61 protein-coding genes and 1 tRNA gene (1 of these 62 running past the window's edge) are annotated in these 56,534 nt (G+C 47.8%); 37 read left to right on the top strand and 25 right to left on the bottom strand.

Annotated features, from left to right (window positions below):
* From cas7d to QQ055_RS09720, 10 genes are all read left to right on the top strand, one after another.
* Positions 1-571, top strand: the 3' portion of a protein-coding gene (cas7d, locus tag QQ055_RS09765) for a type I-D CRISPR-associated protein Cas7/Csc2 (RefSeq protein WP_286004625.1). 452 nt of this gene lie to the left of the window's left edge; the window shows 571 of its 1,023 coding nt (coding positions 453-1,023); the start codon falls outside the window, past its left edge; the stop codon is at positions 569-571.
* A 5-nt stretch (positions 572-576) separates the two neighbouring features.
* On the top strand, positions 577-1,290 hold the full coding sequence (cas5d, locus tag QQ055_RS09760) for a type I-D CRISPR-associated protein Cas5/Csc1 (protein ID WP_069968493.1): 714 nt from the start codon (positions 577-579) through the stop codon (positions 1,288-1,290).
* 78 nt (positions 1,291-1,368) lie between these two features.
* Complete coding sequence (cas6, locus tag QQ055_RS09755) at positions 1,369-2,184, top strand: CRISPR-associated endoribonuclease Cas6 (RefSeq protein WP_283362268.1); 816 nt, start codon at positions 1,369-1,371, stop codon at positions 2,182-2,184.
* A gap of 39 nt (positions 2,185-2,223) precedes the next feature.
* The gene (cas4, locus tag QQ055_RS09750; protein ID WP_283362267.1) at positions 2,224-2,820 is read left to right on the top strand and encodes a CRISPR-associated protein Cas4; all 597 of its coding nucleotides are present in this window, start codon (positions 2,224-2,226) and stop codon (positions 2,818-2,820) included.
* A 17-nt stretch (positions 2,821-2,837) separates the two neighbouring features.
* A complete protein-coding gene (gene cas1d / locus QQ055_RS09745) occupies positions 2,838-3,842 on the top strand; it encodes a type I-D CRISPR-associated endonuclease Cas1d (RefSeq protein WP_284476330.1) in 1,005 nt (334 codons plus the stop codon).
* Positions 3,843-3,855: 13 nt separating this feature from the next.
* Positions 3,856-4,128 carry a CRISPR-associated endonuclease Cas2 gene (cas2, locus tag QQ055_RS09740; protein ID WP_284476331.1) on the top strand — a complete coding sequence of 91 codons (273 nt, stop codon included), beginning with the start codon at positions 3,856-3,858 and terminating at the stop codon, positions 4,126-4,128.
* Positions 4,129-4,539: 411 nt separating this feature from the next.
* Complete coding sequence (locus tag QQ055_RS09735; RefSeq protein WP_283362265.1) at positions 4,540-5,487, top strand: aldo/keto reductase; 948 nt, start codon at positions 4,540-4,542, stop codon at positions 5,485-5,487.
* Between the two features lie 77 nt (positions 5,488-5,564).
* Positions 5,565-5,636, top strand: a tRNA-Gln gene (locus QQ055_RS09730).
* Between the two features lie 69 nt (positions 5,637-5,705).
* On the top strand, positions 5,706-6,497 hold the full coding sequence (locus QQ055_RS09725; protein WP_286004624.1) for an HAD family hydrolase: 792 nt from the start codon (positions 5,706-5,708) through the stop codon (positions 6,495-6,497).
* A gap of 15 nt (positions 6,498-6,512) precedes the next feature.
* Positions 6,513-7,691 (top strand): DNA double-strand break repair nuclease NurA, encoded by a 1,179-nt coding sequence (locus tag QQ055_RS09720; RefSeq protein ID WP_283362263.1) that lies wholly within the window; start codon positions 6,513-6,515, stop codon positions 7,689-7,691.
* Positions 7,692-7,721: 30 nt separating this feature from the next.
* On the opposite strand, the gene QQ055_RS09715 is transcribed toward QQ055_RS09720, so the two are convergent.
* The 4 genes from QQ055_RS09715 to fabI form a co-directional block, all read right to left on the bottom strand.
* Positions 7,722-8,051, bottom strand: coding sequence for a XisI protein (locus tag QQ055_RS09715; RefSeq protein ID WP_283362262.1), 330 nt, complete (start codon positions 8,049-8,051; stop codon positions 7,722-7,724).
* The gene (locus tag QQ055_RS09710; protein WP_283362261.1) at positions 8,039-8,455 is read right to left on the bottom strand and encodes a XisH family protein; all 417 of its coding nucleotides are present in this window, start codon (positions 8,453-8,455) and stop codon (positions 8,039-8,041) included. The genes QQ055_RS09715 and QQ055_RS09710 overlap by 13 nt, the downstream gene beginning before the upstream one ends.
* A 165-nt stretch (positions 8,456-8,620) precedes the next feature.
* Positions 8,621-9,250, bottom strand: a complete 630-nt coding sequence (gene hisB / locus QQ055_RS09705; protein WP_283362260.1) for an imidazoleglycerol-phosphate dehydratase HisB — start codon at positions 9,248-9,250, stop codon at positions 8,621-8,623.
* A 66-nt stretch (positions 9,251-9,316) separates the two neighbouring features.
* Positions 9,317-10,093 carry an enoyl-ACP reductase FabI gene (gene fabI, locus QQ055_RS09700; protein ID WP_283362259.1) on the bottom strand — a complete coding sequence of 259 codons (777 nt, stop codon included), beginning with the start codon at positions 10,091-10,093 and terminating at the stop codon, positions 9,317-9,319.
* Between the two features lie 400 nt (positions 10,094-10,493).
* On the opposite strand from fabI, the gene ntcA reads away from it, so the two are divergent.
* The 4 genes from ntcA (at position 10,494) to QQ055_RS09680 (ending at position 13,229) form a co-directional block, all read left to right on the top strand.
* Positions 10,494-11,165 carry a global nitrogen regulator NtcA gene (gene ntcA / locus QQ055_RS09695; protein WP_069968504.1) on the top strand — a complete coding sequence of 224 codons (672 nt, stop codon included), beginning with the start codon at positions 10,494-10,496 and terminating at the stop codon, positions 11,163-11,165.
* 82 nt (positions 11,166-11,247) lie between these two features.
* Positions 11,248-11,565: a DUF3084 domain-containing protein gene (locus QQ055_RS09690; protein ID WP_286004623.1), complete on the top strand. Its 318-nt coding sequence runs from the start codon at positions 11,248-11,250 to the stop codon at positions 11,563-11,565.
* Positions 11,566-11,864: 299 nt separating this feature from the next.
* On the top strand, positions 11,865-12,743 hold the full coding sequence (locus tag QQ055_RS09685; protein WP_286004622.1) for a DUF3084 family protein: 879 nt from the start codon (positions 11,865-11,867) through the stop codon (positions 12,741-12,743).
* A gap of 57 nt (positions 12,744-12,800) precedes the next feature.
* Positions 12,801-13,229 (top strand): pre-16S rRNA-processing nuclease YqgF, encoded by a 429-nt coding sequence (locus QQ055_RS09680; RefSeq protein ID WP_283362257.1) that lies wholly within the window; start codon positions 12,801-12,803, stop codon positions 13,227-13,229.
* Here QQ055_RS09680 and QQ055_RS09675 read toward each other — a convergent pair.
* On the bottom strand, positions 13,226-13,639 hold the full coding sequence (locus QQ055_RS09675) for a DUF7980 family protein (RefSeq protein WP_286004621.1): 414 nt from the start codon (positions 13,637-13,639) through the stop codon (positions 13,226-13,228). The two genes, QQ055_RS09680 and QQ055_RS09675, sit on opposite strands and share 4 nt — an antisense overlap.
* Before the next feature lie 185 nt (positions 13,640-13,824).
* A complete protein-coding gene (gene rpsF, locus QQ055_RS09670) occupies positions 13,825-14,151 on the bottom strand; it encodes a 30S ribosomal protein S6 (RefSeq protein WP_069968507.1) in 327 nt (108 codons plus the stop codon).
* A 500-nt stretch (positions 14,152-14,651) separates the two neighbouring features.
* Between rpsF and QQ055_RS09665 the strand changes: the two genes are divergently transcribed.
* Complete coding sequence (locus QQ055_RS09665; RefSeq protein WP_286004620.1) at positions 14,652-15,443, top strand: fumarylacetoacetate hydrolase family protein; 792 nt, start codon at positions 14,652-14,654, stop codon at positions 15,441-15,443.
* A 24-nt stretch (positions 15,444-15,467) separates the two neighbouring features.
* On the opposite strand, the gene QQ055_RS09660 is transcribed toward QQ055_RS09665, so the two are convergent.
* Together QQ055_RS09660 and QQ055_RS09655 are read right to left on the bottom strand one after the other, a co-directional pair.
* Positions 15,468-15,947, bottom strand: coding sequence for a Tic20 family protein (locus tag QQ055_RS09660; RefSeq protein ID WP_069968509.1), 480 nt, complete (start codon positions 15,945-15,947; stop codon positions 15,468-15,470).
* A 103-nt stretch (positions 15,948-16,050) separates the two neighbouring features.
* Entirely contained in the window at positions 16,051-16,248 is a 198-nt protein-coding gene (locus QQ055_RS09655; RefSeq protein WP_069968510.1) for a hypothetical protein, read from the bottom strand.
* Between the two features lie 452 nt (positions 16,249-16,700).
* Here QQ055_RS09655 and glyA point away from each other — a divergent pair, with 452 nt between their 5' ends.
* The 5 genes from glyA (at position 16,701) to aroQ (ending at position 21,247) form a co-directional block, all read left to right on the top strand.
* Positions 16,701-17,996 carry a serine hydroxymethyltransferase gene (gene glyA / locus QQ055_RS09650; protein ID WP_283362254.1) on the top strand — a complete coding sequence of 432 codons (1,296 nt, stop codon included), beginning with the start codon at positions 16,701-16,703 and terminating at the stop codon, positions 17,994-17,996.
* Positions 17,997-18,166: 170 nt separating this feature from the next.
* Positions 18,167-19,198 carry a glycosyltransferase family 4 protein gene (locus QQ055_RS09645; protein ID WP_286004619.1) on the top strand — a complete coding sequence of 344 codons (1,032 nt, stop codon included), beginning with the start codon at positions 18,167-18,169 and terminating at the stop codon, positions 19,196-19,198.
* 30 nt (positions 19,199-19,228) lie between these two features.
* Entirely contained in the window at positions 19,229-20,506 is a 1,278-nt protein-coding gene (locus QQ055_RS09640) for a competence/damage-inducible protein A (RefSeq protein ID WP_286004618.1), read from the top strand.
* A 9-nt stretch (positions 20,507-20,515) separates the two neighbouring features.
* Positions 20,516-20,767 (top strand): hypothetical protein, encoded by a 252-nt coding sequence (locus QQ055_RS09635; RefSeq protein WP_069968514.1) that lies wholly within the window; start codon positions 20,516-20,518, stop codon positions 20,765-20,767.
* A gap of 27 nt (positions 20,768-20,794) precedes the next feature.
* Positions 20,795-21,247, top strand: a complete 453-nt coding sequence (gene aroQ, locus QQ055_RS09630; RefSeq protein WP_198931456.1) for a type II 3-dehydroquinate dehydratase — start codon at positions 20,795-20,797, stop codon at positions 21,245-21,247.
* Between the two features lie 32 nt (positions 21,248-21,279).
* Here aroQ and QQ055_RS09625 read toward each other — a convergent pair whose 3' ends face one another.
* From QQ055_RS09625 to QQ055_RS09615, 3 genes are all read right to left on the bottom strand, one after another.
* Positions 21,280-21,723, bottom strand: a complete 444-nt coding sequence (locus QQ055_RS09625; RefSeq protein WP_069968516.1) for a metal-sensing transcriptional repressor — start codon at positions 21,721-21,723, stop codon at positions 21,280-21,282.
* A 70-nt stretch (positions 21,724-21,793) separates the two neighbouring features.
* Complete coding sequence (locus QQ055_RS09620) at positions 21,794-22,192, bottom strand: Fur family transcriptional regulator (RefSeq protein WP_069968517.1); 399 nt, start codon at positions 22,190-22,192, stop codon at positions 21,794-21,796.
* A 27-nt stretch (positions 22,193-22,219) separates the two neighbouring features.
* Positions 22,220-23,023, bottom strand: a complete 804-nt coding sequence (locus QQ055_RS09615; RefSeq protein ID WP_283362252.1) for a Uma2 family endonuclease — start codon at positions 23,021-23,023, stop codon at positions 22,220-22,222.
* 110 nt (positions 23,024-23,133) lie between these two features.
* On the opposite strand from QQ055_RS09615, the gene purS reads away from it, so the two are divergent.
* Genes purS through QQ055_RS09600 form a run of 3 tightly spaced genes read left to right on the top strand, consistent with a single transcriptional unit; the run spans position 23,134 to position 24,802 of the window.
* Positions 23,134-23,403, top strand: a complete 270-nt coding sequence (gene purS / locus QQ055_RS09610; protein ID WP_069968519.1) for a phosphoribosylformylglycinamidine synthase subunit PurS — start codon at positions 23,134-23,136, stop codon at positions 23,401-23,403.
* 23 nt (positions 23,404-23,426) lie between these two features.
* Entirely contained in the window at positions 23,427-24,110 is a 684-nt protein-coding gene (gene purQ / locus QQ055_RS09605) for a phosphoribosylformylglycinamidine synthase subunit PurQ (protein WP_283362251.1), read from the top strand.
* 11 nt (positions 24,111-24,121) lie between these two features.
* A complete protein-coding gene (locus tag QQ055_RS09600; protein ID WP_283362250.1) occupies positions 24,122-24,802 on the top strand; it encodes a TVP38/TMEM64 family protein in 681 nt (226 codons plus the stop codon).
* Positions 24,803-25,017: 215 nt separating this feature from the next.
* Here the strand turns inward: QQ055_RS09600 and mltA are convergent, their stop codons facing one another.
* From mltA to QQ055_RS09555, 9 genes are all read right to left on the bottom strand, one after another.
* A complete protein-coding gene (gene mltA / locus QQ055_RS09595) occupies positions 25,018-26,178 on the bottom strand; it encodes a murein transglycosylase A (RefSeq protein ID WP_283362249.1) in 1,161 nt (386 codons plus the stop codon).
* Positions 26,179-26,190: 12 nt separating this feature from the next.
* Entirely contained in the window at positions 26,191-26,451 is a 261-nt protein-coding gene (locus tag QQ055_RS09590; RefSeq protein WP_283362248.1) for a hypothetical protein, read from the bottom strand.
* 68 nt (positions 26,452-26,519) lie between these two features.
* Positions 26,520-27,290 carry a 3-methyl-2-oxobutanoate hydroxymethyltransferase gene (panB, locus tag QQ055_RS09585; protein WP_069968524.1) on the bottom strand — a complete coding sequence of 257 codons (771 nt, stop codon included), beginning with the start codon at positions 27,288-27,290 and terminating at the stop codon, positions 26,520-26,522.
* A 37-nt stretch (positions 27,291-27,327) separates the two neighbouring features.
* Complete coding sequence (locus tag QQ055_RS09580) at positions 27,328-28,320, bottom strand: ligand-binding sensor domain-containing protein (RefSeq protein ID WP_349775342.1); 993 nt, start codon at positions 28,318-28,320, stop codon at positions 27,328-27,330.
* Positions 28,321-28,421: 101 nt separating this feature from the next.
* Positions 28,422-29,339, bottom strand: a complete 918-nt coding sequence (locus QQ055_RS09575) for an AAA-like domain-containing protein (protein ID WP_284478545.1) — start codon at positions 29,337-29,339, stop codon at positions 28,422-28,424.
* Between the two features lie 209 nt (positions 29,340-29,548).
* Positions 29,549-30,367, bottom strand: coding sequence for an FkbM family methyltransferase (locus QQ055_RS09570; protein WP_284478544.1), 819 nt, complete (start codon positions 30,365-30,367; stop codon positions 29,549-29,551).
* A gap of 348 nt (positions 30,368-30,715) precedes the next feature.
* On the bottom strand, positions 30,716-31,774 hold the full coding sequence (locus tag QQ055_RS09565) for a glycosyltransferase family 2 protein (RefSeq protein WP_284478543.1): 1,059 nt from the start codon (positions 31,772-31,774) through the stop codon (positions 30,716-30,718).
* A 253-nt stretch (positions 31,775-32,027) separates the two neighbouring features.
* Complete coding sequence (locus tag QQ055_RS09560; protein WP_283362243.1) at positions 32,028-32,723, bottom strand: hypothetical protein; 696 nt, start codon at positions 32,721-32,723, stop codon at positions 32,028-32,030.
* A gap of 174 nt (positions 32,724-32,897) precedes the next feature.
* Complete coding sequence (locus QQ055_RS09555) at positions 32,898-34,139, bottom strand: LCP family protein (RefSeq protein WP_286004617.1); 1,242 nt, start codon at positions 34,137-34,139, stop codon at positions 32,898-32,900.
* Between the two features lie 25 nt (positions 34,140-34,164).
* Here QQ055_RS09555 and QQ055_RS09550 point away from each other — a divergent pair, with 25 nt between their 5' ends.
* The 9 genes from QQ055_RS09550 to QQ055_RS09515 all read left to right on the top strand — a co-directional run bounded on the left by QQ055_RS09550 (position 34,165) and on the right by QQ055_RS09515 (position 41,940).
* A complete protein-coding gene (locus QQ055_RS09550) occupies positions 34,165-34,311 on the top strand; it encodes a hypothetical protein (protein WP_286004616.1) in 147 nt (48 codons plus the stop codon).
* 166 nt (positions 34,312-34,477) lie between these two features.
* A complete protein-coding gene (locus QQ055_RS09545) occupies positions 34,478-35,539 on the top strand; it encodes a mannose-1-phosphate guanylyltransferase (RefSeq protein WP_284478541.1) in 1,062 nt (353 codons plus the stop codon).
* 33 nt (positions 35,540-35,572) lie between these two features.
* On the top strand, positions 35,573-37,258 hold the full coding sequence (locus QQ055_RS09540) for an ABC1 kinase family protein (RefSeq protein WP_284478540.1): 1,686 nt from the start codon (positions 35,573-35,575) through the stop codon (positions 37,256-37,258).
* Between the two features lie 266 nt (positions 37,259-37,524).
* Positions 37,525-37,689, top strand: coding sequence for a YgjP-like metallopeptidase domain-containing protein (locus QQ055_RS10845; RefSeq protein WP_349775341.1), 165 nt, complete (start codon positions 37,525-37,527; stop codon positions 37,687-37,689).
* Positions 37,690-37,859: 170 nt separating this feature from the next.
* The gene (locus tag QQ055_RS09535) at positions 37,860-39,056 is read left to right on the top strand and encodes an AAA family ATPase (protein ID WP_286004615.1); all 1,197 of its coding nucleotides are present in this window, start codon (positions 37,860-37,862) and stop codon (positions 39,054-39,056) included.
* A complete protein-coding gene (locus QQ055_RS09530) occupies positions 39,050-39,838 on the top strand; it encodes a DUF3226 domain-containing protein (protein WP_284478538.1) in 789 nt (262 codons plus the stop codon). Before QQ055_RS09535 ends, QQ055_RS09530 begins: the two co-directional genes overlap by 7 nt.
* A 163-nt stretch (positions 39,839-40,001) precedes the next feature.
* Positions 40,002-40,736, top strand: a complete 735-nt coding sequence (locus QQ055_RS09525; protein WP_283362236.1) for a phycocyanobilin:ferredoxin oxidoreductase — start codon at positions 40,002-40,004, stop codon at positions 40,734-40,736.
* A gap of 3 nt (positions 40,737-40,739) precedes the next feature.
* Positions 40,740-41,039: a Dabb family protein gene (locus QQ055_RS09520; protein ID WP_284478537.1), complete on the top strand. Its 300-nt coding sequence runs from the start codon at positions 40,740-40,742 to the stop codon at positions 41,037-41,039.
* A gap of 199 nt (positions 41,040-41,238) precedes the next feature.
* On the top strand, positions 41,239-41,940 hold the full coding sequence (locus tag QQ055_RS09515; protein WP_284478536.1) for a class I SAM-dependent methyltransferase: 702 nt from the start codon (positions 41,239-41,241) through the stop codon (positions 41,938-41,940).
* 330 nt (positions 41,941-42,270) lie between these two features.
* Here QQ055_RS09515 and QQ055_RS09510 read toward each other — a convergent pair whose 3' ends face one another.
* The 4 genes from QQ055_RS09510 to QQ055_RS09495 form a co-directional block, all read right to left on the bottom strand.
* Positions 42,271-47,658: a trifunctional serine/threonine-protein kinase/ATP-binding protein/sensor histidine kinase gene (locus tag QQ055_RS09510; RefSeq protein WP_284478535.1), complete on the bottom strand. Its 5,388-nt coding sequence runs from the start codon at positions 47,656-47,658 to the stop codon at positions 42,271-42,273.
* Positions 47,659-47,741: 83 nt separating this feature from the next.
* On the bottom strand, positions 47,742-50,018 hold the full coding sequence (locus QQ055_RS09505; protein WP_286004614.1) for a WD40/YVTN/BNR-like repeat-containing protein: 2,277 nt from the start codon (positions 50,016-50,018) through the stop codon (positions 47,742-47,744).
* A gap of 156 nt (positions 50,019-50,174) precedes the next feature.
* Positions 50,175-51,200 carry a glycosyltransferase family 2 protein gene (locus QQ055_RS09500; protein ID WP_284478532.1) on the bottom strand — a complete coding sequence of 342 codons (1,026 nt, stop codon included), beginning with the start codon at positions 51,198-51,200 and terminating at the stop codon, positions 50,175-50,177.
* Between the two features lie 310 nt (positions 51,201-51,510).
* Positions 51,511-51,720 (bottom strand): hypothetical protein, encoded by a 210-nt coding sequence (locus QQ055_RS09495; RefSeq protein WP_286004613.1) that lies wholly within the window; start codon positions 51,718-51,720, stop codon positions 51,511-51,513.
* Here QQ055_RS09495 and QQ055_RS09490 point away from each other — a divergent pair.
* Entirely contained in the window at positions 51,719-52,357 is a 639-nt protein-coding gene (locus tag QQ055_RS09490; protein ID WP_284478531.1) for a histidine phosphatase family protein, read from the top strand. The two genes, QQ055_RS09495 and QQ055_RS09490, sit on opposite strands and share 2 nt — an antisense overlap.
* Before the next feature lie 77 nt (positions 52,358-52,434).
* Positions 52,435-53,475: a glucokinase gene (locus QQ055_RS09485; protein ID WP_284478530.1), complete on the top strand. Its 1,041-nt coding sequence runs from the start codon at positions 52,435-52,437 to the stop codon at positions 53,473-53,475.
* A 180-nt stretch (positions 53,476-53,655) separates the two neighbouring features.
* Here the strand turns inward: QQ055_RS09485 and QQ055_RS09480 are convergent, their stop codons facing one another.
* Complete coding sequence (locus QQ055_RS09480; protein WP_284478529.1) at positions 53,656-54,150, bottom strand: hypothetical protein; 495 nt, start codon at positions 54,148-54,150, stop codon at positions 53,656-53,658.
* A gap of 362 nt (positions 54,151-54,512) precedes the next feature.
* Here QQ055_RS09480 and QQ055_RS09475 point away from each other — a divergent pair, with 362 nt between their 5' ends.
* Genes QQ055_RS09475 through coaE form a run of 3 tightly spaced genes read left to right on the top strand, consistent with a single transcriptional unit; the run spans position 54,513 to position 56,398 of the window.
* Positions 54,513-55,187 (top strand): urease accessory protein UreF, encoded by a 675-nt coding sequence (locus QQ055_RS09475; RefSeq protein WP_284478528.1) that lies wholly within the window; start codon positions 54,513-54,515, stop codon positions 55,185-55,187.
* Between the two features lie 11 nt (positions 55,188-55,198).
* Complete coding sequence (gene ureG, locus QQ055_RS09470; protein WP_284478527.1) at positions 55,199-55,792, top strand: urease accessory protein UreG; 594 nt, start codon at positions 55,199-55,201, stop codon at positions 55,790-55,792.
* On the top strand, positions 55,793-56,398 hold the full coding sequence (gene coaE / locus QQ055_RS09465) for a dephospho-CoA kinase (protein WP_284478526.1): 606 nt from the start codon (positions 55,793-55,795) through the stop codon (positions 56,396-56,398). It begins immediately after the preceding gene.
* Positions 56,399-56,534: the final 136 nt, after the last annotated feature.

The raw sequence follows: 56,534 nt of genomic DNA, 5'->3' as shown, positions 1-56,534 counted from the left end.
CATGAGCCGTCAAGGAGAGGTAACAAGCCGAATCAACAGTCAAGATCACATTCTACCACAAGTATTTTTTCCGAGTATTATAACGCTAAAAGATCCAACTGAAGCCGGTTTTTTGTATGTTTTCAATAATATACTGAGAACTCGGCATTATGGCGCACAAACAACTCGAACAGGACGCGTTCGGAATGAACTAGTCGGTGTCATTTTCGCAGATGGCGAAATTGTTAGTAATCTGCGTTGGACGCAAAAAGTTTATGACCTGATGGCGGATAGAGGTCAAATTCAAGCGCCCGATCCTTTAAATGAAGATGATGTTTTAAGTGCTGCTCAAGAAGCTATTTCTGTACTTATGGCTGAAGAGTGCATCCCCCATACTGATTTTATCGGTGATTCTTTAACCTCTCTTTTGACCGAAGTTAAAACAATTACCAGCAACGAAACTCAGCTTAGAGAATTGTTGAATCAAGCCAATGTAGAATCAACTCAATATGCCCAGAAGTATATTTTAAAGACGACTTCTGAAAAAAGCAAAAAGGGCAGTAAGAAAGGAGCCGCAACTTCGGCGGAATAACTTTTATGATTGCTATCTATCGCTGTCAGCTAGAGTTGCATGACAGTTTGTACTATGCAACTCGCGAGATTGGACGATTGTATGAAACAGAAGCGGCTATTCATAACTATGCCCTCTGTTATGCCCTAGGATTAGTAGATAGTGAAGTTCATGGAACAACTGTTGCTTTAGAAGATTCCTATTGCTATTTCTGTCCCGAACAAATTCCTAAATACAAGGTGCATTTAACGCCTTTGAATCAGCAAAATATTTACGTGACACCCGCGCGATCGCTCTTTCATTCTTCTACTCTCAATACTTGGAAGTATGCCAACAATAACTACCATGTTGAGATGGAGAAAACTCAGAAAAACATTCCGGGCTTTGGGCGAACTAAAGAAATTGCACCCGAAAGTCAGTTTGAATTTTTTATTATTTCTGAAAAGGAGTTAAAGCTGCCCAAGTGGGTTCGTTTAGGAAAGTGGGCGAGTAAAGCTGAACTCAAGGTTGTGGAATTACCTAAGCCCAAGCGCAATCAAAATCAAGAGTTCACTTGTCCTTATCCTCTAAATCCCCTGGATGTGATGTTTACCCATCAGGTGATTAGCTATGACACGATCAATATGCCACCTGTCAGTTTGATTCGGAATGTGCGGATGCGTGGAGATTTCTATAATTTTGAAGGAACTGCTGAAAAGATTCAAATTCCAGCACGAATGCAGTTTTACTTTGGAGGATAGAAATCAGGGGGTTAGCTGCGATTAATAGGCTACCCCCAATCTTTACTTTCTGTAATTCTTCTGTCTGAGTACATTATTATGCCCTACAGTCTTGTTCTCAATCTTGTACCTATTTCTCCGATTCCGCCCGGTTACTTGCAGGGGAAACATTTTCACGCCTTGTTTTTAAATCTGGTAAGTTCTGTAGATCGCGACTTAGGAACTTACTTGCACGATCAACAGGCGGATAAAGCCTTTTCATTGAGTCCATTACAAGTTAAAAAAGGTTCTTATCGCAATGATTTTCTGCAATGCGAACATCGACAACCGATTCCGGCGAGTGCGCCTTGTTGGTGGCGAATTTCCTTGTTAGATGATGTCTTATTTGGGCATTTAAATCAACTGTGGCTAAATCTTAACCCCGAACATCCTTGGCATTTGGGACCAGCAGATTTATTTATTACCAGTATTTTGGGAACGCCTCAATCTACCCAGCCTTGGGCGAACTTTTCCACCTATGCAGAATTGTACGAAAACGCTTCGGATGAAGCGAGGCAAATAGATTTTGTTTTGTGTACGCCTGCGGCTTTTCGCCAAATGCATTATGACTGCGCTTTGCCAACGCGAGACTTGGTATTTAATAGTTTGCTGCGGCGCTGGAACCAGTATAGCGGGATGCCGTTTGAAGAGATTTCTTTAGACTCGGTATTTCCCAGTTTCTTTGATATTCATACTGAGATTGTCAAGGATGCGCGGAGTAAGTTTATCGGCTGCGTGGGAACTATTAGTTTTCGGATTTTTGGGGATGTGGAACCCCAAACGATTAAACAAATTAACACGCTAGCGGACTTTGCGATGTATTGCGGAATTGGACGAAAAACGCCGATGGGAATGGGAATGCTTCGGCGAATTTAACAGAGTTGAATTGCACAATTGAATTGTAAGGATATGCTGATGGACGGTTTTGATTATGTACCGATAGCAGCACTGAATCACTATGCCTATTGTCCGCATCGCTGCTGGCGGATGTTTTGTATCGGAGATTTTGTGGATAACCAATACACAATTGAGGGTACCAGTTTGCACGAACGGGTGCATACGCTTTCAGCAGAAAATCGGGGGGAAACTTATCAGGTTCGTTCGATTTGGTTGAAGTCGGAACAATACCAATTATTAGGGAAAGCAGATTTGATTGAGGAGACGGATGGGCAATTCTATCCGGTGGAGTATAAGCGGGGCGATAAGGGCGAGTGGGAGAATGATGCGATGCAAGTCTGCGCCCAGGCGTTGTGTTTAGAAGAGATGACACAAACAACGGTGAGTCGCGGCTATGTCTATTATGCGGCTTCCCACCAGCGTCAGTTAGTGGAGATTGATGCTGGGTTGCGAGAACGGGCGATCGCACTCATTAGCGAAATTGTACAACTCTTCACCACCGGAAAGCGACCGGAAGCAGTATATACGCCGCGCTGTCGGGGTTGCAGTCTCTACTCCCAATGTTTGCCCCAAGCCAAGGATAAGGTTCGGCGATATCAAGAAGCGGTGGAATAAACCCAGGAGTTCGACAGATGGGAACAGTTTACATTACCCATGAAGATGCGTTTATTGGCAAAACGGACGAACGGATAACGGTGAAAGCCAATAAGCAACTGCTGTTAGACGTACCCCTGATTAAAGTGGATGGGGTGGTGGTTTTGGGAAGGGCGACGGTTTCGCCTGCGGTGGTGATGGAGTTGCTAGAAAAGCGCATTCCCCTCAGTTTTTTGATGGCGACAGGGCGTTATTTAGGACGTTTGGAACCGGAAATGACCAAAAATATCTTTGTGCGGGCTGCCCAGTGGGAAGCTTCTGGCGAGTCGGAACGGGCTGTAGGGGCGGTGCGGGGGTTTGTGCGCGGAAAACTCAAAAATTATCGCATTGCCCTATTGCGTCGCCAGCGAGAAGCCCCAGAATTGGATTTGCAACGGGGGATACAGCGGCTAGAAGATGCGATCGCGCCGATTGATACCACCCATTCTATTAACTCGTTGCGCGGTTTGGAAGGGGCCGGAAGTGCAGCCTATTTTGGTTGTTTTCCCCAGTCGATTAAAAACACCCTCTTCCATTTTCCCGGCCGCCGTCGCCGTCCCCCTACCGATCCGGTAAACTCGTTATTGAGTTTTGGCTATGCTCTCTTGCGCCACGATATCCAAGGGGCGATTAATATTGTCGGGTTTGACCCCTATTTAGGATATCTCCATGTCGAACGTTACGGCAGACCGGGGTTAGCGTTGGATTTAATGGAAGAGTTTCGCCCGTTAGTGGTGGATGCGGTTGTCTTTAACGCCATTAACAATCAGAAACTCACCCCTTCCGACTTTACCGCCGAACCGATTAGCGGCGCGGTATCCCTAACCCCAGATGGCTTAAAGATATTCTTGCGGATGTACGAAGAGAAGAAGCAGTCAAAGTTCAAGCATCCGGTAATGGGAAGACAGTGTACTTATCAAGAGGCGTTTGAAATTCAGGCGAGGCTATTGGCGAAGTACCTAATGGGAGAAATTGACCAATATCCGCCCCTGGTTAGGAAATAGGAGGGATAGGACAATGTTTGTTGTGGTGTCCTACGATATCTCTGAGGATAAGCGCCGAACCAAGATTCACAAGATTCTCAAGTCTTACGGACAATGGGTGCAATATAGTATTTTTGAGTGTTCGCTGGATCGGACTGAGTATGCTAGATTGCGATCGCGCCTACAAAAACTGATCCAAGCCGACACCGATAGCATCCGTTTCTATTTCCTCTGTGGCTGCTGTCAGGGAAAGGTGGAACGCATCGGCGGCGAAATGCCTCGCGATGAGGTAGCTTTCTTCGCCTAAGTGCGCGAGGGGGAGGGTGTAGATTTTGCGGTTATCCCCAAGTTCTTCTATACCCTCTCTGGCTAAGGTTTTCAGCGTTTGTTCTCTCAAAGATGCCCGCGCCCTTTACAGGGTAAGGCTTTCAGGCTCTGAGGCTTGTCTGTTCCCCCAGGGTATGCTATCTTTGACTCATCGCTCGCGCATCGGTACCTGGAAAACTAAATACACCAAGGCTTCTGGGTTGCCGCATTGCAATTTCATCTAATCCCTAATAGGGATGGAAAAAGAGAAAAGCATTAATCAGGGAGAGAGAAAACCTTTTCAAAACTTCCGGAGACTGGGGCTTGACAGTGAAACAGGGAGCATGAACAATAAAATAGCCGGATTCCCTCCCTACACACACCCAAGCCCGAACCTTGTTGATTGGTTTACATGAAAGCTGAAGAAATCGAGATTCCCCATTCCCTGATCGTGGGATGCTGGCAACTGGACGATCGCAGTTGGAAAAGCCTTACCGAAGCCGAAATTGAACGTGCAATAGATACCTACTTAGCATTAGGGTTGCGCTGCTTTGATACCGCCGATATTTATGGACGTAGTGAAAGCTTAATTGGGCGGTTATTGAAAGGGCGAGACTGCACAATTTTTACCAAAGCTGTCTTTTTTGGAGAAGTCCCTACCCCCAGCCAAGTCCGTAATAAAGTTGAAACCTCTTTACGCTATCTCAAGCAGAGTAGCCTAGATTGCGTGCAGGTTCACTGGCATAATCCCCAACTCGATTTTAGTTCAACCTTTGAAACCTTTAATCAGCTAGTTGAACAAGGGAAAATTCGGGCATTAGGGGTAACAAACTTTAATACCTCCATGCTGAAACAAGCCTTGCAACTTGCGCCCATTCGCTATCACCAAGTTCAATATAGCCTCATCGATCGGCGGGTGGAAAATGGGATGCAACAGCTTTGCTTAGACCATCATATCGGCTTGTTACCCTACGGCCCGCTGGCGGGTGGCTACTTGTCTGATAAGTTTCGGGGAGTGCAGTCTCCACCCAATCAAGGATCGCACGCTCGCGGATTCTACTACAGTAGTATGATTCGCGAACATGGGGGTTGGTCGCCCGTTTTAGCCCTGTTGGAAGATTTAGCCACCGTTGGGTCAAAATATCATTTAACCATTGCTCAGGTGGCGCTGAACTGGGTTTTACAGCAACCAGGCGTGGGGGGTGTTATTTCTGGGGTGACGTTAGATCGGCGACAGATGCAGAAAAATGTGGAAGCGATGCATGGCGCGATCGCACCAGAGGACATCGCACAGTTAACAGCGCGATCGCAGATCCTGTTTCAACAACCCGGCGATATCTACTCCTACGAACGCCAATAGCCCCCGCCCAAACTTTTTCAACAAACCCCTTGACAAACCAGGGGAGGGTGGCGTTATGATATCAAAGGCTCAGTCAATGGGGTGTGGCCAAGCGGTAAGGCAGCGGATTTTGGTTCCGCCATTCCTAGGTTCGAATCCTAGCACCCCAGTTTAATCGCACAACACCAAAGCCAACCTCAAGGTAGTGCCATAAGAGTTCCGTCGCAAGTTGAGGTTCTATGTCTTCTGAAACGCCCGGAATATTGGCTTTAGACTTTGATGGCGTGCTATGCGATGGTTTGCAGGAATATTTCCAAACCACCTGGCGCACCTATCGACAGATTTGGATGCCCTCTAAAAGCGAACCCCCCGAAGATTTAGCCCCCGTCTTCTATCGCCTGCGGCCTGTGATTGAAACGGGTTGGGAAATGCCGATCCTCTTGCGGGCCATTTTTCTAGGCTATCCCGAAGAAGACATCCTCCAAGACTGGCCCAACGTCGTTCAGCAGATCCTAGAAGCAGAAGACCTGAAACCCAAAACCCTAGAAGTTACTTTAGACACTCAGCGCGATACTTGGATTGCTAGCGATGAAATGGACTGGTTAAGCTATCATCGCTTCTTTCCCGGCGTTGTGGATAAAGTGCGATCGCTCCTTTCTACCCCCATACAACTCTTCATCATCACCACCAAGGAAGAACGCTTCGTCCGTACCCTACTGCAACAACAACAAATTGACCTTCCCCAACAACAAATTTACGGCAAAAGCACCGATCGCCCCAAACATGAAATTCTGCGAAGCTTAAGCACCACCGGCGAAAAACTCTGGTTTGTTGAAGACCGTCTCAAAACCTTACAATCCGTACAGAAGCAAGCCGATTTGTGGGATGTCGCCCTCTTTTTGGCAGACTGGGGATATAACACCCAAACCGAACGCGACTCTGTTGGCGACTCTCCCCGCATCCATCTGTTGTCCTTAGAGCAATTTAGCCAAGATTTCGCCCAGTGGCGACCCGTCGCCAAACCCATTTAACCCCAAGGCGGTCCCATGCTCGATCTGACCAAACTTGCCGGACAAATGCAAGGCATCAGCCAGCACTTAACCCAGGAAGCCACGGCGAACCGCCAGCGCCTCGAACGCGCCTATCGCTACCTAGCGCAAGTCAGTCAGAAACAGGACGAACTCGTCGAAATTCAACAAACCTGGCATCATGCCATCGGGTTTAGCGCCGCCACTCCCCTAGAACCCATTGAAACCTGCATTGACATTAGTCCGCCACCTTCCCTACACACCGTTTTCGCCACCGATGGGTCGCAAATTGCCCCCAGCCATCACGAAATCGCCTATTGTTATTTAATCAACGTCGGTCGCGTTATCCTTCACTACGGTCAAAATCGCTATCCTCTCCTCGATAGCCTACCGGAAATTTTCTACCGCCCGGAAGACTTGTATACCTCCCGTCAATGGGGAATTCGCACCGAAGAGTGGATGAGTTATCGCCGTACCGTTTCCGAGGCGGCTTCTTTGGCGGAACTCGCAACCCAGACAGACTTCCACTCAACCCCGGCTTTAGCAATGGTGGATGGTTCGCTGATTTATTGGTTTTTAGACCCACTCCCAATAGATGCCCGCGATCGCATTCTTCCCCCCATTCTAGAAGCTTGGCAGGCCCTACAAGCCCTCCGCATCCCCTTTGTTGGCTATCTCTCTGCTTCGCGCAACAGCGAGGCGCTAAACTTCCTCCGCCTCGAAGCTTGTCCCCATAATGTCCCCAACTGCGCCCTACACTGCAACGGCATCACCGATGAGGCCCCTTGTCAAGTCTTCCAACCCCTGCGGGATACGGCAATTTGGTCTAATTTACTCCAACCCGGACAACGTAGCGGCCTGTGGCGCAGTTCGGCGCGCATTCTCGATCGTTATGGCGAACAAGCCATCTATTTCTGCTACGTCCATGTAGGGACAGAAATTGCCCGCGTCGAGTTTCCCCAATGGGTAGCCGAAGATGCCTCATTACTCGATTGTGCTTTAAGTTTAACCCTCGCCCAAGTGCAAAAGGGTTATGGCTACCCCGTAGCGTTAGCAGAAGCCCACAATCAAGCGGTAGTCAGAGGAGGCGATCGCGCTCGCTTCTTTACCCTATTAGAGCAGCAAATGATTAAAGCTGGCTTAAAAAATGTAGGAATTTCTTACAAAGAAACTCGCAAACGGGGAAGCATTGCTTAAAAAGGGAATTAGGGCTTTGAAAACGTTGCGTTAATTAATTGCATATTCAGTAAATTGTCGCTTAAAGGGAGATTTATAACCTAAAACAATATCTTGTTTAGGAATCCCTGCCTTAACTAATTCATTGGCAATTCCGGTTTCTGTGCCATCACTTTGAACCCAAATTTTGCTATCCTTAATGTCGATATGAATCAAGCTACTATATTCTCGTCTCTGATTGTGCCAGCCCACCAGCATGACTAAATAGCGATCGCGTTCTCGGTCGAAAATAAGTTCTACCTCAACTCCATCTTCGCTATGATTCATGGCGCGGGCTTGCAAAAGGTCTTGGATGACTTGGCGATAGCTTAACGTTTCCATAACACAACTTCTTGTTTATCGGGGTCAAACACCAGTAGCTTAATCTGATATTCTGCTATCGAGTCTTGAATAAATAAGCGGCTAAATAAGGTATCGTAAGTGTCTATAGGAATAGCTAAGTAGAGCATTTTTTCGGGGAATACTTGTTTCAAAGCTAAACGATAGTTAAGAAATTGTCCTAACGCTAAGTGAAACTCAGTTAATTCAGATTCTCGCAAAAAGCTTTTAATTTCTACAGCTATTTTTCGATCTCCTCTTTGAGCAGCAATGAGCGATTCTGCTGCTAAATCGATATACATTTCAGTCCCACCCACTTTGAGATACAAGGGATCGTCCGTAATTACCCAGCCCTCTTTCTCTAAAGCCAGCCGAACGGTATTGTGAAAAATATCCTTAGCGGGCATAAAAGCAATATACCAACCTTACGAGAGCGATCGCCAGCAAGTCTTATTAGGTAGGAAGCTAGGGCGCTATCTATTCCACGATAGCAGTAAAATTCGCCCTCAAGACAAAGCGGGAAGGCTGTGTAAATTACACAAAATCTAAATTTTGTCAAGCCCTAGGGACTCCTACAGTATCCCCTTAGAACTAGGAATATGACCAGCGCGGCGCGGATCGATTTCCACCGCCATCCGCAAAGCTCTTGCAAATGCCTTAAACGTCGCCTCAATAATGTGATGGGAGTTAATTCCATCCAGTTGACGGATATGCAGCGTCATCTGAGAATGATTCACCACCGCCACAAAGAACTCTCTAACCAACTGCGTATCGTAAGTTCCGACGCGCTGCGTGGGAATTTCTAAGCCATAACTCAGATGAGGACGACCAGAAAAATCGAGCGATACCTGGACTAACGACTCATCCAACGGTGCGATAAAATGCCCAAAGCGGACAATCCCCTTGCGATCGCTCAACGCTTTCCCCAACGCTTGACCGAGGGTAATTCCCACATCTTCATTCGTGTGGTGATCGTCAATTTCAATATCCCCCGTCGCTTTCACCTCTAAATCGACCAACCCGTGCGACGAAATTTGATGTAACATGTGGTCGAGAAACGGAACTCCCGTCTTCGCATCGCAATGGCCTTGACCATCGAGATTAATCGACACATAAACATCCGTTTCCCCCGTGACGCGATGAACCGAAGCGCTACGAGTTTGAGCAATAGGAGCAGTAGAAGGGCGATCGCTAGTTTGCATAATTTAGAAATATCAGCCAGGTTAGGGCATAGTACAACCCTAACCGATAGAGCCAGAAATCAAAGACTACATTCCCATAATTTCATATCCGGCATCCACATAGATCGTCTGACCTGTAATCCCGCTTGCCAAGTCGCTGCTGAGGAACGCGGCTGTATTTCCTACCTCAGTCTGCGTCACGGTTCGGCGCAGGGGAGCCGTTTCTTCCACATGATGAATCATATCCAGGATACCGCCAACGGCCGAAGACGCCAACGTCCGAATCGGGCCGGCGGAAATCGCATTCACTCGAATATTATGCGGCCCCATTTCTGAAGCCAAATAGCGCACGCTGCATTCCAAACCCGCCTTCGCGACGCCCATCACGTTATAGTTGGGAATCACCTTTACCCCACCCAGATACGTTAGGGTAATAATACTCCCGCCTTCAGTCATTAACGGTTTAGCGGCTGCTGCCAGTTGGGTTAAAGAAAAAGTGCTAATCTCTAGCGCCGTCATAAACCCCTGGCGCGTCGTTTGGCTAAATTCACCGCTGAGTTCATCTTTGCCAGCAAACGCCAAACAATGAATTAAGATATCCAGGCGTCCCCATTGTTCTTGAACGGCGGCAAACATCGCCTGCACTTGGTCATCTTCCTGCACGTTACAGGGCACAATCAGGCTAGGATTGAGGGGAGCAACGAGTTCTTCAACTTTCTTTTTGTAGCGGTCTTTTTCGTCGGGCAAATAGTTAACCCCAATATTTGCCCCGGCTTTGTGAAGTTGTTGGGCAATTCCCCACGCAATAGAGCGGTTATTAGCGATCCCTGTAACCAGGGCATTTTTTCCGGACAAGTCCAACATAGCGGTTTGATTTTAGGTTAAATTAGGGGTCAAGTTCAACAAGGGTGTTCTGTGCTACAAGTTGGGTGAGCTTGAGCATCCGCGATCGCTAGCAAATGCCAGCCTGACCTATGAAATGGCAATTACCCTTCTGGCACTTTACCTTAATTGGGACTCCTGACACCCATCAAGCGAGGAGTTTTTTCTTCTCTCCCTTGCAAAGTAGCGGAATTCGGTTTGCTGGAAATCAGACAAATTTTCTGTAACACCAGGCACAAAAAACCGTTCAGGAGTAGGTTTAAGTGTTTTCAAAGTGCAATTTGTTCGTAGCTGATACACTTTTGTCCAACGCCAAAGACATCGCAGAGGCGTTCATCCATCAACTAGGGGAAATTCCGGAGCAACGGTTAAGGCGAAAGATATGGTAGTGACTGACGATAGACCGCTAGCATCTGTATTCCGTCAACTCAGTGGCGGTGTTTATCCGCCCGTTGTTGAAACGTTTGAGCGGGGAAAAACAATTTTCTTTCCAGGCGATCCCGCAGAAAGAGTCTATTTTTTACTCAAAGGGGCCGTCAAGCTATCGCGAGTTTATGAAGCCGGTGAAGAAATTACCGTCGCCTTGCTGCGCGAGAACAGCGTTTTCGGGGTGTTATCGCTGATTACTGGACATAAGTCGGACCGATTTTATCATTCTGTCGCGTTTACCCCGGTTGAGTTGCTGTCCCTACCCATCGAGCAAGTCGAAAAAGCCCTCAAGGAAAATCCCGAATTGTCCATGCTGATGCTACAGGGTCTTTCCTCTCGGATTTTACAAACCGAAATGATGATTGAAACCTTGGCACATCGGGATATGGGATCGCGCCTGGTGAGTTTTCTGTTGATTTTGTGCCGCGATTTTGGAGTGCCTAGCCCAGAAGGGATTACAATCGACTTGAAGTTATCCCATCAGGCGATCGCCGAAGCCATCGGTTCAACCCGCGTAACCGTGACGCGATTGCTGGGCGACTTGCGATCGGAAAAAATGATTTCCATTCACAAGAAAAAAATCACCGTTCACAATCCTGTGGCGCTGAGTCAACAATTTACCTAGGTTTGTTGTCATTTTTCGGGTTTTCCTTGTCCTTTTTGCCTCCGCTGGGGATAGGCTGTATCTGGACTTGCTATAGCTGCCTATGACCATCGGTATTATTTTGATCGTGGCGATTTTAGTCTTGGGAGGGGTTCTGGCCACTCTCGGCGATCGCATTGGCACAAAAGTAGGCAAAGCCAGACTCAGCTTATTCAATCTCCGACCCCGCGACACGGCGGTTTTAATTACGATCGTCACTGGCGTTCTGATTTCCGGATCGACCCTGGGAATTTTGTTCGCCACCAGCAAACCGCTGCGTCGGGGTGTTTTTGAATATGACGAAACCCAGCGCAACCTCCGACGCGCCCGCGAAGAACTCGATGAAGTTCACCGCCAAAAACTCAAATCGAAAACGAACTGATTGAAGCCAGAACAGAGCAAGCCCAAGCCCAAACCCGACTCAATGAAACCAATGAAGCGCTAGAAAGCGTTTTAGAACAGCGCGCCCAAACCGAAGCCCAACTCGCAGAAACCGAGGAACAAATTAGCCGCCTAGAAGCAGAATTTCGGGAAACCCAACGCGAACAAAGAGAACTCACCAATCGGTTTCAACAAGCCCAAGGGCGGCTGCAAGATGTCACCCAACAGGCAGCAAACCTGCGTCAAGACATTGCTCAACTGCAAGCCGAACGCCAAGATTTAATTCAACAGCGGGACGCCGTGCGCGAACAAATTGCCCAGCGCGACCAAGAAATTGCTCAACGCGATCGCGATTTGGCCGAACGCGACCAAGAAATTCTAGCCCGTAACAAAGCCCTAGAAGAACGCGATCGCGAAATTGCCGAACGTACCGCCATGATTGCCCAAGGCGAAAGACGCCTCGGAGAACTTGAAGATCAGCAGCGGCTTTTAGAACGCCAAGTCCGCATCCTAGAACGCTACTACCAGGACTATCAAGGCTTGCGCCAAGGCAACGTTGCCCTATTACGGGGTCAAATTTTAGCCTCTGGGGTGGTTCGCATTCCCGCACCCGATCGAGCCACAGAGGTGATTGAAGCCCTGCTGAATGAAGCCAATCGCAGCGCCTTAAGTGCGATCTTAAGTCCGGGTGAAGCCCCCCCTAGCGAACCCGTGATTCAAATTACCAATGTGGAAGTCGAGCAATTGACGAGCCAAATTGCTGACGGTCAAGATTATGTGGTGCGAATTCTTTCCGGCGGGAACTACGTACGCGGCGAAACCTCCGTGCGCGTATTTGCCGATGCAGTCCTCAATCAGATTGTGTTTCTCTCCGGGGAAGTGGTGGCGGCGACGCTTGTTAACCCGCTAACCATGACTGAGGAGCAAATTATGGAACGCCTCGATTTGTTGGTAGAGTCTTCTAAGTTTCGCGCCCGTCGGGCGGGAATTTTTGGCAATACCACGATTCAAATTGCCGATGGCAACCCGGAAACCCTCTTGCGGTTTATTCAGCAGGTTAAAGCGTCTTCTCAACCGCTGAATATTCGGGCGGTGGCGTCGGAAGCGATTTATACGGCCGGCCCGCTGAAGTTAGAATTTATTGCGATTCAAGATAATCAAGTCCTGTTTCGGACTTAAAGGATCGACGCCCGGTTCGCGATTAAACTCTAAAAGACCCTATTGATAGCTGTTTCTATGCCACCTACCGATCAACCCGCTATTTTAGGTTTCGATCCCGGTCGTCAAAAGTGCGGCCTGGCTGTGATGGGGGTCGATCGCGTATTGTACTATCATCAAGTGGTTGCTTCTGAAGCCGCGATCGCCACTATTGCCCAACTGCAAAAGCAATACCCAATTTCGCTGTTAGTGATGGGCGATCAAACCAGCGCTAAGGAATGGAAGCAAAGAATTAGCCAAGAATTGACCCTATCGGCGAATATCGTCACGGTTGACGAGCGCTATAGTTCTTTAGAGGCTCGCGATCGCTATTGGCAAATGTATCCGCCCCAAGGGTTGACTCGCCTCTTACCCAAGGGAATGCGCCAACCCCCTAGACCAATTGACGATATTGTCGCTATCCTGTTGATCGAGCGCTACCTAGAACGCCTGACCCGCGCTCTCTAAAACCCTAAGCCTAAATCTGGGGTTTCTAAAATATGCAGTTGCAATAAAGCCACGATCGCCACTGTAAACGCGGTGGAAGTTATTAAGCTGTTGAATAGGTCTTTTTTCCAATTCCGTTCGGTGGTTTGGACGATGACATCAGCAGCGCCTAACTGCATCAGCACGAACCCTGCAACATTCGAGAGCCAGTAACCCACCAGGGTAGCCGGAACTAACCATTCTGAAACCCACAGGCTGCACACAAAGCCGAAAGCATAGGCGATGGGTAAATTAAAAAATAAGTCGTTCCACCAAGAGAGGGGCGATAGCAAATATCCTAGGGTTAGAAGAAAGCCTCCCCGTATTTTTTTGAGCATGGCGATCTGATTTTTTGCTTGCATTTGCTGAGATTGAGCGCACCCAATCTCCACAAATCTTAAAGCCTGTTGGGGGCGATCGCCTCTACTACCTTTTTGAGATCCGTAAGGTACGCTTTCTTCAAAGTCCGGGGATCGGGTTGGATCTCGTCCCCTCAAAAAACGCTGTAGGCTTCTCCCCACAACAAAAGAGGGGCAAGGCTTCACCTCCCCCTCATCGACCAAATTTCAAGTCGCGTTTAAGCTTCTACAGCTTCAGCTTCTTCAACTTCAGTCACAGGTTGCTTAACCGTGAGGTAACGAATCACTTCATCGCTTAAGCGCATTGCTCTTTCGAGAACAGCCACAGCACTTCCGGGGGCGCGATAATTCATTTGGACGTAAACCCCTTCCCGCTGTCTGTCGATTTCATAAGCGAGGCGGCGCTTCCCGCGATGCTGGGTTTCTAGCCCTTGAGCGCCTTGATCGCGCAGAATGTTTTGATACTTATCGATATTTTGATCGACGAGTTCGTCCCCCAAGTCGGGACGCAAAATGTACATGGTTTCGTAGACGAAGTTATGCATGACCAATTTTCCTTGTGGGCAGTAGGGCTTCTTAAGCTGTCAACCGCAAGCAGAGATTCGCCGGGTAGCACCGCAGAAGCAAGGACTTACTATTGTATAGTGTTGACATCCTCATTTTGTCTAAGCGAGGGGCTGCCTCTTTAGACAGACGGTTCAAAAGCAATACAGCACCTCCCCTTGACTAGTGTTAGACCTGGGGTAAAGCTGTTGTGGCTCCGTTGAAACCGCAGTCTATTAATTTACCATATTTTGGGCTGACTCGCTCCCCGTACAGTCTGCACGCGACCGAACAGCGCTCTCATTTCCGGGTTGAAGGTTCGGTGCTAGGGAAAGCGATCGCATTTAGACCAACTACTCTGAAAATTTTCAACTCAACGCTAAAATAACTTAGCTCTAAAATTGTACATTATCGGTCTTCCCTTGCCTGTCATTGTTCTAGCTCCTCTCTCGACTCACACCCAAACCTAAACGTTATAGATACAAAGGCATGAGATGAGCTTATGGTGCAGCGCTATGTCCGAGTCCAAACCCGCGAAGGGCAAATCTATTATGGTTTACTGCAACTCAATCGTCAGGTGCAGGTTCTAGATGCACCGCCTTGGTTACAGGGACAACCCACGGATCTCGAATTAGACGCCGAACAGTATAAAATTCTGGCCCCTTGCGCGCCCTCAAAAATTGTGGCGGTGGGGAAAAATTATCCTAACCATGCCGCCGAAATGGGAGGCGAGGTGCCGGAAGAACCCCTGTTGTTTCTAAAACCGTCTACTTCGGCGATCGCAGCAGGTGTAGAGATTCGCTACCCTGCTCAGTCTACGCGGGTAGACTACGAGGGAGAGCTAGCACTGGTGATTGGCGAACGCTGTAGCGACTGCACGCCCGAACAGGCCCAAAATAAGATTTGGGGTTATACCATTGCTAACGATGTCACCGCCCGCGATTTACAGGCTAAGGATGGGCAATGGACGCGGGCAAAAGGGTTTGATACGTTTTGTCCTTTGGGGCCTTGGATCGTGCGAGAGGTCAGTCCTGGGGCGCTGTTACAGACCTTTCTCAATGATAGCGATCGCCCCCTGCAATCGGCTTCCATTGACCAGATGGTTTTTGCCCCTGATTTTCTGGTGTCTTATATTTCTAAGGTGATGATGCTTTTACCGGGCGATGTTGTTCTGACAGGCACTCCCGCCGGGATTGGGCCGATGCAAATTGGCGATCGCGTTCGCATCGAAATTGAAGGCATCGGTTACTTAGAAAACTCCGTAGTGGCTCGCACGCCCGTACCGCCTGCTTAGGATTGACACTTATCCTGCTTTATGCTACCGGACTTGAGCATAGGCAGCATCAGAGATCGTGGGAATTTCTGCATAACGACCCATCAGGGATTGCACTACTGCATACACAAACGCGACGACAATCGCCAAAAAGATGGTGTTGGATAGGGTTTCCAGCAAAATTCCCACTTGCAGCGCCGGACCGAGAATGTATTGGAACACCAAGTTACATAAGATTAAAACAATATCCAACAAAATCGCTTGCATCGCATTAAAGCGAATAAAGTGATTGATATTGGGATTTCTCACCACTGCTAAAAAGAGCGCAAAGAAAACAATTAAGCTAATAAAAGGCACGCTCGTATAAAGCTGGATCAACGGTAACAAGGGCACGAAGAGGAGTTGCAACACCGGGAACTGCATCAACAAAAATCGCCCAAACATCAACGCATCGATCAACGGCAGCAAATAGGGCAAGCAAGCAAAAATGCGATCGAGGACAGTCGTCGAACCGCGCCAAGTCATTTCAGAGTTCTCCTTTCAAATCGCAATCGGGTCAGCATTGACCCTTAAGCACAGGATAGCGCATATTGGGCCGAGCGTTGGAGCCAGAGGCAAGGCGCGATCGCTATTCAATACAAGCAATCCGAAACCCCATCTGACACTCATACTGAATCGGTTGAGCCGGCGAAGGACGCTGAAGAGCATGACCGCAGCGCAACTGACCTTGACGCCATCGAGGTTGACCGCTGCGATCGGCTAACAAACAGCCTTGACAAACCGTTTTCGGCGCAATGATTTGATCGTCAATGAGCATCACTAACATTGCTGAACCTCCAGAGCTTCTGTGAGGCGAATACCCTTATTTTAAGTGAGTTAAATTAGAAAATAGTGCTAATCAATACACACCTTAATACAGCGTTAACGTTCGATCCCAAACCCTTGCGCCGATCGTCTCAGGTTCAGGTTAAAAGCGCCCTCACCAGCCTGACAAGCTGTACTGAGCGCCAATTTTCCCAATTTGAGTGAAATCAGCAATCGGCGATCGCCCCAAAACTCCATTTGTCTAGATTAAAACGAAAAGTTATGATGATTGACTCAGGAGAATGTCAGCAATGAGCGATCGCCCTTGTCAGTTGAAGGCGCTCAAACAAGGGACAAGCCCTGCGTCTTGCCACCTCTCCACCCACCGGACAAAGTTGTCAAACTTCTGTTCAGCAATCGCACCAGCTTGCTACCTTAAGATAGCGGCTGCCTATATTTCGGGGAATTCTTGCAGTGACACAAACGAACTTAGACTTTCTAGTCAAAACCGATCCCACCGTTGCCACCATTATCCAACAAGAACTGCAACGCCAACGCGATCGCGTCGAACTGATTGCGAGTGAAAACTTCACCTCAGCAGCAGTCATGGCCGCTCAAGGCTGCGTCATGACCAACAAATACGCTGAAGGTCTACCGGGCAAACGCTATTATGGCGGCTGCGAGTACGTCGATCTTGTCGAACAACTCGCCATCGATCGCGTCAAGCAACTGTTTGGGGCAGCCCATGCCAACGTCCAACCCCACTCCGGGGCGCAAGCGAACTTCGCCGTCTTCCTCGCCCTGCTAGAGCCAGGAGACACGATCATGGGCATGGACTTATCCCACGGCGGACACCTCACCCACGGATCTCCCGTCAACGTATCCGGGAAATGGTTTAAAGTCTGTAACTACGGCGTCAGTCCAGAAACCGAACGCTTAGACTACGACCAAATTCTCGAACAAGCCCGCCAGCATCGACCCAAACTGATCATTTGCGGCTATTCCGCCTATCCGCGCATCATTGATTTTGAGAAGTTCAGAGCGATCGCCGATGAAGTTGGCGCTTACCTGCTAGCCGATATCGCTCACATCGCCGGACTCGTCGCCACCGGACATCATCCCAGCCCCCTCCCCTACTGCGATGTCGTCACCACCACCACCCACAAAACCCTACGCGGACCCCGTGGCGGTCTGATTATGACTCGCGATGCCGAACTGGGCAAAAAACTCGATAAAGCCGTATTCCCCGGCAACCAAGGCGGCCCCCTAGAACACGTCATCGCTGCCAAAGCCGTTGCGTTTGGCGAAGCCCTCGCCCCAGAATTTAAAACCTATTCTGCCGAAGTCATCGCCAACGCCCAAGCCTTAGCCAACCAACTGCAAGCACGCGGACTCAAAATTGTTTCCGGCGGCACTGACAATCACCTGATGTTAGTGGATTTGCGCTCCGTTAACATGACCGGGAAACGAGCCGACCAACTGGTGAGCGAAATCAACATCACCGCCAACAAAAATACCGTCCCCTTTGACCCCGAATCGCCCTTTGTCACCAGCGGTTTGCGCCTCGGTTCGCCCGCAATGACCACGCGGGGGATGGGAACGCCCGAATTTCAGGAGATTGGCAACATTATCGCCGATCGCCTCCTCAATCCCGAAGATAGCGCAATTGCTCAAAATTGTCGCCACCGGGTTGCCTCCTTGTGCGATCGCTTCCCCCTATACCCTCATTTGCAAATTCCGGTTCCCCAGCTTGAAAGCGCGTTAACTTAAGAGGACTCGCGAAATCTTCCTTTCTTCTGGTAAATTCGGTGATACACTAATCCCGACAAAGTTGAAATCATCAGTGTCGGGCTTAGAGTAGAAGTCTAATCAACTTCTAGTTGTCAAAGCAAGCGTCCTCACATTCAACCCGAACAGCGTTGCAGATGCCCTAAGAGTAGATGTACCACTTGCTTGCATTCATCGTCTCCGCCTTGGTTGTCCTCTGGAGTACGCCAGTGGTCAAAACCATTGGCCTGAAAAGCGGGTATATCGATCGACCTGGTGGACGTAAAGTTCACACCACCCCAATTGTGCGTTTAGGAGGTGTTTCCATCTTCCTGGGAACCCTCACCGCCCTTTTGGTTATTTGGTGGGCAGGCGGTTTTGGAATTTTGCCCCCCCATAAAGAATATGAAGTCTGGGGCGTGACCATTGGCGGTCTTGCCTTTTTCTTAATCGGTCTAGCCGACGACCTGTTTAGTCTCTCGCCCTTTACCCGTCTGTTGTTGCAAGGACTGGTTGCCACCTGGGCTTGGAATGTTGGCGTCCAAATTGACTTTTTAACTGTCCCTTTCGCCGGGTTAGTGCAATTATCGGATTGGATTAGCCTGCCCATTACCGTCATTTGGTTGGTGGGCATGGCAAACGCGATCAACTGGATTGATGGCTTAGATGGGTTAGCCGCCGGGGTTTCCGGTATTGCTGCCGTCGTCATGCTGATTGTCAGCTTATTTATGAACCAACCAGCGGCCGCCTTAATTGCCTCCGCCTTGGCAGGAGGGGCCTTGGGCTTTCTGCGCTACAACTTTAACCCCGCCCAAATTTTTATGGGAGATGGCGGGGCATACTTTATGGGGTTTACCCTAGCTGGCGTGGGCGTGATTGGATTGGTTAAAACTACAGCCGTGACAGCAGTGGTTTTGCCTTATCTGATTTTGGCCGTCCCCATTTTAGATATGTCGGCCGTGATTTTAGATCGGTTGCGAAGCGGGCGATCGCCCTTTGTGGCCGACAAGCGACATTTACATCACCGCCTCCTGCAAGCCGGTTTATCTCACCGCCTAACCGTTCTTGTCATCTATGCCCTCACCCTTTGGGTTGGCAGTTTAGCCTTAGCCGTTTCTGGCATTCCCAGCGGAGTTGGCTATGCGATCGCCGCCACCCTCTTGCTGAGTTACACCGGTTGGAAAGCTAGAAATCGCGCCCGATAAGTCAGCGTCCTCATTGTCTTCGCTTTGTTTATGGCTGCTGAAATTATTTGCGTTGGAACTGAATTGCTCTTAGGGGATATCCTCAACAGCAATGCTCAATTTTTGGCTCAACAGCTTGCTGCTTTGGGTATTCCCCACTACTATCAAACCGTAGTGGGAGATAACCCGACTCGCCTGTGTCGCGTCATTCAAACCGCCATAGACCGAGGGGCAGAGCTGCTGATTTTTACAGGCGGCTTAGGTCCAACCCCCGATGATTTGACCTGTGAAACCCTCGCCCAGTTTTTTGACGCGCCGCTGATTGAAGACCCCGAAATTGTCGCCGATATTGCTCAAAAGTACGCCCAACGCGGACGGGTGATGAACCCAACGAACCGCAAGCAAGCGCTTATTCCCCAAGGGGCAATGGTTTTACCCAATCCGGCGGGAACCGCACCGGGGATTATTTGGCAACCGCGCCCGTCTGTGACTTTACTGACTTTTCCTGGCGTCCCTAGCGAAATGCAACGGATGTGGCGGGAAACGGCCATTCCCTATCTCCAGTCTCAAGGTTGGGGAAAATCGATTATTTATAGCCGCACCCTTAAATTTTGGGGGATTCCTGAATCGGAACTCGCCCAAAAAGTCCGCGATTATTTTGATTTAACCAATCCCACGGTTGCCCCCTATGCTGGGAAAGGGGAGGTGAAACTCCGGATTTCTGCCCAAGCCCCTTCTTTAGAAACGGCTCAGGCTCTGATTGCGCCAGTGGAAGCCAAGCTGCGCGAAATGGGGGGAATGTACTGTTACGGAGCCGATGAGGAGACGCTGGCTTCTGTGGTGGGCAAATTGTTACAGGCGCGAGGACAGACTTTAAGCGTTGCTGAATCTTGCACCGGGGGCGGATTAGGTCAGATGATTACCGCGATCGCCGGGAGTTCAAGTTATTTTACCGGAGGTGCGATCGCCTACAATAATTCTGTGAAAATTCGCTGCTTGCAAGTCAATCCTGAAGATTTAGCAACCTGGGGTGCCGTCAGCGCTACCGTTGCTCAACAAATGGCTCGCGGCGTGCAGCAACTTCTCGGTACCCACTGGGGATTGAGTATTACAGGGATCGCCGGACCCGATGGGGGAACGGAGGAAAAACCTGTGGGTTTGGTTTATATTGGACTGGCAAAGCCCAATGGAACGGTTGAAAGTTTTGCCCATCAATTTGGGCATAATCAAGACAGAAGCGCGATTCGTCATCTGAGCGCCTGTGGTGCCCTCGACCATTTACGCCGCGAATTGTTAACAAGCGTAGCGATCGCCGAAGTCTCCACTTGATCGTGAGTGATGATTCGTTATGATGAAGTAAAGAATCTAGCTTTATTCTTGATTGACGCGAATCGGTGCTTTTTTAGCAAAGCAGAGAAATCCGGACAAGCTGAAGGAGCTTTGTATTTAATGGACTACATTGACAAGGTACTGGAAAAGTTAAAAGAATGGGCCCGCAAGCTGATTGAAGCTCTGCTTGGCCCGGAGGTCCAGCCCGAATCCGAACCCATTCCTATTCCGGTGCAAGATCGGGAACGTCGCAATCGGTAGTCTACGGGAATACTGGGACAAAGAACTTTGTTTAGCGTTTTAGTATTGCACGGTCCGAACCTCAACCTGTTAGGTCAACGCGAACCCGGAATTTACGGGAGTGTCACCCTAGCTGACATTAACCAAATGCTCGAAGCCGAAGGGCGATCGCTTCAGACCCAAGTCTCCACCTTTCAATCGAACCATGAAGGGGCACTTGTTGATGCCATTCACCAAGCCCTGAACCTGCATCAAGGTCTATTGATCAATGCCGGAGCCTACACGCATACCAGCGTAGCCATTCGAGACGCGATCGCCGCCGTTGCCCTCCCCACCGTTGAAGTCCATCTCAGCAACATCTATCGGCGCGAAGAATTCCGCCATCACTCCTATATTGCGCCCATTGCCATTGGGCAAATTAGCGGATTTGGCGCTCAAAGCTACCGCCTAGGCTTGCAAGCGCTGATCGAATACCTCAAAACTCAAACCCCCAAGAGCTAGCTAACCTCCCGCAGGAGGCTAGGCTAGCTCTTCTATTCCTCATTGGGGGCTTTCTTGACCTTACTTTTTGGCTTCTTCTTCGCCAAAGGCAAAAACCGATCTAAAGCCGCCTTCAGTTCCTCAATTTCCGCGTCAATATTCCCTTCTTGAGCAGCTCTGGCAATACATTGCGTCAAATGTTCGTCTAAAATCATCCGAGACACCCGATCGATCGCGCCGCGCACCGCCGCCAATTGAATCAAAACATCCGGACAAGGACAACTATCTTGGATCATCCCCTTAATACCGCGAACGTGACCTTCAATGCGAGACAGTTGATTGATCGTGCGACGTAGCGACTCCTCATCATGAACGTGCGGATGAGCTGTTCCTGAACCGTGGCTGCGAGCATGAGCCTCTTCTAAACCGTCATTCTCCTCAAGGTCTGTAAAATCTGCAAGGAGTTCTTCGTCAGCGCGTGAATTAGATCCAATCATTCGTTGTGTTAATGCCTGAGTTCATCTCGATCCTAACCAATCTTAGGGCGGCTGCTGCTAGCGCGACCTGTTAAATTTCGACTTCCGTTTTCAGTTGGCACTGGGTACATAGCCCAAAAAACTCTAGCGTGTGATAGTAGATTTTGAACTGGTGCGATCGCTGCAAATCCCGTTCTAACTGATGCACCGGACATTCATCAATCAAAATCGAATCGCCACAGCGCAAGCACGTTAGATGGTGTTGATCTTGCTGCATCGAACTATAAAGCGATTCGCCATTGGGAAGCGTCCGCACCTGCAACGATCCTTCTTGCTTCAGCGCCTCCAAAGAACGGTAAACCGTCGCCAGTCCAATCGTTTGATTGCGATTTCGTAGTTCGACATAGATATCTTGCGCTGAAAGACTGCGATTAAGCGACTTCAGCAACTTGAGAATTCGTTCTTGACTCCGGGTATGTTTAGCATTCATAACATCATTAATACAGTCTCAAAATCATTAACGATCGGGATCTTCTCCCAGTTCGCGCAGTCTAGCCGCTAAACGTTCGGCGCGAAGGCGTTCCTGTTCGGCACGTTGGCGCTCTTGTTCGGCACGTTGCTGTTCCTGTTCGGCGCGAAGGCGTTCCTGTTCCACCTGTTGTTGAGCCGCCTCTTCCGGTAATAGCACTAAATTACGATCGCGATCGTAGAAACGCAGCCAAACCGCCGTTTCTCGTTGAATTGTGCCTTCCCAGGTTCCCACCCAAAAACCGAGAGACTGACACCACAACCACCCTCTGTCATTAGGTTCTAGGGGATGATAGCGAAAGTTATCCTGACTTAACCGCCAGCCTTGTAAAGAATCTGGGTTGAACGGATCGTAAACCAAATAATCCGGCGTTCTAAAGATGCGTTCGTAGATGTCTCTTTTGGGACCGATATCGTTTTGAGCCGTAGATTGAGACATTAGCTCAATAATGACATCGGGATAGCGTCCATTTTCTTCCCAAACGACCCAACCCTGACGAGAGGTTGTGCTATCCACATCCAAGACGGCGAAAAAGTCCGGCCCGCGAAAGTCCCGATTGCGAGCTTGGGCGCTACTGTAGTAGATAAACATATTGCCCCCGGTAAAGAAGTCTGTCCGGTGGCTCCAAGCGGATTCTAAGGATCGGATCAAGACATTCATGGCGATCCGATGGCGATTGCTTTCCAATGGCTCTCCGTCATCGAAAATTAAGTCAGTAGGAGGCATGGGGGGTTCCCATTCTGGAACCTCCGCTGCGGACAATTGCGTTTGAGAAGTTGCCTCGACTGACATAAGAAAAGTGCTTTGCTCGTTTTTTCTCAATATATTCAGATTAGCAAGAGTCTGGAGCCTTAGAATTAAGAAGACAAGTCAAGCTGAGATTATTTCATTAGGTCAGGCCCGTGAGTCGGAAGTATCAAGCTCAAATTTATGTAACGTTGCGTCCTTCGGTATTAGATCCGGCGGGGGTTGCTGTCGCTTCAGGGTTGAAGCAGTTAGGCTATGAAAGCGTTGAAGGGGTTCGGATTGGTAAGTATATTGAGCTAAGTCTGAGTGCAGAAAGCGAGGCGGATGCTAAAACTCAGCTAGATCGGATGTGCGATCAACTGTTGGCGAATCCGGTGATTGAGAATTATCGCTTTGAAATTGCTGAATTGGCTGCGTCTGTTTAGGGAGAAATGGGGAATTGAGAGATATGAAGTTTGGGGTTGTCGTTTTTCCGGGTTCTAATTGCGATCGCGATGCGGCTTACGTCACGCGCGACTTACTCAATCAACCCACTCGCCTGGTTTGGCACCAAGATACGGATATTGCCGATCTAGATGCGATTGTTGTACCGGGGGGATTTAGTTACGGCGATTATCTGCGCTGCGGTGCGATCGCCCAGTTTTCTCCCATTATGCAGGCTGTTGTCCAACACGCGCAACAGGGGAAATTTGTTTTAGGCATTTGTAACGGCTTCCAAATTTTAACGGAGGTTGGCTTATTGCCGGGGGCGTTGGTAAGAAATCGCGATTTGCACTTTATTTGCGATCGCGTTCCTCTTAAAGTTGAAAATACTCAATCTCCCTGGACGCAAGCGTATACCCCAGGTGAAATCATTACCCTACCCGTCGCTCACGGCGAAGGGTGCTATCATGCCGATGCTGAAACGCTAGCCGCTTTAGAAGACAACGGACAAGTGCTGTTCCGCTATGAAACTCCCCTTAACGGGTCTTTAAATAATATTGCAGGCATTTGCAATAAACAGGGTAACGTGCTAGGAATGATGCCTCACCCCGAACGCGCAGCCGATCCGCTTCTCGGTTCAACCGATGGTATAGGATTATTTCGCGGACTCCTAGCAGCAGCCGAAACTCGACTTTTTACCACCGTCTAATTAAAGGTTGCGTGAATAACAAGAAACCGCTCATCATCACCGCCATCATCCTGATTTTACTGATCGGTGGCTTTGCTGCGATCGCCCTTAAAGATCGGTTTCCCCAAATTCAAGACTGGCTGCTCTCTTTAGGGGTTTGGGCGCTTCCTGCATTTATTTCCATGTATGTTGGAGCCAGCATTATTGGCATTCCTTCAGCAATTCTAATGCTAGCGTCCGGCTCGTTATTTGGATTTTTTAAAGGTTGGGGGATCGTCTCTTTAGCTGACACCCTCAGCGCTGTACTTTGCTACGGCTTAGGTCGTACAATTGCGCGTCAATGGGTCAAAAAATGGATTTCCAATCGCAAGCAATTTGTAGCTCTAGACCGCGCTGTTGAACATAAGGGGTGGAAAATTGTTTTATTCGCGCGCCTTTCTCCCCTCCTTCCCTCCAACATTCTCAACTACGGGTTTAGCCTCACTAAAATTAACTTCTGGCATTACTTATTTTTTACCTGGGTGGGAATGCTACCCGTTACAGGCTTCTACGTCTATCTCGGTTCCCTGGGCGGAAACTTAATGCGGGGACAACAATCACCGGGCCAATTAGGTCTACAATTGCTGGGTTTAGGCGCAACCCTACTCGCCATCATTTATACAACGCGGCTAGCTAAGAAAACCCTATCAGAAAGCTTGGAAGCCGAAGATTAAGAGGGTGGGGGAAGAGGAGTGCAAAGTACCGAGTTCCGAGTACCGAGTAGGAAATAAGGAGTGCAAAGTGCTGTTGCTAGCTTCCGCGCAGCGGTGTGCTGAGTTAATAGTTACCAAGTTTTCCTATCTTTTCTTCTCCTATTCTCTTTTGTTCTTCCCTAACTCCCAATTCCTAATTCCCTTTCTTCCCCCCATCCCCCAGCTTCTTCCTTCAACTACTTCAACAAAAGATAATAGAGTTCGCCGGGATGGTTAATTAAGCCAGCGCGATCGCCTGCGTGAGTTCCCGTTCCCATAAAGATATCCACCCGTCCGGCTCCTTTGATGGCTCCTCCGGTATCCTGATCGAGGACATAGCGGCTGGTAGGACGGGGTTCTAACACGCCATTTTCGTTGGGATAAGGAATTTGGGTTTGAATCCAAGCTAATGCCCCAGGCGGCATCAACGACTTATCGGTCGCGATCGAGCGTTCGGCTATCACGGGGACGCCGATACTTCCGGTTGCGGGTGCGCCGTGGGTTTCCCGGAAAAAGACAAAACTTTGATTGCGCGATAAATACGGGTTGAGTTCGTCAGGGTTAGCGCGGAAATAGGCTTTGAGGACGGGGAGAGATAAGTTTTCTTCTGGCACCTTGCCATCGTTAATCAACTCGCGGCCGATACTGCTGTAAGGTCGGTCTGTTTTTCCGGCAAAACCCACACTCATCGTTTGACCGTCCGGGAGTTGGAGGCGGGCCGATCCTTGAACGTGGACTAAAAAGGCCTCAAAGCGATCGCGCAACCAAACCACCTCTAAACCGCGCATCCTAGGGGTTCCCCGTCCATCAAGACCTTCTAAATCTAGGCGAGTGGGGTGGGGGGCGCGCCAGTTGGCAAACCCCGATGGGAGGCGATAGAGGGGATAGCGATACTCGGCGCTGGGGGTACGACTCGCCGCATAGGTGGGTTCAAAGTATCCCGTAAACGAGACGGTTCCCTCGCCATCTTTCCCGGTGGCTTTATACCAGTTGAACTCCCGCTTCACGGCTGCTTGGAGTTGGGCGGGAGTTTGGGAGGTTTCCACCAGGGTACGAAAGCGCAACAAAGAACGCCGGACGCGATCGCGGGTAATGCTCGGAACCGGATAGTTGCGGTAAGCTTGCGCCGCTGCTGGTGTTTGAAGATAGCGCAAGCTGCCATCAATGGCCCTTAAGAGCGATCGCTTATCCTCCAGATCGTCCCATCCCAAGGTATCCCAAGCCTGAGCCAGTTGCGGTTGACTCACCGGACGCAACGCCGGAGAAGGATTCGCCCAAACCCTGTGGCTTAAGGGAAACAGGCATAAGCCCACAATTACCCAGCGAACGAAGCGTTGTTTTGCCGAAGGATCTTTCATTGCTAGCCTAATTTACTCGTCATAGGAGCGATCGATGCTAGAAGTGTAAACAGGTTCCACGCGAATGGCTAAAATTCGCGAAGGACGCACCACCATATACTCGCCTTGGGCAATTTTGAGGGGAACGCTGATAAAGTCATCAGAGCTAGATTTGGGTACCACTTCGCTGGCGTACCACTTCTGAAAGTCTTGAATCGTTAGAAAGCGAACGACTTCGCGGTGGCCGCCATCAATCATCAGATGGACTGCAAATTCATCAGGGGTTCTCGGCATATTGCTCTCTTTTTCTCAATGTCCCGCCCCTATTATCAGACGGGAGGGGGCAAAACGCATCGGCGATTCTAGGGGTGAGAATCGCGGACTTCTTCACTGAATTTAACCACAGCCTGGGTAATGCTTTGTTGCAAATTGGCGTAAACTTTAGCAAATGGGGGCTGCCAATCAGATAAGCCAAGTAAATCGGCGGTGACGAGGACTTGTCCGTCGCAGTGGGGGCCCGCGCCAATCCCAATGGTGGGAATCGGGATTTTTTGGGTAATTTGGGCGGCCAGATCGTCCGGAATATGTTCTAACACGATCGCAAAGGCTCCGGCTTCAGCGAGGGCGATCGCCTCTTGGGTGATGCGAACGGCGGCGGACTCCGTTTTTCCCTGTTGGCGATATCCCAACTGGTGAACGGACTGCGGCGTTAGCCCAATATGACCTAAAACTGGAATTCCCGCCTGAGTTAACCGCGCCACGGTTTCCACCATTTCCGGATAGCCGCCCTCCAGTTTAACGGCTTGCGCGCCTGTTTCCTTCAAGACTCGACCCGCTGAATGGATCGCTTGGGCGATGCTTTCTTGATAGGTCAGAAACGGTAAGTCGCACACCACTAACGCCTGCTTGACGCCTCTCCGCACGGCTTTGGTGTGATGCAGCATTTCCTCTAGGGTAATGGGAAGCGTCGTTTCGTATCCCAACGCGACCATCGCCAGCGAGTCCCCCACCAGGATTAAATCTACCCCGGCTTTATCCAGCAACTGCGCGATCGCATAATCCCACGCGGTTAGCGCCACAATGGGACGACCTTGGTTTTTCCACTGAATCAATTGTTGGGTAGTAACGGGCATAGATTGAGTAATGAACGATTGAGGGCATACTTTTAATTTACTGCGATCGCGTAAACGCCAAATGCGCTCTAGCGCGTCCGGTACTCATACTCACCCACGCTAACCCCTCGCTGGTTCCCACCCAAAGTTTATTTCCCGTATCCGGTGACAGCGAGAGAATGCGATTGGAAGGCAGATCCGGAACCTGTCCCACCACCTGATTGACGCGCGGATCGTAGCGTAGCAAACCATTATCCGTCCCGATCCACAAACTTCCCAACTGGTCGAACGCCAATGCAGAAATTTGCCGTTCTGCGACTGCTTCCACATTGCGGAGAATTGCGCCCGTAGTGGCATCCAATTCCAGTAAGCTATTGAGCGTCCCAACCCATAGCGTCCCTTGGGGACTCACCGCCAAGGCTTGTACCGTCGTTCCCGGTATGTTGCCAACGCGATCGAGAATAAACGCACTCGCCGTATTAACCCGTACCAAGCCTTCTAAAGTCCCCACCCAAAGTTGACCTTCTGGATCGAGGGCTAGCGCATTGGCACTCACGCCGGGTAGCTGCTGTAACGTTGTCATCCGCAAGCCTTGATCCGGGCTAATTAACACCAAACCGCGATCGGTTCCCACCCATAAATAGCCGCGACGGTCGATCAGTAACGATAATACCCGATTGGACGGTAATGAAAAGTTCTCTGCGGTCACTTGACTGGTTTGACGATCCACTCGGCGCAACCCTTCGTAGGTTCCCACCCAGATCCGCCCCACTCGATCTTGCACTAAACCGCCGATCGCAATATTGGGTAAGCTCACCCGCGACAGAATATTACCCGTATTTGGATCGATGCGGGCTAACCCCAACCACGATCCCACCCAAAGATTCCCATCAATATCGCGTTGCAAAGCCCCAACCCGATAATCATTGGTTAAACCCTGCAACTCTTGACGGTTGCGTTCTTGGGGTAAAGGATCGATACCGCGCGGGGGGGCGCTAGGCGAATAGATTACCGTATTTTGAGCGATCGCGCTTCGCCAGTTGACTCCCATTAAGCCGAACAGGAGAACGCTGGCAATTAAACCTAAAGACGAGAGTGCAACTTTCACGAGTTAAACTTCCTTGATGATACGCTCGCTTTTCTGGCTCAATTTTATGAAAATTCTGGTAGTTTCAGTGAATATCCAACCTGAAACGGAGATTGATTAATGGGAAGATTCATCGATCTATCGGTTTCTTGGACGAGCAGTAACCTTAATTTTCTCCAAAGGGGGCGATTTCTGGTTTTTTCATACCAAGAACGTAACAATCCTAAAAAGTCTTCGCAGACTTCCCCATAGGGAAACAACAAGTCTAGATCGTTCAGGTATAAAATTAGGGGTTCATTCAACTGGGGGAATACGTACTCTTCTAAGTAGGTGGTACAGCTTACCTTTGCCCCCAGGCATTCTTCATCCCAACCCTCATCTAACTGGTTGGGTAAACCTAACTCCCGAACTAGGTTCAGACAAAACCAGCGCAGAAATTGATTGAGATTGAAGAAATGAGCTTGCGGATCGGCAAATTCAAAACTCATTTGAACAATCCGATAATTTTGAGTGGATAATTGGCTTAAGAGTCGATCGAGCCAAGCCATCCCTCCCTTTTGCTTCGGGGCTTGCAAACAAATCAGACAACCTGGTGTTGCTAAGAGTTCTTGTACAGCCGCTTCAACAGAGACAAGATTGACTTCTAAGGATTTTTGCTGTTTACGCTCAGTAATGGCTGGAGGTTCAAGCAAAACTTCTGGCTGGCTAGATTGTTTTTCCCAATATCGTTTTAAGGCTTCTTTGAAGTTACTTTTACGGACTTTTTCACCCAAAGCCAGCGACAACAGCTTCCAGAGTTTGGGCGCGACATCTTGGCTAATATAACTCGTTGCATATTGATGTTGGGCAGCAATGCGATCGTATTCTTCGCGCACCCAAGATCCCTTAATTACAATAACTTCAACATCAGTCAGGTTTCTCTGGGTGGCAGCGAATACGGCTTGATTTGCAACTTTAAGCGCTTCGGTTAAATCGAACTCCATAATTGTCCAGATTGAAAACTCTCAGTAAAGAAAATAGACAGCTTCAGCCAAAGTTCGGGAAAATAGAGCGAGATGAATTTGACTCCGGGATTGAGAATCGGGCGATCGATCCTTATAATCGCAAATTCAGCGGTAATTTGAAAGGGCTAATCAATAAATAACCATCCTAAAGCAGCCTCTAGGATGGTAGTTCGTTCGATCGCGGGATCTTAAGAAGGCATGAGCAGTTGAGATTCAGAGCTTGAAGACGGGTTTGGATGCTCGATATAGGCTTCAACGAGCGAGGCTTTAGATTCCGTCATAAAGAAGGCGTTGAGACTATTTTTGAAGGTTGGGATAAATTTCCCTCTCTTAAAGGCATAAATTTGATAGCCAAAGCTTTTCAAGTAATCAATAATTCGCTTGCTCGGTGATTCTATTAGTAGGACGGGTTGGTGAGTTCGGATCGTTGTTTCTCCCCCTTGCAAAGCTTGAAATTCATAGCCTTGGACATCTATTTTTATAAAAAATGGGGCGAGTTTCAACTCATCTAGTTGCCGAATGTGACACTTAAATTGTTCTAGGGTCAGCAATTCTTCCTGATAGTTGTACATTCGATCCTTAAGCCATTCGCTTGCCTCTTGATAGTTAAAAGAGGCTAGACCGTCAAACATCCATTTTTTGTAAAAGGGGACGTAAAGGAGTTCTTCTGTGGCGGTATTCCCTAAGCCGAATTTATGAATTTTGACTCTAGGATGATTGCCATACAACTTTTCAATACAGTCGCACATCCAGGGATTAGGTTCAAACATGTGAATTTGACCTTTGTGTGTTGTCATCAGGATGGCGTCTGTACTTTGACCGCGATTTGCGCCAACATCTAAAAAGACAAAGTTCTCGGACTCAGGAAACAGAGAAAGGGCGTTAAAGTCTTTTTCAAAAGGGATTTTAAATTGATTGCGATAAAGCCTCATCAGGTGAAACTTAGTTTCTAACAGGTAAGGAAAGTTAGTCTGAAAAGTTCGGAGAACCTTTTTAAATTCAATCATATTTAACAACCTTGGAGAAAATCAGGTTTGAAGGGAACCAAAGGTCGGCGATCTAAAGGGCGATCGCTCAATTATTTTCGTTGCGATTGAAAAAGAGTGACTTGACAGCAATTAGACAGTTAAATTCTGTCTAAAGAGAAAATTAGAGGCCGTTTCTACGGGTTTAAGTTTTTAGGATTATAAACCAATGCTTGGGGGGTCTTTAAAGGTTTGTTTGAATAAATTAATAATTTAAGATTTACGGGTAATAATTAATACAAATACAACCTAAAAAATAAAGCGCAGTGGTTCAGAGAACACTACGCGACTTAACAATTGATCGAGAAGCCTCAGCTTAATTCAAGAAAGTTAATACTTTTGCGCCAATACGGGTTGCTGTTGCAGAGGTTGCTCGGAACTCGGCTGTTGTTGGCATTGACGCGCATAGCGATCGCTAACATAGCGGTTTAGCCGCTTTTCTAGGGGAATCAAAAGTTGTTCCATGCGATGGCTGCGCCATCCAAAGGTTAAAGCTTTAGCTAAAGGCTTCACAATCGTGCGTTTGCGACGGAATCCCAGTTGATCGTACCGCTTTTGGAAATACTTATCTTCGGTGAGGTCCCATTTCTCCCGAAACCGCTTTAAGCTTGCCAGATCCCAAGCATCGCTCCAACGCAGCATAAAGAAACCTAAGTCAGACCATTGTAAAGGCGGGCCGGGAACGTAGGTGACAACCACTTCTCGCTCGCAATAAACCTTACCCCCGGCGCGAGTCACCATCATCGAGAAATCGAGGTGTTCGCGCGTGCTGAACAGTCCTTCATCAAGCGGGCCCGTTTTTTCAAAAATATCTGTCCGAACTAACATGCAGTGAAACTCCGCATAGTCGCATTGCGTGCGCTGGAGTTTGTCGCGCATCTGCTCAACCGTCCGGTTAGCAAAGTGACTTTTTTGGTAGATGGAGCGCCGAATTCCCGTTTCAACGGGTTCTTCCTTAATGTAAGTGCGGCCTCCTGGATTGTGAATCATCTCATGCAGAGGCGTACCAATACAGGTTAACGGCCCCACAATTGCAGCATCGGTTTCTTCAGCGCAATTCACGAGTCTTGTTAACCAGCCTGGGGTGACGACAACATCGTTGTCAATAAACACGAGATATTTGGTTTTGACTTCGCGCAGACCCATATTTCTCGACTGGTTAGGAGAGAGATAGCGATCGAAACGGATGAGTTGAAAGTCTTTTTCGCGGGATTGTTCTTCTAAGTAGCGTTGAATGTGGCGAGGCGAACCCCCGTCAACATACACGAGCTTAAAGGGGAGATCGGTATGCTCATATATACTCTCTAGGGATTCGCGGGTATAGCTAAAACGCTCCCGTGGAACAACAACAATCGTGACTTGGGGTGCGATTGTAGGTGTATTTACCATGATTGAATTCTCTTAGAGTTTGGCAACACCTTACCGCGATTTCCGTAAGATTACGGTTCAAATAGAGAAGCTTCATGAATTCTTTAAAAAATGAAGTCTAAAAGTAGGAATTTCCGGACATTAGATGAATTTTGGGTTTAGAAATTAGAAGGTCAATTCATAATTTTGATAATCTATCTTGAGGTAGATTAATATTAGAATTTTTTCGCTAACCTACCTCAATTCAATCGAGAGAAACTTAATGGCGATCGCCTTAATTTTGTCCCGGCAGGCAATTGGCGAGATTGCGATTCGTACCCGCCGGGCCATTCGTCACCCAGCCAATCCGCGCTTCCCCAGCAACGCTTGTATATTTAACGCGAATCCAGGTATTGCCCTCAAAGGTTTGAGTTTCTGGGGGAGTCCGCGTCAGGCGTACCGTTGCGGCTCTGGCAGGGCCATCTGGAGAACCTAAGTAAGTTTGCATCCCCGATCCTGGCGTATTATAAGCAATCAAGCCTCGATCTAAAGCGCTAAACGCTTGACCATCCCGCGTAGAATCCCGCAAGCGACGGCAATAGATAGGATTGGTATCAATATCTGGGGGTAAGGTTGCATCGGTGACAGGCGTTTCTGTACCGCAGTTGGTGGTTAAAGTCGCAGCGCGTACCCAACCCACATCAGGCGATTTAATCTGAGCAATTCCAGGCGCAACCAATCCCGTCAGCGTTATCACCGTATTCGGTTGAATCGTACCAGAAGCACGAGTTAGAGCAGCATCCTCATACAGAGTCAGTCCGGTGGAACCGCTTCCCCGACAGGTATTGATAAAACCAACTTGCTCGGTAATTGCACCAGGGGTGGCTTGAGCAATGGGAAAAGCCGAAGCCACAGGTAACGAAAAAGCACTTGCAAGCATGAAACAGAGCGTCGTACAGCCAAGGGTGGACTGCCAGTGAATTTGAGCCATTGCTGAATTGAAATTCCTATAGTTTTTCGCTTTAACTCCTAGATTAATAGAAGTGGGGAGTTCGCGGAATTGCGCGTTGTTGCAACAACAACACCCACACCCAAGCCAAAAGGAAACTCACAAGCAGCAACCGTCCGTAACTTCTCCAGTTAAGTTGCAACCAAGACTTAAGATTCATCGCCGATTTTGCGAAACAACAGTTAACCAATCTGCGCCAATGCGGAGGGTTAAATCCGAATCGATATCCCCAGTTGAAGTTGCCTCAATGCGTCCAATCCCTAATACGCTTTGCAGGTGTTGCGCGCTTTTAAGGTCGCCTTTTTGGACAATGATTTGGGTTTGATGCAGGCGGGGTAAATTGCGATTTGCATAGGAATCGCGCACAAAGTATAAATCCTGATAGCCTTGTTCCTCTAAATAGGTGGCTAACTGTTCGCTGGCGGCCGGAGAACCCGTCGCATTGTCAATGGCAATCTTTAACCCACTCAAGTCTCGTTGACCTGTAGGATTTTTCGGATCGCCCCATTGGGTGGTCATCCAGTGGCGCTGAAAATAGTCGCGTAAGATGCGATCGCGATCGGCAGCTTCCACCAGCCAATAACTAGTTGGGTACTCCAGGCGATCGCTATAACGACCCGGTAACATCACCATCTTAAACCCCTCCGGCGGCGTCTTGAGTCCAAACGACATCAACGCCAGCAACTCATCGGAACTCAGATTCGTATCCACATACTTTTGCATTACCTGCAAAATTTTGGGCAAGCGCGGTAACACCGTCGGATTGCTAAATCGATGGCGCAGCGCCTTAATCAGCAGTTGTTGGCGTTGCACCCGGCCAATATCCCCAAACTCATCGGAACGAAACCGGACAAACTCCTCAGCCTGCTGTCCGTTCAGTGTTTGCCATCCGGGAGACAAATTAATAGTCAGATTTTGCGTATAGTCCACATAGGACATCGGACGCTCGACAAACACCTCTACCCCATCCACCAAATCCACCAACTCGCGAAACGCCCCCGTACTAATCCGGATATAGCGCTCAATTGGCAATTGGTTAAACGTCTGACTCATCACTTGCAGCGATAACTCAGCACCCCCTAGCGCATTCACCTGGCTCATTTTCACCCAACCCAATTCCGGCACCAGCGCTTGCGTATCGCGGGGAATTGAGAGGATATTCACCGAATCACTATTCGGATCGAGGCGCAACAGCAAAATGGTATCGCTGCGACCCGAAAATGGGTCTTTTGCGATCGCAGAAGGCGCAAGTTCTCCATCAATCCCCAAAATCAAGAGATTCACCGGACGAGTGAGGCGAAACTGAAAGCGAGACTGCCAAAACTCAAATAGCAACCCCTGGGGTTGCTGCGGAAAACTCAGATAAACAGGCGGTTCCGGTGCTAACACAGCAACCATTGCCCCCAACGTTGCCGAAACGGTCGTGGTAATCGTCAGAATGCAACTCCAAAACAACCAAGGCGGGGTTGTGAGTCGGATGGGGGATGGACGAGCAGCAAAAGACGATCTAGAGTGCGATGGGCGCATTCCCCCGCGTTGCAAGGCAATTTTCCTAGACGGTTTAGGCTGACGATTTGTAATTCTGGCCACTCTGGTATTGACTCGCTACGCGCAACTCAACGCCCATTTTAAGGAAGAGTCGGGAAATTCGCGCCCTTCACGGACAGAAATCTTGTCGGATAGACTGCGGCAAGCGTACCTTGGTGACTAATGGTTTCACAGTGAATAACACCCCTATGACTCAATCCCTCGTCCCCGTAATTCTGGCTGGTGGTAAAGGAGAACGCTTTTGGCCGGTGAGTCGCAAGCATCGCCCCAAGCAGTTTCTCTGTCTGGATGGCAGCGGTCAGAGTTTATTGCAAAATACGGCAAATCGCCTGTTACAGCTTTGTGACAGTTGGGAAAATTTGTGGGTTTGTACGTCTTTACAACTGGCCGATGGGGTAGAAGAACAACTTCCCCAACTTCCGGAGGCGAACCTGTTGGCAGAACCCGAAGGTCGCGATACGGCCCCGGCCTTGGCTTGGGCTACCTTAGAAGTCTGCAAGCGCTACGGGGAAGATGCAGTCATCGGCTTTTTTCCGGCGGATCATTGGATTGGCAACGAACCCGCCTATCGCCAAACAATTGAGGCGGCCGTGCAACAGGCGATCGCGCAACCTGCTATTGTCACCCTAGGAATTAAGCCCAACTATCCCTCGACAGGTTACGGCTACATCGAACAAGGCGAACAAACGGGTACCTTTAACGACCTGCCTGTCTACCGCGTCAACTGCTTTCGCGAAAAACCCGATACGGCAACTGCCCAAAGCTTCATCGACCAAGGTAACTTTAGCTGGAATAGCGGCATGTTTATTTTTCGGGCGGGAGTGGTTCTCAAAGAATTGCAAACCCACGCGCCCGAAATTCTCGAACCCCTGCAAGCCAAAGGCGTAGCCGCGTATTCTGAATTACCCAAAATTTCCATTGATTACGCTTTGATGGAGAAAACCCAACTGGCTTACGTGCTACCTGCCGATTTTGGTTGGGATGACTTGGGAGACTGGAATGCCATGTCTCGCTTATTGCAAGGCGACCAACCCAATGTCGAACTCGCCAATCATGTTTGTTTAGATAGCACCAATGCGATTCTCTACAACACGGCAGAAGATGAAGTTATCGTTACAATCGGTTTAGAGGATATTGTCGTTGTGCGCGATCGCAATGTCACCCTCATCGTTAAAAAAGACCGCACCCAAGACATCAAAAAAGTTCTGGGTCAAATCAAAGATAACCCGCAATACCACCACCTCCTCTAAGCTGCCCACACTCCCACCTCTAACCCCTTAATTATGCTATCCCTTACCAAAACGAGTTCTCGGCAAAGAGAGATCCTAGAAGTAGTCTTCCGCAACGGCTGGGACTACATGAGAGGCCTACTCACGGGGGGTAAAGCAAGCAAACCCCAATTACCCTCACCGGAAGTCCTGCGAAACATCCTCATTGAGTTGGGGCCCGTCTATGTCAAGTTAGGACAACTCCTCAGTACCCGTCCTGACTTACTTCCAGGACGCTATATTGACGCCCTTTCTACCCTGCAAGCGCAAGTTCCTGCCGTCGCTTGGCCAGAAATCGAGGTTCTAATTCGCCAGCAGTTAAACGGCCCTTTAGAAGAAATCTTCGCAGAACTCAACCCCCAACCCGTCGCCGCCGGTTCCATCGCCCAAACCCACAAGGCGACCCTCACCGATGGTCGTAAAGTCGCCATTAAAGTTCAGCGACCGGGTATCGATTTGGTGATTGCCCAGGATATTGCTTTAATTAAGGGATTAGCAGAACTCGTTTCAATCAGCGATTTTGGGTCTGATTTTGACCTCGTGGCTTTAGCCGATGAATTTAGCAAAGCCTTACTCGCAGAACTAGACTTTACCCAAGAAGCCAGCTTTGCAGACCAACTCCGCCGCAACCTCTCTACTAGCCGTTGGTTTGACCCCAAACAAGTTGTCGTTCCTCAAATCTACTGGAACCTAACCAACAAGAAACTCCTGGTGATGGAGTGGCTAGACGGCGTACCCATCCTCTCTTCGAGTCTATCGGCCTCCCAGTATTTGGCAGGTTCGAGAACCAATGGCACAGCCGATGCAGCCGTTGTCGCCGAACAGCGTCGCGCCGTCACCACCCTGCTATTCCGCGCTTTCTTCCAACAAATCTACATTGATGGCTTCTTCCATGCCGACCCACATCCCGGTAATTTGTTCTATCTCGATGATGGTCGCGTCGCCTTATTAGATTGTGGCATGATTGGGCGTTTAGACCCGCGCACCCAGCAAATTCTCACCGAGATGTTATTGGCAATTGTCGATATTGATTCTCAGCGCTGCGCCCAATTAACCTTACAACTGGCCGAGTCTAGCCCGCGCGTTAATCTCGCCCGTTTAGAAAGCGACTATGACCGAATGCTGCGGAAATATTACAACCTCAGCCTCTCGGAAATTAAGTTTAGCGAAGTCATTTATGAAGTCTTAGATGTTTCGCGCAACAATAAAGTAATTTTACCGGGTAGCATGGGCTTATATGCCAAAGCGCTAGCCAATTTAGAAGGGGTAGCGCGGACATTTGACCCAGAAATTAATCTCTTAGATCAGATTAAACCGCTGATTACCGACTTATTCCGGCGACAGCTTTTAGGGGATGACCCCTTACAAACGCTACTCAGAACCGCTTTAGATGTGAAGAGTTTATCGTTGCAATCTCCCCGCCAATTAGAGTTATTGCTGGATAGGATGACCTCGGAGACCATGCACTGGAATCTGACGCTGCGAGATTTAGACCCGTTACGTCGTAGTTTAGATGATTCCGCCAATCGTCTCTCGTTTAGTATTGTCGTCGGTTCTCTAATTATGGGGGCGGCAATTATTTCCGCAAAAGCCCAAACCGCCCAATTACTCGTACCCAGCAATGCCTTATTTGCGGCTGCCAGTTTCTTAGGACTCTGGCTAATTGTCAGTATTTTACGTTCGGGAAGATTGCGATCTTAAGGAGTATTGTAGAGTGTTATCTAGGTTGGTAACGCTTTACGTTCGGAGTCAACAATGATTGAGCCAGAATTATTTGATGCGATCGAATTGCTGGTAGATTTTTAGTTTTAGGGAGCGATCGCCTCCGCTCTATTTTTATACACAGACTGCTGCTCTTGTCAACTGCTTTAGACCTTCTCCCCGTTCGGTGCAGGTACGCGAGTTAGGCTACCGTTGGGGTTCATGCGGACACAAGGGAGATTTGTATTTTCACGCTCCGTGTGGCGATGCTGCCGCGAGTGATGATAGAGTATTTGGTTATTCACAAGCTGCTGCATCTGATTAAACCGCATCATACTACTGCGTTTTGGGATAGGGTGGAGCGGATTGTGAGCGATCGGTGCAACCGTCAGCAAAGGTTAGCTGAGAATGGAGTAAGTGATAACCTGTAAGTATGGGTAAGAAGTAGGAGCGATCGCATTTATCAACGCTTGCGAGAGAACCTCAAAAGCTTTAAGCGGTAGGTGAAAATCTAAAGGCAGTGCTTGATAAGATGTCTAGAAGAGCACTGTGCGGAGTCAAAAGGACATTAAGTAGCAGTGACTTAGGATAAACTAGACGCATGAGGAAACTAGAGAGTATTCATTTCCATCGGTTTCGAGGAATCCGAGATTTACGTTTAGAGCATCTCGGTCAGGTTAACTTGTTGGTTGGAACAAATAACTCTGGTAAGACAAGCGTACTAGAAGCTTTATCCATATATTGTCACCCTCTTGACCTTCGAGAATGGTTTAGGATAGCTCGTCAAAGAGAACAGGAGAGTAGATTCAGCCAAACTTCAATTCTTGACTCAATCCGATGGTTGTTTCCCAAGGCGCATTCTCATGAAAAAAAAGAAAATGAGCTAGAAACAGGGACACTTTTGATTAGTAGTGATGGTTTGTTTCCTGTTAAAAAGCTACAAGCAAAATATGAAGTAATTGAAGGCTTACGGATTTCCGAGAGAAAACGAATAAACAAGCTTGGTCGGAGTAAAGAGAATGAAACACTAGAAGAAGTTGAGGATGAAACACTAGAAGAAGTTGAGGATGAAACGCCAGAGATTCGCAAAGGAATTGATTTGCATATAGAGATTTACGCGGACTCTGAGCAATTAAGCTTGTTGGATACTATTCCTACTTTTGCTGAGGATTTTCAATTATGGGAGGATGATTCGATTGTTAAACTACCTGGCTCTGGTCGATTTAATTTAGAAACTTCCATTGTTACTCCATCTTCACATAGATCAGAGATTAGCCAGTTACGACTTTTATCTAAAGCAAGCTTCCAGAACTTCAAACCTGATGTAATAAATTTATTACGACAAGTTGATTCTGGGATAATTGATATAGAAATCCTTCAGTCTCCAGATTCTATATCTTATCGTTTTAATGCTTACATTCACCATAAAAAATTTGGGCGTGCTCCGCTTAGCATATTTGGTGATGGAGTTCGTCGCTTACTTCATATTGCATTAAAGCTTGCTAGCGTTCCAGGGGGAATCCTTCTGATTGATGAATTAGAAGTTACAATACATACTGAAGCACTTCAAGACTCTTATAAGTGGCTTATTCGATGGTGCAAGGAATTAGATATTCAACTATTTGCAACTACCCATAGTCTTGAAGCTGTTGATTCTTTATTAGAAGTAACGGAGTCTGAATTAGATTTAGTGCTTCATCGTTTAGAACCCAAAGAAGACTATACACGGGTTGTTAGGCATGATTGGAATAGGTTGAAGCTTCTTAGAGAAGAGCTAGGTCAGGAGGTTCGATGGTAGAGCGGCGATATGCCTTGATCGGCGTTGAGGGGAACCACGACCAAGCATTTCTATGTAGAGTTCTTAATAAATTACTTGGCTTTAAAATTTTTAATGGTAAAGAGTCTGACCTAGATGCTTTTTGGCGCAAGTTTGTACCTAAATATCCTGCCAGAGGTGGAATGTTGTACAAGAGACTTGATATGCCATCTGTTTTACATAAGGAAGAGGTGTCCGTGGCTATATATGCTGGAGAGGGAAGTAATCTTATTCAAAACTTAGTCGCAAAGCTTTCAGATATTGATTATTCTGCGCTTTTGGCTTTTGGAATAGTGGCAGATGCTGACAAGGATAGCCCTGATAGGGTCGGAGATACCTATTGTGCGGGTTTTAGAGAATTGTTTCCAAATTTTCCTAATAAACCTGGAGTGATTATAGAAAGTTCGCCACGCTTAGGTTTATATGTTCTCCCGGACAATTCTAATCAAGGTGTACTCGACACTTTAATCTGTAAGTGTGGAGAAGTTGTATATCCTGAGTTTATGAGAAGAGCGAGAGCGTATATTGATCAGTTCTCCCAAGAGGAAATTCAAAAAATAGGCTGGAAACCCTTTGATAAGGAGAAAGCTATTGTTGCTACAGTAGCAAGTGTCCTTAAGCCTGGAGGGACTAATACGTCAACAATCTCTCAAAATAATTGGATTTGTTCCGATACTATTGCAACGGTTCCAGAACTCAATAGCATAGTTTCTTTCCTAGAAAACCTATTAATGGTTGATCCAGCTAACTCATCAACACCATAATTTTAATCGCATCACTTGCTACACCTGAATCTGCTGCTGTAATTGCTGAATGCGACGCACCTCGAACGATGAAGAGATGCGATCGCACTTAGCCATAAGGACTAGCAACGCTCCCCGCTTCGCTTTATTCTGGGAAAGAACCCAAAATAACGATTCGGGCATTATGGTAGGAACCTCACAACCCTCATTGCGAGAACAGCAACACCCCCTGATCCGCCAGTTAGCGGATATGCTAGAACGGGTGTGGCAAAAGCATCTTGACCTTTCTCCTTACGAGTTACCCAGCGAACTGGGGTATGTGGAAGGGCGCTTAGAAGGCGAAAAGCTGATTATTGAAAACAAGTGCTTTCAAACGCCGCAGTTTCGCAAAATTCACCTGGAATTGGCTAGGGTGGGGACGATGTTAGATATTTTGCACTGCGTCATGTTTCCCCGTCCAGAGTACGCTATTCCCCTGTTTGGTTGCGACTTGGTGGGGGGACGCGGACAAATTAGCGCCGCGATCGCAGATTTGTCTCCCACAGGACGCGATCGCGCTTTACCCTTAAACTATCAACAAGCCTTAAGCGCTTTACCCAACCCGGAATTTTCCCAAGTTCGCGAGTTACCCCCTTGGGGCGATATCTTCTCGGAGTATTGTCTGTTTATCCGTCCGGCTGACCCCACAGAAGATGCCCGGTTTCTGCAACGGGTAGAATCATTTGTGGACATTCATTGCCAAAACGCGATCGCGCAGCCTCCCAGTTCTGAGGAACAAACCTTAGAATCGCTAGCGGGTCAGCGTCGCTATTGCTTGCAACAACAACAAAATGATAAAACTCGACGGGTTTTAGAAAAAGCCTTTGGGCCAGAATGGGCTGACAATTATATGACGACGGTTTTGTTTGACGCAATTTAAAGCATGATTGAGCATATTGTTTTGTTTAAGTGGCAGCCAGACACCTCCCCAGAAGCGATCGCCACAATTATGCAAGCCCTCAAAAGCTTGCAGGATAAGATTCCCGGAATTGTAGACCTAAGCTGTGGGGAAAACTTTTGCGAACGGTCTAAAGGCTTTACACATGGCTTAGTGGTTCGGTTTGTCGATCGAACCGCCTTAGAAAATTACGGCCCCCATCCCGAACATCAGGCGATCGTGCAAGCGTTGATTAAGCCCGTTTTGCTGGATATTTTAGCGCTAGATTTCGCAATTGAGTGCTGAGTCCTGAGTGGGGAAAGAAGGGAATTGGGAGATGGGGGTGAGGGGTTAAGAAAGAACGATATCTTCTGGATGTGCTTTAGCGGGATGCCACTTGAGTCAGCGCCGTTCGCCGGAAACTGTGTGTGAATACTCCAAACAAGGATGTTATCGCAACATTCAACCTGTAAAACTATGAATCGCCGCCCCATTCGCTTTCATCATGCAAAATCAACAGCCACCCATTTTATTCGACCCAAAGGCCGCTGCTTCCTACGACCAGCAAACCGATCTTTTGGCGGGGCGCGAGGCACTATTCTCGTTAATGTGCCTGATTCTCTCAGAGCTTCCGGCTGATGCACGGATTCTGTGCGTTGGTGCAGGAACCGGAACGGAAATGATCGTTCTGGCACAAGCCTTTCCGCAATGGCAGTTCACCGCTGTCGAGCCGGCACCGGCGATGCTGGATATTTGTCGTCAAAAAGCCGAACAAAGCGGTATCGCCCCACGTTGCACGTTCCACGAAGGTTATCTCGATTCACTGCCCGCATCTGACCTGTTCGATGCGGCGACTTGCCTATTGGTCTCTCAGTTCTTAAAGCAAGCCGAAGAGCGTAGCCACTTTTTCGGACAAATCGCGCAACGCCTTCACCCTGGTGGAGTTTTGATCAATGCCGATTTGGTTCTGGGTCTGTCGCCTCCGGTTTATCAGAGCTTGATTGAAGTTTGGCTGCGAATGCGAGGCTCTGGCTGGAGTGAGGAAGACATCGAAAAGATGCGTGCTGGTTGGAATCTACACATCGCGGCTTTAACACCATCTGAAGTCGAAGCAATAATCACAGCGGGTGGCTTCGATACTCCGGTATTGTTTTTCCAAACCCTGTTCATTCACGCTTGGTTTTCAACGCGAACAGCACCGGGTTAAAATTCCCCAAAAAGCCGCCGAACAAGGGGTGGGAGTAGCAGTCGAACTTTCAATTTACGCTAAGGGCTAATTCCTGCGATCGCGAGAAAACCTTTACTCACTTGAAGATCGGGAATATAGGCGGTCACGACATAACAAATCTCGGTTTCTTCATCCTTTGAAAGAACAACAGGGATTGATCGGGGAGAAGATGGTTAACCCATGATTGTTGCTGTTGAACGCTGGAATCAAATTACAGGGGGTTAAGATGACAGACGCGAAAAAACTGACATCCTACGAACAACTGAGTGAATTAGCGCAATCTGCGATCGCCCATGCCCTTTGCTAATATCAACCCTGGAGGGGCAATCGGATCGAGAATTCAGTTCCCTGATTGACCTCAGATTGCACTTCAATGCTGCCACCATGTCTTTCCACTACAATCTGGCGGGCGATCGCTAATCCTAATCCCGTTCCTTTACCGACCGCCTTAGTCGTAAATAAATGGTCAAATATTTTTTCTTTGACTTCTGCACTCATACCTTTGCCATTATCAGCAATTGATATTTTGACGGATTGGCGATCTATGATTGATGTCGTGATTGTGATGCGATTAGAATTAGTTTGAATCTCTGCAAAACTCTTCCCAATATTTATCTCTTCTAACGCATCAATAGCATTAGCAAGAACATTCATAAATACTTGATTTAATTGTCCAGGAAAACAATTCACTAAAGGTAAACTACCATAGTTAGTAATTACTTCAATGGCTGGACGATGTTCGTTAGCTTTGAGGCGATGCTTGAGAATTAAAATTGTACTGTCAATGCCTTCATGAATATTAAACTGGACTTTGTAATCTTTGTCAGCACGGGAAAATATCCGCAGGCTAGTGCTAATATTTTTCAATCTGTCGCACGCCATAACCATTGCATCAATTGTTTTCGGTAAGTCTGCTAACAGATACTCTAAATCAACTTCTTCAGCATGGTCTTGAATTTGCTCGCCAGGTTTTTCAAGAGCTGCTTGATAGAGCTTGAGATGTTCAGTCAGGTCAGCTAAATTGGGTTTAGTTTGTTGCAGAGTAGCAGAGATAAAGCCCAATGGATTATTCATTTCATGGGCAATGCCAGCGACTAAATTACCCAACGCAGACATTTTTTCACTTTGAACTATATGCAATTGGGCATTTTGTAAATTAGTGAGTGCTTGTTCTAACTTTTGAGCATATTCCTGAGCAGACTCATAAAGTCGAGCATTTTCTAGAGAAATAGCAGCTTGAGCGCAAATTAAATTCAGTATTTCGACGCGATCGCTCGTGAATGCCCCCCTGATTAAACTATTTTCCAGATATAAAATGCCCATCAACTTGCGCTGATGTAAAATTGGACTACACAAGATACTTTGAGGCTGTTGACGCACAATATACGGGTCATTGGCTAATATCGGATCTGCTGTGGCATCCATCAACACAACAGTTTGATGACTGTGCTTGACTTTGTAAATGAGTTTGTGGGGTATATTTTGACTCTCTTCAACCCGAATGTTCTGCAACACAACGGGCTGTGTTTTCTGGGTAATTGAGCCTTTAATGAGCAAGTGACTGTCTCGCCACAACATTAATACACATTTATCAGCTCCAGCATTTTCAATAATAATTTTCAGTAACGATGAAAGCAGTTTTTCAAATTCAATTTCGCTTGAAATAGTGTGGAAAGCTTTGAGAACCGCTGTTAAATCTAGAGTATCTGAGACACTGCTACTAGAAGTAGCTTCAGTAGTAGAGTTGGCAGTCACCAAGGGGATGATAGTTTCGTTAATGGAGAGAGTCGAACGAGTGGGCTGTAAGATGAGAGTCAGGAGTTGGGGATAGCATTTTTCTAACTCGATAATTTTGGCTTTTGCACCCCATTTTTCGTAACAATAGTAGGCTTCTTGTATATAGCCTGCGGCAAATTTCTGTTTGCCCCATTCAAGACAGAATTTGCCTGCAAGTTCGCTTGCTAAAGCTTTTTCTTGAAGGTAGCCATTGATTTCAGCCCCAGTAATCGCGCTATCAAATAGTTCAATAGCTTCTGTTTTCTGTCCTGATAAAACGCTTAGAAGGGCATTCACGAGATCGTACTTATGAGCAAAGTTTTCAGGACAACTTGCTGCCCATAGACTCAGTTGCGCTTGGTTTGATTTAACTTTTTGGATGTAACTATTGTCTAAACCTAGAGCATGAACCCGGCAGTATTCAGCTAGAGCAATCGATTGATAAAAGTTGATGGCTGCAACCTGATATTTTCCCGTAATTGTACCCACGAGGTCTTCAGCCCCTTGAGCCGATTTCAATGCCTCTTCATAGCGCCCGTAAAAACACAAAATCTTGGTTTTTAGGAGCAAATAGTGGCAAATTGCATAATCACTGTTGTTGTTCTTGCATACTTCAAGGTGCTGCTGCTCAGTCGGGATATTCTCAGCACCACTAGCTGTAAGTTCGGCAAGCGCCATGTTTAATCCAGACAGCACATCTACAGGCAACTGATAGTTAAGTTTCTTGGCACAAAATTCTAAATATTCAGGAAGATTTTGCTGAATTTCTAATAGGCTTTCTCCTGCATAAAATGGATTGAGCAGCTTGTACATCAAAAGATTACCAGAGAAAACCATCTCCCCAGACTGTAGCCCAGCCACTAATCCTCGGTCGAAAATAGGCAGCGAGCAACGCAAGGGACGCACCCAGGAAAGCAAATTATTTCCCAGCATATAGCAAGCTTTACATAGATTCTCTGCTTGCTTAAATCGTTTGGCTAAACTTTCTGCCAGAACTCCAAATTCATAGCCAGATTGATAGTTATGATAATATCCGAGATACATTCCGTAGGCTGAAAATCCGTTTCCTGATTCAGCTACTACGCCAAAATTGAGAGATACTGAAACCATTGATAAGGCGACGACAAAGTATAGCTCTCCCTTTTGAAGAACATAAACGGGTACAATTAAATTATTCAAGATTTTGATAATCAGACGTTTTTCAGGATCGGTGGCCTCTGGTTCATCAACTAGCTGCTCTATTGGGCGATCGCCTAATTTCAATTCAATCTCACGTTGGTAAGATTCAAGTTTCTCTGGTAAGTCTATTTCTGATAAATCAAAATTCAAGCAAGATAAGGCTTTTTGTCCATACTCAAGGGCTTGGAGATACTGACCTTGTAATGTGAACATCAAAATCGCAAGGTTAAACGCTTCAGCCCTTTCAACTTGTTGTCTGGCAAAGCTAGAAATTGTTTCAATTATGACGAGAGAAGATTGAAAATCTCCAGACAAATATTTAACTTCTGCGAGATTAAAATAAACATCTAAGGTCTTCTCATAACATTGCTGCCAACTATTGTCAGGTAACAAGCTTTTAGCGACTGTAAAATAGTTAACAGCAACTCCGTAGGCAGTAGATTCTTTAGCCCTTCTCCCGGCAATCGAGTTTAGTTGTAACAGTTCTGAACGTTCTTCTTGGCTTTGATGCAGTACAAAGCCCTCATTTAAGTGATTGACGATCGCAAAAATTTTGCTCCCTTGTTCTTCTGGCAAAACATTAGCCAACAGAAGTTTACCAATTTGGTAGTGGGTTGCTTGTCTCAAAGTCTCAGGAATCAGAGAGTAAGCAGCTTGCTGGACTCGGTCGTGAAGAAACAGATAACTAACAGTAATGTTATCAACCGCCTCTACATCATGTCCCTTTCCTTGGAAAAACTTGTAGGTGGAGTTTTCGGGAATCACTAACCCGTCTTGCAGCGATCGCCATAAGTCTGCTGCTACACTCTCTGGAGTAGCTTCACAGACTACTGCCAATGTTTCTAAATCAAATCGATTGCCAATGCAAGCCGCTAGCTTTAATACTTGCTGTGTTGCCTCTGGTAGCCTCTGCAATCGTCGGATCGTAAATTCCACAACATCATCCGTCAGCGCTAACTGTCTCACCTGGGTTAAATCGCACTGCCAATAGCCGGAGGAAGGATTGAAGATAATACATTCTTCCTCGTACAGTCCATACAAAAACTGAATGGTGAAAAATGGATTTCCCTGAGTTTTTTGACAGATTAAGTGCGAAAGTGGCGCAGCGATATTATTGGAACATTGCAATGTATCGGCAACTAAGCAGGTAATATCTGATTCATTCAAAGCAGCTAACATGATGGTATTGAGATTGACACCTTGTTGTCTAATCTCATTCAGGGTTAGCATCAGCGGATGGGCTGGAAAAACTTCATTATCCCGATAAGCTCCGAGGACAAGGAGATAGCCTGTTTCTGACTCGCTCATCAACAATTTCAAAAGATTCAAAGAAGCAGAATCAGCCCACTGTAAATCATCGAGAAAGATTGCTAAGGGATGTTCTTTTTTCGTAAATATCTGAATAAATTTGCCAAACAACAGATTAAATCGATTCTGAGACGCACTACCCACCAGCTCAATTACCGGGGGTTGAGGGCCAATGATGTATTCGAGTTCGGGAATGACTTCAATTAGAACTTGTCCGTTTTCACCAACAGTAGCCAGGATTTCCTCCTTCCAGCGAGCGAGTTCTATATCCGATGCGCTGAGAATTTGTCCCATCAAGCTGCGAAAAGCTTGGACAAAGGCTGAAAACGGAATATTGCGATTGAACTGATCGTACTTCCCTTTGATGAAATAGCCGTTCTGTCGGGTGATGGGTTTGTGGACTTCATTCACTACCGCAGTTTTGCCAATCCCAGAGAAACCAGCCACCAGCAACAGTTCAGAAGCACCGTTGGCAACTCGTCCAAATGCCTCCAGCAGCGTTTCGACTTCCTGTTCTCGCCCATAGAGCTTTTCGGAAATGAGAAAGCGATCGGACACATCGCGTTGTCCTAACTCAAACCTGGTGGATTTGTCACCAGATTGCCCTGCTTGCTGGCATTGCATCAGGTCATACTTCAGTCCTAATGCGCTCTGGTAACGGTTTTCTGCATTTTTTGCCATCAGCTTACAGATGATTTCGCCCAACATCAACGGCAACTCAGGGTTGACATCGCAGGCTGAGGGCGGCTGTTTAGCTAGATGACAGTGTACTAACTCCATTGGATCGCGAGACTGAAACGGCAGTTGCCCGGTCAGCAGTTCAAAAAACGTCACACCTAACGAATAGAAATCACTGCGATAGTCAATACCCCGGTTCATCCGTCCAGTCTGCTCCGGCGACAGGTAACTCAGCGTTCCTTCTAGCACATTGGGACTCTGAATCTCCTGGGTTTCTCTGGGTAACAGCGAGGCGATCGAGAAGTCAATCAGCTTTACCTGTTGCGTTTCAGGATGAATCAGAATGTTGGCAGGTTTGAGGTCTTTGTGAATCACCCGCCGCTGGTGTAACTGGTGCAGAATGTCTGCTAGTTGCAGGGCGATCGCAAAGAATTGTTCTATAGGCAGCGATCGCCCCTGGGTCAGTTGTTGTAGGGAGATGCCGCCAAAGTCTTCCATCACCAGGGCATAGCCATTGCAATACGGCTCCAGGCTCCAGGGTTGGACAATGCCCGGAATATTCAGATTTTTGGTAATGGTATACTGGTTGCGAAACTGCACCAGTTCATTGAAGCTGGGCTGTTCATGTTTCAGTAGCTTGATGATCGCCGGAGTCCGATCCGTCTGACAGACTGCTCGATACACCAGCGTGCGAGAACCCGCGTAGATTTGCTCAGTGATGTCATAGTTAGCCAGACGAATGGATGGGGCGCTCATAGGAAGTGAGATAGTTTGGGGGTCAAACTTAGTATTCCCTGGCTCGGAGAGTCATTTAACAGCGGACAGACGACCTAACTGTGTTAGCGCATTGAACCGTAGTAAATGCCTCGACCATTGGTGCCGATAAACACTAGACCGTATTCTTGCCAACTGGCTTCTAGAGTGTTGGGAATGCGACCGATGGGGCGATCGCGATCGCCTATGCGCGTCCAGGTTTGTCCCTTATCCAAAGACCGGAAAATCCCATCTCCCTGACCTGTCACCCGACCGTAGATATACAATGCAGGCGTATTGCTACCGGGTTTAGGTTTGCCAAAACTGACTAAATGCGCCCGTTCCACCGTCTCAATTTTACGGAATGATTCGCCGCCATTGGTCGAGCGATGCAGACCGCGATCGTCTAACCCCAGCCAGACTTCTCCTTTCTCTCCGGGTATCGTTTTCAAGACGTGCCACATATTTCGCCCATTAATCTCCGAGGCGGAAGCAAAGGTTGCGCCACCGTCGGTACTGCGAAACACCGTATTGTTGTAGTAATAATAGAAGGTCTGACCGTCTGCGCCATCTGCGGCTAGCGACTGAAGCCAATTCCAAGGTCCTCCCGGCCCGTCGGGTAAGCCTTTCACCGTTGTCCAAGTTCTGCCGCTATCGGCTGTCCGAATGGGCTGTTTCCCGCTGGTTGTCACCACAAACAGATTAGGATGGGTGGCAGACATGGCGACTCTTAAAGGCATGGTTTCCGGGGGAAAAGTGGCGAACTTTTGCCAGCTTTTACCACCATCGCGACTAGTCGCCCCAGAATATTCATTGTTCCACTGGTTGCCACCCACCCGCACTAAGTTTGAGGGCTGGTTGTAGGCGTAGGCGAGTCCGTAAGTTCCTTGAAATTCGGGGCCGCTTTTGCCAAACTTGTGACTGGGAAATTGTTCTAAACCGCGATCGTGGACAAACCCATCCACATCTGCAACGCCGCTAACCAGTAAGGGGCCTTGCGGGGGAGAGATCATTGAAAAGACGACGACTTCTTCATGACCTTGAACGTAGTTTGTCCAGTTTACCGTGGCTGCATTAATATTATCGGTGCGCCAAGTTCCGTACCAGTCGGTTAGCCAAACGCGTCCTGGGACTTGCGGATCGAAGGCTAACCCGGCTACCCAGGGATGTTTTAGCATAATGCCATCCCACCAGGAGACGGTGTTATTCAGGTTGCGTTTAATTTCTTTCCAGGTTTTCCCGCCGTCGGTGGTTTGGAAGGTGCGGTTATAGGGTCTTTCGCCAATGCTAGCCAGGATGTTTTGGGGGCGGTTGGGGTTGACGCTGAGGCCGTTAAAGGGGGCGTCGTCGGTTTTGGGGGTAATATCTTCCCAGGTACCGTTGGCGTATTTGCTGACTTTGGGCGATCGCGTGCTGGTAATGTAGAGGGTGCGATCGCTAGCAACTCCCATCTGATTGACGGTTTTTGGACTATTTTCGAGTTTGCGCCAATTTTCGCCAAAGTCGGTGGACTGATAAACGCCATCGCCGTAAGCATTGGCATAGACGACGCCAGCTTGTACCGGATCGAAGACGATACAGAGAATGCCAATATTTCTTTCCGGTTTCCCTGGAAAGTCTTTAATTTGTCGCCAAGACTGACCTGCATTTTGGGATTTCCACAAGCCGTCGCGCCGGGAACCGAATAGAATAATCTGAGCGTTGGTGGGGCTAACGGCGAGGCGTTCTCCCGCCCAGCGTTTATTGTCATTTCCCCCCATTGGTAAGTCTAGATCGAGTTTTGTCCAAGTCTCGCCGCGATCGCTCGATTTAAATAAGCTTCCCGGTTCTTCTCGCCACAGGTGATCGCCTGCTGCAATATACACCAGATTGGGGTTATTCGGGTCTAGGGCGATCGCTTCTCCGCCATAGTAATGTTTTTCATCTAAATTAAAATGATCGGTGAGGGGTATCCAGGTTTCGTTGCGCGGGTTCCAGCGATAAAAGCCGCCCACGTCGGTTTTAATGTAAACCAGGTCTTTTTGTTGGGGGTGGGGATACACGCCTGTCACGTATCCCCCTCCACCAATGGCGACATTTGCCCGTCCTAACAGGATATTGGGGCGAAAGTTTTGCGCTAGGGTAATTTGGGGTGAATCTAAAAGTGAGTGCAAATTCGGAATAGAATAGCCAAGTCTGCTGAAGGCGATCGCGCTGAACGCTAACACCAAGCTAAAGTAAATGGTTTTACCCAAGCGCTGAGATAGCCAGGAACTGGATTTAGGAATGCAGCGAGTTATAATTTTTGCACCGAATATTCCCACCGCTAGGATAATCAGGCTTCCGACAATTCGGAGGGCGATCGCAAATAACTCGACAGGCATGATCGTTAATCCAGCACAACAACTAACTATTTAGTATGAGCGTTCTTCTCGTTCTACTGCCATTAGCAGTAAAAGATACCGACTCAAACGGTTGCTCAAAAACTTAAAGCTTGTCTGGCTAGAGGTTCGATGCCGCGTCTGTTCTCCGTACTCTCTTTAAACTCGTTCTTGCAAGATACGGCGTTTCTGGATAGATCCTACCAGATCGATCGCCAAGTTTTGCAGGGTATGATACAGCGACTTGGGCAGCAGCCAGAGTAAGTAGGAGGCGGATACGGTTAAAAAGGTACGGGGTAACTCTTCAATGGCGATCGCGCTATAGGTTGATAGGGCGCGATGAGAGAATTTTACGGCGGTTGCACCATCTCCTAAAGTAACAGCCCTACGCGCTAAGTGTCTGAGTTGGTAAGCCATTGCTGGCTTTTCCCACTGCGCCATCTGTTCGGCTGCATAGGATCGGACTTTTTCGATCAGGGTTTCCCAGGAGTGCAGTTTTTTTACCAATTGTGCCGAACAGCCTTGAGGGTTCACCCGATATAGAGTTAAGGCTTCTGCTAATCCCTCAATCTGCCAATCGGTTTGAATTGCCATCCGCAACCAGCATTCTACATCTTCTGAGGGGTGGAGTTGGCGATCGTCATCAAAATAAAAGTCTTCGGGGGTGCCATAAAGATTATCTTGAAATCGGATTGCTTCAAACACCTCTTTCCGAATGACTGCTACCGAACCATTGCCAATGGGGGTACGACACAAAAGATCCAGGGGTGTCACATCTTTAAGCTTAGACATCTGATAAATGCCTAATGGGTTGCCCTCTTGGTCAATAAAAGCAGAACGACTAAAACTGACTCCTACTTCTGGAGAGGTATTGAGATGTTCAACATGCTTGGCTAATTTATCGGGAAGCCACAAATCGTCCGCATCTAGTAAGGCGATATATTCTCCAGTTGCTTGGCGAATTCCGGTATTGCGAGCAGCCGCAACTCCCCGATTTTCTTGACGAACGATTGCAATTCTAGGATCGCTAAATTGTTGGCAAATCTCTACACTCCGATCGGGAGAACCATCATCAACAATAATTAGCTCAAAGTTTTCGTAACTCTGGTCGAGAACAGATTGTACCGTAGACGCAATATAATCCTCAGCCTTGTAGACTGGAATAATGACGGATACTTTTTGCATCCTTTTTGTCTCCCTGATTTACACTTAAGAACGCGTCAGTTTTAGCTCCAAATAACTCAACAGGAGACTTGATTACAATGACTTCAACACAAACACAGCAGCATTAACTCAAAAGTCATGATGCTGCCAAAGCGAATAGACTGAAATTCTGGCGATCGCTAAAACTACACTGACGTTAAACCTTGTCCGTAATTGTACAGTAATTTCTTCATAGATGAAGGTCAATTGATGAAGATTTACTGACATTAATTGACGAATCTATCTAAGGTTGTTAATCTAATTGTAACTAGCGAATTTTTCAACAAAAAACCTACTGCTTTAGACTGAGATTTGAAAAATATACGGTTCGCCAACAAGCGTTTTCAACTTTTTGGTTGAGTGCGATCGCGCCTATTTTGGTAATTCCACCCTCTCCCACTCCACCCACTTCCAGAGACGGGATAATTGTAGGCGATCGCCTTCTCTTAACGCTGAAACAATACAGTAGGCTAGAACTGCTAACTTGTTGCATAGCACCCATGACTCAAACCATTTGGATCGCCAGACACGCCAACCGCCTTGATTTTGTTCATCCTGAGTGGTTTGATACTGCCAAACGTCGCTACGATCCGCCATTATCGGAGGATGGGTTACTGCAAGCCGAACAGTTGGCGCAACGCCTGAAAACAGAAAGCATTCAGCATATTTTTGCCTCTCCCTTTTTACGCACCGTGCAAACGGCTCATGCAGTTGCCGAGGCGTTAGACTTACCCCTTAAACTAGAATGGGGTTTGTGCGAATGGCTTAATCCTGATTGGATGAGCGATACTCCTGAAACTGCATCTCCCCAAGAATTAGCACAAAACTACCCGCGTATCGATCTTAGCTATACCTCGCGCTTGCAACCCCAGTATCCTGAAACCGATGAAACTTGTATGCGCCGTGGGGGAGACGTTGCTCAGTTGCTAGCAGCAGAATTTCCCGATAATCTGCTATTGGTGGGACATGGTGCCAGCGTGTTAGGCACAACCTGGGGTTTAGTTCTGGGTAAGCCAGAAGTTAAGGCTTCGCTGTGCTGTTTAGTGAAAGTGGTTTGGCGAAAGGAAGGGTGGGAACTCGAACTCAATGGCGATACCTCCCATTTAGACAAAACCGAGTCAACCCTTCGATTCAATTGATCCTAAGAGGGTTGATTTTAGGTTGCGCCGTTAGATTACAATGGCCAAGCGGCGGTCAGAAATAGAAATAATTCAGTATGACTTTACTGTTAGCTGGCGATATTGGCGGTACGAAAACCTTTTTAAGATTAGTCGAAGCATCCGAGAAGACGGGAGGTTTGCACACCTTAAACCAAGCAGCGTATTCTTCCCAAGAGTTTCCCGATCTAATTCCCATGATCCGGCAGTTTTTAGCCGCATCCGCACAAACTGGGGAACAACCGCAACCGGAAAAGGCGTGTTTGGCGATCGCAGGCCCTATCGTCAAGGATACGGCAAAACTGACGAACCTGCCTTGGTTGCTCGATGCGCGACACTTAGAACAAGAGTTATCTATTCCCCACGTTCGCCTGATTAATGATTTTGCTGCCGTGGGCTATGGCATTTTAGGATTATCAGAGCAGGATATTTGTACTTTACAACCCGGACAACCCGATCCGAATGCCCCCATTGCTGTTATTGGCGCAGGAACGGGTTTAGGGGAAGGCTTTTTAATTCGCTTGTCAGAGGATCGCTATCAAGTGTTTTCCTCAGAAGGCGGTCATGCAGACTTTGCACCGCGCAATGAGTTAGAGTTTGAATTGCTGAAGTATCTGCGCGATCGCAACTCCCTAAGCCACATTTCTGTAGAACGAGTGGTTTCCGGACAAGGCGTCATCGCAATTTACCAATTCTTACGCGATAAACAAATTGCACCAGAATCTCCCGAAATTAGTCAAATCGTGAGAACTTGGGAACAGCAACTCGGACAAGAAAAAACCGTCGATCCCGCCGCCGCCATCTCCATCGCCGCCATAGCCAAGCGCGATCGCCTTTCTGAGCGTACCATGCAACTGTTTATTGAAACCTATGGTGCCGAAGCAGGCAACCTGGCCATTAAACTCTTACCCTACGGCGGACTTTACATTGCGGGTGGTATTGCGGCGAAAAATCTTGATTTAATGAAACAGGGAGAATTTCTCCAGGCTTTCCTAGACAAAGGTCGAGTCAGTCCCCTATTAGAAAAAGTCCCCGTCCATATTATCCTTAATCAACAAGTGGGTTTGATTGGATCGGCGATCTCTTTAACTTCTCAGTAACTTTCACCCTCGCCCGGAACTCAAGTTCCGGGCTAATCGCTCAAGTCCATTAAAATGGACTAAAATCCTTATCCTCTAGGCTATGACTTTAGCTAAAAGCCTGTGGAATGAATTCCCTAGCGGGTAACACAATCGATCCAAGGTGTAAGCAAACCTACCACCTCCCCATCTCCCCATCCTCTACTCTACGATCCGCTTAAAAGTAGCCTGGTTGACAACATCCGAGGGAGCGTAGACGATTTGATAGTTGTCGATAACGATTTTCGCGTTTTCTTGAACTGGGTTGTTTCCGCCAAAAGCCGTTTTAGCAACTTCGGGGTTATCAAAACAGAACCAAGACATGCGTTCGTCACCGACAAACCGGGGAAGTTGTGTGGCTGAGGTTTCATCCACGTAGAAACAGGGAACGCCTGTATCACCTTCAAAATGACTATCATTAGCGACAAACTGACCGCTAACCGTGACTTCGCCGTTAAATTTCGCGGTTCCGGTATACCTTTCTTGGTAGGGCGATACATCGACAGCCGCCAGTTCTAGGCCTAAAATGCGATCGCCTACTTCTACCTGACTGGGATTAAAAACATGGCTTTGCGGGGTGCTAGACTCCGATGATGCAACACAACCCCCAAGCAACGCTAGGCTACTTAAACCAACAACGAATAACCATTTCTTCATGAGTTCACTTCCACTATCTCAAACGAGAGGGTTTTGCACCTGTGACGATTTGCAAGTCTTCACGCTTTTCGCCCCTCTTGCTCCATACTGATAATTTGACGTACTATCCGGCTAAAAGATTCTAGCCTCAACTTTACTAAGTGCTTCTCTGAGTGCTGAGTATAAAGTGCTGAGTGCTGAGTGGGTTCAAGTAGTGCTGAGTGTAAAGTGCTGTTGCTTTAGCACACCAAGTAGCGGTGTGCTGAGTAAGTATCTAGAACAACTCCCAACTCCCTTCTTCCCCCCATCCTCTTCTTCCCCAACCCCCAACTCCCAACTCCCAATTCCCTTCTTCCTCCCACCTCCCCACCCTCTTCTCCCCTATGAACTTAGACAAACTCCTCTACCTGCTACAACTGGCAAGTCCGGCGTTACCCATTGGGGCGTATAGTTATTCTGAGGGATTAGAGATATTGGTCGAACAAGGGGTTATCTGCAATGAAAGCCAGTTGCAGGAGTGGATGGAACAGAGTTTATCCTATGGTTCGGTGCGTTTAGAGGCTGCGATCGCGCTGCGGGCAATTCATGCGACAATTAAGGGCGATCGCCAAGCCTTAAACTACTGGAATGATTGGAGTACGGCGACGAAGGAAACCTCAGAGTTACGTGCAGCGAGTTGGCAGATGGGGCGATCGCTCTCTCGTCTGTTAATGGATATTCAACCCCAAATTGCCGATATTTTCCAGGCCTGCAAGCAGGATTGTAATTATTCTATTGCCTATGGGATTGCGGCGGCTTATTGGGAGATTCCCCCTGATGCTGCTATTGTGGCCTATTTGCAGAGTTGGGCGACGAATTTAATGACGGCGGGTGTTAAATTGATTCCCCTCGGACAAACGACGGGCCAGCAATTGCTGTTAAACTTACATCCAACCCTACTGAGAGTCACCCCAGAAATTCTGATGCTCGCCGATGAGGAGTTGAGTAGCTTTAGCTGGGGGTTAAGCTTGGCAAGTATGGCGCACGAAACCCAGTATACTCGGTTATTTAGAAGCTAGCTTAACAGAGTATGAGTCCCCTTCGAGTTGGTATTGCAGGCCCTGTGGGTTCGGGAAAAACGGCGTTAGTCGATGCGTTGTGTAAGGCGATGCGCGATCGCTATTCGATTGCGGTGGTGACGAATGATATCTATACTCAGGAAGATGCTCAATTTTTAGTGCGATCGCAAGCACTCGATCGCGATCGCATTTTAGGGGTAGAAACGGGAGGCTGTCCCCATACCGCTATCCGCGAGGATGCTTCTATTAATCTTGTCGCTATTGAGCAATTAGAAGACCGTTTCCAAAATTTAGATTTAATGTTTGTAGAAAGCGGCGGCGATAATTTAGCGGCTACTTTTAGTCCGGAATTAGTCGATATCACCATTTACGTGATTGATGTGGCGGCTGGCGATAAAATTCCCCGAAAAGGCGGCCCCGGAATTACGAAATCAGATTTACTGGTTATTAATAAAATCGACCTCGCGCCAATGGTAGGAGCCAGTTTAGACGTAATGGATCGCGATGCTCAAAAAATGCGTAGCGATCGCCCTTTTGTGTTTACCAATCTCAAAACGCAAGAAGGTTTGTCGCAGGTTGTAGATTTCATAATTCGCTATATTTAGATGAGTGAAATTGTGAATCAATCTAGGCGAATTATTGGCTTAACTGGAGGAATTGCTACCGGGAAAACGACTGTAGCAAATTATTTAGCCCAGATCCATCAACTCCCTGTATTTGATGCGGATATCTATGCCAGAGAAGCGGTTGCGCCTGGTTCTCCGGTTTTAGAACGTCTAGTTCAGCACTATAGTCAGGATATTTTAGAAATAGAGGGTAGCTTAAATCGAGCTAAGTTAGCTAATATTATCTTTCACGATTCTAATGAGCGTCAATGGGTCGAAAAACAGATTCACCCCGAAGTGCGATCGCGCTTTATTGAAAATATTGAAAATGCTCCTAAAAATGCCACTCTAGTGTTAGTTATTCCCTTATTATTTGAAGCCCAAATGACCGATTTAGTAACTGAAATTTGGGTTGTTTATTGCAATTTTCAACAACAACTAGAACGTTTAATGCAGCGAAACGCCTTAATCTTAACTGAAGCCAAAGCAAGAATCAACGCTCAAATGTCACTTGAACAAAAGTGCCAAAAAGCCCAAGTTATTTTAGACAATTCAACCACAATCGAAGCTCTATTTCAACAAATTGATTCAGCTTTAGTCGGTTAGAGCTTTGCGAAATTTCATCCACGCGGCGAGCTTTTTTTTAGTCAATAAGGGCGCATTTTTGGGATTTCGAAGATGTTGGGTTTCGTGGCCTCAATCAACCCTACAGCCAACGGTCGAGCTTTTTTCCAACGGCATA

The sequence above is a fragment of the Geitlerinema calcuttense NRMC-F 0142 genome (assembly GCF_030285425.1).
Note: the sequence above shows the minus strand (reverse complement) of the source record. Positions and strands in the feature narration are given on the sequence as shown.

Bases quoted from the DNA above. Each gene is read 5' to 3' on its own strand.
- mltA (WP_283362249.1), bottom strand. From the start codon at position 26,178: ATGAAAGATCCTTCGGCAAAACAACGCTTCGTTCGCTGGGTAATTGTG.
- QQ055_RS09495 (WP_286004613.1), bottom strand. From the start codon at position 51,720: ATGGGTGCTATGCAACAAGTTAGCAGTTCTAGCCTACTGTATTGTTTC.
- QQ055_RS09500 (WP_284478532.1), bottom strand. From the start codon at position 51,200: ATGCAAAAAGTATCCGTCATTATTCCAGTCTACAAGGCTGAGGATTAT.
- QQ055_RS09565 (WP_284478543.1), bottom strand. From the start codon at position 31,774: ATGGTAAATACACCTACAATCGCACCCCAAGTCACGATTGTTGTTGTT.
- QQ055_RS10845 (WP_349775341.1), top strand. From the start codon at position 37,525: ATGCTGCCGCGAGTGATGATAGAGTATTTGGTTATTCACAAGCTGCTG.
- QQ055_RS09735 (WP_283362265.1), top strand. From the start codon at position 4,540: ATGAAAGCTGAAGAAATCGAGATTCCCCATTCCCTGATCGTGGGATGC.
- QQ055_RS09615 (WP_283362252.1), bottom strand. From the start codon at position 23,023: ATGTCAGTCGAGGCAACTTCTCAAACGCAATTGTCCGCAGCGGAGGTT.
- ureG (WP_284478527.1), top strand. From the start codon at position 55,199: ATGAGTCCCCTTCGAGTTGGTATTGCAGGCCCTGTGGGTTCGGGAAAA.
- purQ (WP_283362251.1), top strand. From the start codon at position 23,427: ATGAAGTTTGGGGTTGTCGTTTTTCCGGGTTCTAATTGCGATCGCGAT.
- QQ055_RS09575 (WP_284478545.1), bottom strand. From the start codon at position 29,339: ATGGAGTTCGATTTAACCGAAGCGCTTAAAGTTGCAAATCAAGCCGTA.
- QQ055_RS09525 (WP_283362236.1), top strand. From the start codon at position 40,002: ATGGTAGGAACCTCACAACCCTCATTGCGAGAACAGCAACACCCCCTG.
- cas2 (WP_284476331.1), top strand. From the start codon at position 3,856: ATGTTTGTTGTGGTGTCCTACGATATCTCTGAGGATAAGCGCCGAACC.
- QQ055_RS09570 (WP_284478544.1), bottom strand. From the start codon at position 30,367: ATGATTGAATTTAAAAAGGTTCTCCGAACTTTTCAGACTAACTTTCCT.
- QQ055_RS09720 (WP_283362263.1), top strand. From the start codon at position 6,513: ATGCTCGATCTGACCAAACTTGCCGGACAAATGCAAGGCATCAGCCAG.
- coaE (WP_284478526.1), top strand. From the start codon at position 55,793: ATGAGTGAAATTGTGAATCAATCTAGGCGAATTATTGGCTTAACTGGA.
- hisB (WP_283362260.1), bottom strand. From the start codon at position 9,250: ATGCAAACTAGCGATCGCCCTTCTACTGCTCCTATTGCTCAAACTCGT.
- QQ055_RS09555 (WP_286004617.1), bottom strand. From the start codon at position 34,139: ATGGTTGCTGTGTTAGCACCGGAACCGCCTGTTTATCTGAGTTTTCCG.
- QQ055_RS09710 (WP_283362261.1), bottom strand. From the start codon at position 8,455: ATGCCCGCTAAGGATATTTTTCACAATACCGTTCGGCTGGCTTTAGAG.
- QQ055_RS09490 (WP_284478531.1), top strand. From the start codon at position 51,719: ATGACTCAAACCATTTGGATCGCCAGACACGCCAACCGCCTTGATTTT.
- QQ055_RS09580 (WP_349775342.1), bottom strand. From the start codon at position 28,320: ATGGGAGTCAACTGGCGAAGCGCGATCGCTCAAAATACGGTAATCTAT.
- fabI (WP_283362259.1), bottom strand. From the start codon at position 10,093: ATGTTGGACTTGTCCGGAAAAAATGCCCTGGTTACAGGGATCGCTAAT.
- cas1d (WP_284476330.1), top strand. From the start codon at position 2,838: ATGGGAACAGTTTACATTACCCATGAAGATGCGTTTATTGGCAAAACG.
- QQ055_RS09530 (WP_284478538.1), top strand. From the start codon at position 39,050: ATGGTAGAGCGGCGATATGCCTTGATCGGCGTTGAGGGGAACCACGAC.
- QQ055_RS09725 (WP_286004624.1), top strand. From the start codon at position 5,706: ATGTCTTCTGAAACGCCCGGAATATTGGCTTTAGACTTTGATGGCGTG.
- QQ055_RS09640 (WP_286004618.1), top strand. From the start codon at position 19,229: ATGGCTGCTGAAATTATTTGCGTTGGAACTGAATTGCTCTTAGGGGAT.
- QQ055_RS09560 (WP_283362243.1), bottom strand. From the start codon at position 32,723: ATGGCTCAAATTCACTGGCAGTCCACCCTTGGCTGTACGACGCTCTGT.
- QQ055_RS09520 (WP_284478537.1), top strand. From the start codon at position 40,740: ATGATTGAGCATATTGTTTTGTTTAAGTGGCAGCCAGACACCTCCCCA.
- QQ055_RS09545 (WP_284478541.1), top strand. From the start codon at position 34,478: ATGACTCAATCCCTCGTCCCCGTAATTCTGGCTGGTGGTAAAGGAGAA.
- cas4 (WP_283362267.1), top strand. From the start codon at position 2,224: ATGGACGGTTTTGATTATGTACCGATAGCAGCACTGAATCACTATGCC.
- QQ055_RS09690 (WP_286004623.1), top strand. From the start codon at position 11,248: ATGACCATCGGTATTATTTTGATCGTGGCGATTTTAGTCTTGGGAGGG.
- QQ055_RS09540 (WP_284478540.1), top strand. From the start codon at position 35,573: ATGCTATCCCTTACCAAAACGAGTTCTCGGCAAAGAGAGATCCTAGAA.
- QQ055_RS09635 (WP_069968514.1), top strand. From the start codon at position 20,516: ATGATTCGTTATGATGAAGTAAAGAATCTAGCTTTATTCTTGATTGAC.
- QQ055_RS09645 (WP_286004619.1), top strand. From the start codon at position 18,167: ATGTACCACTTGCTTGCATTCATCGTCTCCGCCTTGGTTGTCCTCTGG.
- QQ055_RS09535 (WP_286004615.1), top strand. From the start codon at position 37,860: ATGAGGAAACTAGAGAGTATTCATTTCCATCGGTTTCGAGGAATCCGA.
- rpsF (WP_069968507.1), bottom strand. From the start codon at position 14,151: ATGCATAACTTCGTCTACGAAACCATGTACATTTTGCGTCCCGACTTG.
- QQ055_RS09665 (WP_286004620.1), top strand. From the start codon at position 14,652: ATGGTGCAGCGCTATGTCCGAGTCCAAACCCGCGAAGGGCAAATCTAT.
- QQ055_RS09515 (WP_284478536.1), top strand. From the start codon at position 41,239: ATGCAAAATCAACAGCCACCCATTTTATTCGACCCAAAGGCCGCTGCT.
- QQ055_RS09625 (WP_069968516.1), bottom strand. From the start codon at position 21,723: ATGATTGGATCTAATTCACGCGCTGACGAAGAACTCCTTGCAGATTTT.
- QQ055_RS09510 (WP_284478535.1), bottom strand. From the start codon at position 47,658: ATGAGCGCCCCATCCATTCGTCTGGCTAACTATGACATCACTGAGCAA.
- QQ055_RS09485 (WP_284478530.1), top strand. From the start codon at position 52,435: ATGACTTTACTGTTAGCTGGCGATATTGGCGGTACGAAAACCTTTTTA.
- QQ055_RS09715 (WP_283362262.1), bottom strand. From the start codon at position 8,051: ATGGAAACGTTAAGCTATCGCCAAGTCATCCAAGACCTTTTGCAAGCC.
- QQ055_RS09480 (WP_284478529.1), bottom strand. From the start codon at position 54,150: ATGAAGAAATGGTTATTCGTTGTTGGTTTAAGTAGCCTAGCGTTGCTT.
- QQ055_RS09505 (WP_286004614.1), bottom strand. From the start codon at position 50,018: ATGCCTGTCGAGTTATTTGCGATCGCCCTCCGAATTGTCGGAAGCCTG.
- QQ055_RS09660 (WP_069968509.1), bottom strand. From the start codon at position 15,947: ATGACTTGGCGCGGTTCGACGACTGTCCTCGATCGCATTTTTGCTTGC.
- QQ055_RS09590 (WP_283362248.1), bottom strand. From the start codon at position 26,451: ATGCCGAGAACCCCTGATGAATTTGCAGTCCATCTGATGATTGATGGC.
- panB (WP_069968524.1), bottom strand. From the start codon at position 27,290: ATGCCCGTTACTACCCAACAATTGATTCAGTGGAAAAACCAAGGTCGT.
- cas6 (WP_283362268.1), top strand. From the start codon at position 1,369: ATGCCCTACAGTCTTGTTCTCAATCTTGTACCTATTTCTCCGATTCCG.
- ntcA (WP_069968504.1), top strand. From the start codon at position 10,494: ATGGTAGTGACTGACGATAGACCGCTAGCATCTGTATTCCGTCAACTC.
- QQ055_RS09655 (WP_069968510.1), bottom strand. From the start codon at position 16,248: ATGTTAGTGATGCTCATTGACGATCAAATCATTGCGCCGAAAACGGTT.
- cas5d (WP_069968493.1), top strand. From the start codon at position 577: ATGATTGCTATCTATCGCTGTCAGCTAGAGTTGCATGACAGTTTGTAC.
- QQ055_RS09475 (WP_284478528.1), top strand. From the start codon at position 54,513: ATGAACTTAGACAAACTCCTCTACCTGCTACAACTGGCAAGTCCGGCG.
- QQ055_RS09620 (WP_069968517.1), bottom strand. From the start codon at position 22,192: ATGAATGCTAAACATACCCGGAGTCAAGAACGAATTCTCAAGTTGCTG.
- QQ055_RS09680 (WP_283362257.1), top strand. From the start codon at position 12,801: ATGCCACCTACCGATCAACCCGCTATTTTAGGTTTCGATCCCGGTCGT.